The organism is Streptomyces sp. BV286 (assembly GCF_019090165.1).
Classification (GTDB): domain Bacteria; phylum Actinomycetota; class Actinomycetes; order Streptomycetales; family Streptomycetaceae; genus Streptomyces.
In genome coordinates, this window is the sequence record NZ_JAHRIB010000182.1 from 1 (window position 1) to 52,590 (window position 52,590).

46 protein-coding genes are annotated in these 52,590 nt (G+C 70.4%); 24 read left to right on the top strand and 22 right to left on the bottom strand.

Features of this window, described 5'->3' with window-relative positions; translation table 11 throughout:
• Positions 1-62 precede the first annotated feature (62 nt).
• From KUF83_RS35790 to KUF83_RS35810, 5 genes are all read left to right on the top strand, one after another.
• A protein-coding gene (locus KUF83_RS35790; protein WP_217457892.1) for an IS5 family transposase occupies positions 63-871 on the top strand; the annotation gives its coding sequence in 2 pieces (ribosomal slippage) (positions 63-402 and positions 402-871; 810 coding nt in all).
• Positions 872-1,216: 345 nt separating this feature from the next.
• Positions 1,217-1,783 (top strand): Uma2 family endonuclease, encoded by a 567-nt coding sequence (locus KUF83_RS35795; RefSeq protein ID WP_217459219.1) that lies wholly within the window; start codon positions 1,217-1,219, stop codon positions 1,781-1,783.
• Positions 1,784-2,936: 1,153 nt separating this feature from the next.
• Positions 2,937-3,344, top strand: coding sequence for an NUDIX domain-containing protein (locus KUF83_RS35800; RefSeq protein WP_217459220.1), 408 nt, complete (start codon positions 2,937-2,939; stop codon positions 3,342-3,344).
• A 210-nt stretch (positions 3,345-3,554) separates the two neighbouring features.
• Positions 3,555-3,818, top strand: coding sequence for a hypothetical protein (locus KUF83_RS35805; RefSeq protein WP_217459221.1), 264 nt, complete (start codon positions 3,555-3,557; stop codon positions 3,816-3,818).
• A gap of 110 nt (positions 3,819-3,928) precedes the next feature.
• A complete protein-coding gene (locus tag KUF83_RS35810) occupies positions 3,929-4,441 on the top strand; it encodes a hypothetical protein (protein ID WP_217459222.1) in 513 nt (170 codons plus the stop codon).
• 21 nt (positions 4,442-4,462) lie between these two features.
• On the opposite strand, the gene KUF83_RS35815 is transcribed toward KUF83_RS35810, so the two are convergent.
• The 4 genes from KUF83_RS35815 to KUF83_RS42265 form a co-directional block, all read right to left on the bottom strand.
• Positions 4,463-5,803, bottom strand: coding sequence for a ferric reductase-like transmembrane domain-containing protein (locus KUF83_RS35815; protein WP_217459223.1), 1,341 nt, complete (start codon positions 5,801-5,803; stop codon positions 4,463-4,465).
• Between the two features lie 243 nt (positions 5,804-6,046).
• Positions 6,047-6,739, bottom strand: a complete 693-nt coding sequence (locus KUF83_RS35820; protein ID WP_374106230.1) for a response regulator — start codon at positions 6,737-6,739, stop codon at positions 6,047-6,049.
• The gene (locus KUF83_RS35825; RefSeq protein ID WP_217459225.1) at positions 6,736-7,890 is read right to left on the bottom strand and encodes a sensor histidine kinase; all 1,155 of its coding nucleotides are present in this window, start codon (positions 7,888-7,890) and stop codon (positions 6,736-6,738) included. The genes KUF83_RS35820 and KUF83_RS35825 overlap by 4 nt, the downstream gene beginning before the upstream one ends.
• A gap of 27 nt (positions 7,891-7,917) precedes the next feature.
• A complete protein-coding gene (locus KUF83_RS42265; RefSeq protein ID WP_254644864.1) occupies positions 7,918-8,805 on the bottom strand; it encodes a hypothetical protein in 888 nt (295 codons plus the stop codon).
• A 256-nt stretch (positions 8,806-9,061) separates the two neighbouring features.
• On the opposite strand from KUF83_RS42265, the gene KUF83_RS35835 reads away from it, so the two are divergent.
• Both KUF83_RS35835 and KUF83_RS35840 read left to right on the top strand, forming a co-directional pair.
• Complete coding sequence (locus KUF83_RS35835; protein ID WP_217459226.1) at positions 9,062-9,916, top strand: aldo/keto reductase; 855 nt, start codon at positions 9,062-9,064, stop codon at positions 9,914-9,916.
• A gap of 218 nt (positions 9,917-10,134) precedes the next feature.
• Positions 10,135-10,500 (top strand): PH domain-containing protein, encoded by a 366-nt coding sequence (locus KUF83_RS35840; protein ID WP_217459227.1) that lies wholly within the window; start codon positions 10,135-10,137, stop codon positions 10,498-10,500.
• Between the two features lie 69 nt (positions 10,501-10,569).
• On the opposite strand, the gene KUF83_RS35845 is transcribed toward KUF83_RS35840, so the two are convergent.
• Positions 10,570-11,754: an MFS transporter gene (locus KUF83_RS35845; RefSeq protein ID WP_217459228.1), complete on the bottom strand. Its 1,185-nt coding sequence runs from the start codon at positions 11,752-11,754 to the stop codon at positions 10,570-10,572.
• A gap of 93 nt (positions 11,755-11,847) precedes the next feature.
• On the opposite strand from KUF83_RS35845, the gene KUF83_RS35850 reads away from it, so the two are divergent.
• The 3 genes from KUF83_RS35850 to KUF83_RS35860 all read left to right on the top strand — a co-directional run bounded on the left by KUF83_RS35850 (position 11,848) and on the right by KUF83_RS35860 (position 14,422).
• A complete protein-coding gene (locus KUF83_RS35850; protein WP_217459259.1) occupies positions 11,848-12,870 on the top strand; it encodes an ArsR family transcriptional regulator in 1,023 nt (340 codons plus the stop codon).
• Positions 12,871-12,879: 9 nt separating this feature from the next.
• The gene (locus tag KUF83_RS35855) at positions 12,880-13,395 is read left to right on the top strand and encodes a glutathione peroxidase (protein ID WP_217459229.1); all 516 of its coding nucleotides are present in this window, start codon (positions 12,880-12,882) and stop codon (positions 13,393-13,395) included.
• Between the two features lie 127 nt (positions 13,396-13,522).
• Entirely contained in the window at positions 13,523-14,422 is a 900-nt protein-coding gene (locus KUF83_RS35860; protein WP_308403291.1) for a MerR family transcriptional regulator, read from the top strand.
• A 208-nt stretch (positions 14,423-14,630) separates the two neighbouring features.
• On the opposite strand, the gene KUF83_RS35865 is transcribed toward KUF83_RS35860, so the two are convergent.
• The gene (locus KUF83_RS35865) at positions 14,631-16,739 is read right to left on the bottom strand and encodes an MFS transporter (protein WP_374106231.1); all 2,109 of its coding nucleotides are present in this window, start codon (positions 16,737-16,739) and stop codon (positions 14,631-14,633) included.
• A 163-nt stretch (positions 16,740-16,902) separates the two neighbouring features.
• A complete protein-coding gene (locus KUF83_RS35870; protein ID WP_308403292.1) occupies positions 16,903-19,776 on the bottom strand; it encodes a D-alanyl-D-alanine carboxypeptidase in 2,874 nt (957 codons plus the stop codon).
• Between the two features lie 240 nt (positions 19,777-20,016).
• Between KUF83_RS35870 and KUF83_RS35875 the strand changes: the two genes are divergently transcribed.
• The 4 genes from KUF83_RS35875 (at position 20,017) to KUF83_RS35890 (ending at position 24,033) form a co-directional block, all read left to right on the top strand.
• Positions 20,017-20,772 carry a GPP34 family phosphoprotein gene (locus KUF83_RS35875; protein ID WP_217459231.1) on the top strand — a complete coding sequence of 252 codons (756 nt, stop codon included), beginning with the start codon at positions 20,017-20,019 and terminating at the stop codon, positions 20,770-20,772.
• A gap of 400 nt (positions 20,773-21,172) precedes the next feature.
• Positions 21,173-22,030 carry a helix-turn-helix transcriptional regulator gene (locus KUF83_RS35880; RefSeq protein WP_217459232.1) on the top strand — a complete coding sequence of 286 codons (858 nt, stop codon included), beginning with the start codon at positions 21,173-21,175 and terminating at the stop codon, positions 22,028-22,030.
• Between the two features lie 248 nt (positions 22,031-22,278).
• Positions 22,279-22,479, top strand: coding sequence for a DUF397 domain-containing protein (locus KUF83_RS35885; RefSeq protein WP_217459233.1), 201 nt, complete (start codon positions 22,279-22,281; stop codon positions 22,477-22,479).
• Between the two features lie 399 nt (positions 22,480-22,878).
• A complete protein-coding gene (locus KUF83_RS35890) occupies positions 22,879-24,033 on the top strand; it encodes an ADP-ribosylglycohydrolase family protein (protein ID WP_217459234.1) in 1,155 nt (384 codons plus the stop codon).
• 177 nt (positions 24,034-24,210) lie between these two features.
• Here KUF83_RS35890 and KUF83_RS35895 read toward each other — a convergent pair whose 3' ends face one another.
• Positions 24,211-25,776 (bottom strand): sodium:solute symporter family protein, encoded by a 1,566-nt coding sequence (locus KUF83_RS35895; RefSeq protein WP_217459235.1) that lies wholly within the window; start codon positions 25,774-25,776, stop codon positions 24,211-24,213.
• A 142-nt stretch (positions 25,777-25,918) separates the two neighbouring features.
• Positions 25,919-26,704, bottom strand: a complete 786-nt coding sequence (locus tag KUF83_RS35900) for an SDR family oxidoreductase (protein WP_217459236.1) — start codon at positions 26,702-26,704, stop codon at positions 25,919-25,921.
• Positions 26,705-26,819: 115 nt separating this feature from the next.
• On the opposite strand from KUF83_RS35900, the gene KUF83_RS35905 reads away from it, so the two are divergent.
• The 3 genes from KUF83_RS35905 to KUF83_RS35910 are packed head-to-tail and all read left to right on the top strand — an operon-like array spanning position 26,820 to position 28,352.
• Positions 26,820-27,671: a hypothetical protein gene (locus tag KUF83_RS35905; protein ID WP_217459237.1), complete on the top strand. Its 852-nt coding sequence runs from the start codon at positions 26,820-26,822 to the stop codon at positions 27,669-27,671.
• A 17-nt stretch (positions 27,672-27,688) separates the two neighbouring features.
• Positions 27,689-27,823 carry a hypothetical protein gene (locus KUF83_RS42695; RefSeq protein WP_302828590.1) on the top strand — a complete coding sequence of 45 codons (135 nt, stop codon included), beginning with the start codon at positions 27,689-27,691 and terminating at the stop codon, positions 27,821-27,823.
• Positions 27,824-27,854: 31 nt separating this feature from the next.
• Positions 27,855-28,352, top strand: a complete 498-nt coding sequence (locus tag KUF83_RS35910) for a DUF2165 domain-containing protein (RefSeq protein WP_217459238.1) — start codon at positions 27,855-27,857, stop codon at positions 28,350-28,352.
• Positions 28,353-28,436: 84 nt separating this feature from the next.
• Here the strand turns inward: KUF83_RS35910 and KUF83_RS35915 are convergent, their stop codons facing one another.
• The 4 genes from KUF83_RS35915 to KUF83_RS35930 form a co-directional block, all read right to left on the bottom strand.
• Entirely contained in the window at positions 28,437-29,171 is a 735-nt protein-coding gene (locus tag KUF83_RS35915; RefSeq protein WP_374106232.1) for a DsbA family protein, read from the bottom strand.
• 94 nt (positions 29,172-29,265) lie between these two features.
• On the bottom strand, positions 29,266-29,841 hold the full coding sequence (locus KUF83_RS35920; RefSeq protein WP_217459239.1) for a hypothetical protein: 576 nt from the start codon (positions 29,839-29,841) through the stop codon (positions 29,266-29,268).
• Positions 29,842-29,967: 126 nt separating this feature from the next.
• Positions 29,968-32,553 (bottom strand): bifunctional FO biosynthesis protein CofGH, encoded by a 2,586-nt coding sequence (locus KUF83_RS35925; protein ID WP_217459240.1) that lies wholly within the window; start codon positions 32,551-32,553, stop codon positions 29,968-29,970.
• 82 nt (positions 32,554-32,635) lie between these two features.
• A complete protein-coding gene (locus KUF83_RS35930) occupies positions 32,636-33,481 on the bottom strand; it encodes an LLM class F420-dependent oxidoreductase (protein ID WP_217459241.1) in 846 nt (281 codons plus the stop codon).
• A 226-nt stretch (positions 33,482-33,707) separates the two neighbouring features.
• Here KUF83_RS35930 and KUF83_RS35935 point away from each other — a divergent pair, with 226 nt between their 5' ends.
• Positions 33,708-35,258 (top strand): CehA/McbA family metallohydrolase, encoded by a 1,551-nt coding sequence (locus KUF83_RS35935; protein ID WP_217459242.1) that lies wholly within the window; start codon positions 33,708-33,710, stop codon positions 35,256-35,258.
• Positions 35,259-35,440: 182 nt separating this feature from the next.
• Here KUF83_RS35935 and KUF83_RS35940 read toward each other — a convergent pair whose 3' ends face one another.
• Together KUF83_RS35940 and KUF83_RS35945 are read right to left on the bottom strand one after the other, a co-directional pair.
• Positions 35,441-37,300, bottom strand: coding sequence for a protein kinase (locus KUF83_RS35940; protein ID WP_217459243.1), 1,860 nt, complete (start codon positions 37,298-37,300; stop codon positions 35,441-35,443).
• A gap of 103 nt (positions 37,301-37,403) precedes the next feature.
• Positions 37,404-37,826, bottom strand: a complete 423-nt coding sequence (locus KUF83_RS35945; protein WP_217459244.1) for an ATP-binding protein — start codon at positions 37,824-37,826, stop codon at positions 37,404-37,406.
• Positions 37,827-38,026: 200 nt separating this feature from the next.
• Between KUF83_RS35945 and KUF83_RS35950 the strand changes: the two genes are divergently transcribed.
• The 3 genes from KUF83_RS35950 to KUF83_RS35960 are packed head-to-tail and all read left to right on the top strand — an operon-like array spanning position 38,027 to position 39,583.
• Positions 38,027-38,878, top strand: coding sequence for a helix-turn-helix transcriptional regulator (locus tag KUF83_RS35950; RefSeq protein WP_217459245.1), 852 nt, complete (start codon positions 38,027-38,029; stop codon positions 38,876-38,878).
• 11 nt (positions 38,879-38,889) lie between these two features.
• A complete protein-coding gene (locus tag KUF83_RS35955; RefSeq protein WP_217459246.1) occupies positions 38,890-39,186 on the top strand; it encodes a DUF397 domain-containing protein in 297 nt (98 codons plus the stop codon).
• A gap of 1 nt (position 39,187) precedes the next feature.
• The gene (locus KUF83_RS35960; RefSeq protein WP_217459247.1) at positions 39,188-39,583 is read left to right on the top strand and encodes a nitroreductase/quinone reductase family protein; all 396 of its coding nucleotides are present in this window, start codon (positions 39,188-39,190) and stop codon (positions 39,581-39,583) included.
• A gap of 20 nt (positions 39,584-39,603) precedes the next feature.
• On the opposite strand, the gene KUF83_RS35965 is transcribed toward KUF83_RS35960, so the two are convergent.
• From KUF83_RS35965 to KUF83_RS35975, 3 genes are all read right to left on the bottom strand, one after another.
• On the bottom strand, positions 39,604-41,271 hold the full coding sequence (locus KUF83_RS35965) for a serine/threonine-protein kinase (RefSeq protein WP_217459248.1): 1,668 nt from the start codon (positions 41,269-41,271) through the stop codon (positions 39,604-39,606).
• Between the two features lie 384 nt (positions 41,272-41,655).
• The gene (locus KUF83_RS35970) at positions 41,656-42,135 is read right to left on the bottom strand and encodes a hypothetical protein (RefSeq protein ID WP_217459249.1); all 480 of its coding nucleotides are present in this window, start codon (positions 42,133-42,135) and stop codon (positions 41,656-41,658) included.
• A gap of 87 nt (positions 42,136-42,222) precedes the next feature.
• Positions 42,223-43,128 carry a hypothetical protein gene (locus tag KUF83_RS35975; RefSeq protein WP_217459250.1) on the bottom strand — a complete coding sequence of 302 codons (906 nt, stop codon included), beginning with the start codon at positions 43,126-43,128 and terminating at the stop codon, positions 42,223-42,225.
• 405 nt (positions 43,129-43,533) lie between these two features.
• On the opposite strand from KUF83_RS35975, the gene KUF83_RS35980 reads away from it, so the two are divergent.
• On the top strand, positions 43,534-44,616 hold the full coding sequence (locus tag KUF83_RS35980) for a helix-turn-helix transcriptional regulator (RefSeq protein WP_217459251.1): 1,083 nt from the start codon (positions 43,534-43,536) through the stop codon (positions 44,614-44,616).
• A gap of 212 nt (positions 44,617-44,828) precedes the next feature.
• Complete coding sequence (locus KUF83_RS35985) at positions 44,829-45,950, top strand: S1 family peptidase (RefSeq protein WP_217459252.1); 1,122 nt, start codon at positions 44,829-44,831, stop codon at positions 45,948-45,950.
• Positions 45,951-46,178: 228 nt separating this feature from the next.
• Here the strand turns inward: KUF83_RS35985 and KUF83_RS35990 are convergent, their stop codons facing one another.
• From KUF83_RS35990 to KUF83_RS36005, 4 genes are all read right to left on the bottom strand, one after another.
• Complete coding sequence (locus KUF83_RS35990) at positions 46,179-47,630, bottom strand: aldehyde dehydrogenase family protein (RefSeq protein ID WP_217459253.1); 1,452 nt, start codon at positions 47,628-47,630, stop codon at positions 46,179-46,181.
• The gene (locus KUF83_RS35995) at positions 47,627-49,357 is read right to left on the bottom strand and encodes an amidohydrolase family protein (RefSeq protein WP_217459254.1); all 1,731 of its coding nucleotides are present in this window, start codon (positions 49,355-49,357) and stop codon (positions 47,627-47,629) included. The genes KUF83_RS35990 and KUF83_RS35995 overlap by 4 nt, the downstream gene beginning before the upstream one ends.
• A gap of 111 nt (positions 49,358-49,468) precedes the next feature.
• Positions 49,469-50,587 carry an LLM class flavin-dependent oxidoreductase gene (locus KUF83_RS36000; RefSeq protein WP_217459255.1) on the bottom strand — a complete coding sequence of 373 codons (1,119 nt, stop codon included), beginning with the start codon at positions 50,585-50,587 and terminating at the stop codon, positions 49,469-49,471.
• 110 nt (positions 50,588-50,697) lie between these two features.
• Entirely contained in the window at positions 50,698-51,474 is a 777-nt protein-coding gene (locus KUF83_RS36005) for an SDR family NAD(P)-dependent oxidoreductase (protein WP_217459256.1), read from the bottom strand.
• Positions 51,475-51,789: 315 nt separating this feature from the next.
• Here KUF83_RS36005 and KUF83_RS36010 point away from each other — a divergent pair, with 315 nt between their 5' ends.
• On the top strand, positions 51,790-52,524 hold the full coding sequence (locus KUF83_RS36010; RefSeq protein ID WP_217459257.1) for a hypothetical protein: 735 nt from the start codon (positions 51,790-51,792) through the stop codon (positions 52,522-52,524).
• Positions 52,525-52,590 lie beyond the last annotated feature (66 nt).

Here is a 52,590-nt window from a genome sequence, read left to right on the forward strand (position 1 = left end):
TTTCAGAATGAAGTTCGTTGTGGGGCTTGGCAGTTGGGTGTTGTGTCGGCACGATTTGTTGGGTGTCTGCTGATCTTGTGCCTGATGACCTGTGGGAACGTGTGGCCCCGTTGTTGCCTGCTCGTCCGCCCAGGCGGCGCCGGTATCCCGGGCGGTTGCCTGCAGATGACCGGGCTGCCCTGCGGGGCATCGTCTACGTGCTGTGCAAGAGCGTGAGCTGGCGGGACGTTCCGGCGGAACAGGTCGGCTGCAGCGGGGTGACGGCCTGGCGGCGTCTGCGGGACTGGACCGAGGCCGGCGTCTGGCCGCAGCTGCATGAGGTGCTGCTGGCGGAGCTGCGGGCCGCGGGTCTGCTGGACATGGACGACGCTGCGATTGACGGCTCGCACGTCCGGGCGCTCAAAGGGGGGCTCACACCGGACCTTCGCCGGTCGACCGGGCCCGGCCCGGCAGCAAGCACCACTTGATCGTCGACCGGCACGGCACCCCGCTGGTCGTCGCGCTGACCAGCGGGAATCGTCACGATGTCACTCAGCTGATGCCCCTGCTGGATGCGATACCCCGCATCCGCGGTGTTCGAGGTCGGCCACGTCACCGACCAAGCCGGCTGTTCGCCGACCGCGGCTACGACTACGACAAGTACCGTCGTCTTGTCCGGGCCCGCGGCATCACCCCGAAGTTCGCCCGGAAAGGCACCCCTCACGGCTCCGGGCTGGGGAAGACCCGCTGGGTCGTCGAGCGGACCTTTGCCTGGCTCCACCAGTTCAAGCGACTCCGGATCCGCTACGAGATACGCGCCGACCTCCACCTCGGACTCCTCCAACTCGCCTGCAGCATCATCTGCTTGAGACGACTCCGAATCTCATTCTGAAACGATCAGTAAAGCGGGTGTCGCAGGTTCGAATCCTGCCGGGGGCACCATGCAATACGCCGCTGACCTGGGGTTTCTTCCCCAGGGAGGCGCTCTATTCGGCCTCGGGCTCCCCGCCTGGGGCCGTTTGCGTGAGCGGTGCGGGCGGGCAACGGTTCAGGCCGGGGCCGACCGCATCCGAGCGGGCGAGCGTGAGCAGATCAGGCCCCGGGACCGGAGGCCGAAGCCGGACCCACCGCCGCTGCCGGAAGGCAGGCCCTTCCGACACAAGCGTGCTGGAAGGATGGCGGACAACGCTGAATCCAGCGGGATCGGGCCCGCACCACAGTGTCCGGGAGGTGCCTCATGACGGCCGAGATGGTGGCCCCGGCGTGGATGCATGAGCAGATCACGGCGGAGGAGTACGAGTCCTGGCCCGAGGAGCAGTGCGCCGGCATCGAGATCGTGGACGGGATGGTCGTCGTAAGTCCGAGTGCGTCCAAGCGGCACAACCGGATGGCCCGGATTCTGGCGAACGCCCTGGATGCCGCTGCGGGCACGGAGTGGAACGCCGACACGGACTTCGACGTCCGACTTCAGGACGTCCCGCTCACGAATCACCGCCCGGACGTCGTCGTGTACCGCGCAGACACGATCGACATCACCCCGACCCGCCCTGAGCACGTGCTGCTGGTCGCGCAGGTGGTGTCGCCGGGCTCGGAAACCACCCACCGGATCGTGAAGGTCGACCAGTACGCCAAGGCAGGCATCGCCTTCTACTGGCGGATCGAGCAGGCCGCAACCGGCGTTCCTCTCGTGTACACCTACGTTCTCGACCCCGCGACGAACACCTACCGGGACGGAGACGTGTTCACCGGCGTCCTCAAGGTAGCGGCCCCCTTCCCGGCGGAGATCGACCTAGGCCAGGTCTGACCCACGCTCAGCAGCCGGCAGCGCGTGAGCGATGCGTGAGCGGACTGCCCGACAAAGGGCGGCATGAGCCGGATCAAGTGGCTCGCGCGCGGATCTGACCACGCGTGGTTCTGACCAGGGGAAACAGCACCGCGCGGCAGCGCCAGGCATCCCCCGGGCAAGGATCCAATCCCACTCCTAAAGCGGGTGTCGTAGGTTCGAGACCTGCCGAAGGCACCAAGGGAAAACGCCTATTCAGAGAGCGTTTCATCACAGCCCGTCCGGGGCAGCGCAAGCGGTCCGTACACATCGTGTACGGACCGCGTGAGCACCCCTCCCCGCCTGCGTTGCCGCAGAAGGGCTCCGCGCTGTGCGTTAGTTCCTCCGGCGACGCCCCTGCGCATACGGGCCGTGGCGATCGTGTTCCCGCCATTCCTCGTCATGGGGGTCGCGGTCTTCGCCGCCCGCGTTGTCTCCAGGAGTCGATACGTGTTCCCCCATGTTCACCTTGGCCAGTAGCGAGGCAAGGGGATCAGGGGGATCGTCGCTGAAGCGGTTGGAGCCGCGCTCGGGCGGCGGCCCCGGCTCCGTCCTGTCGTGACGCGACCGTGATGTACCGCTCATGAGCAGCCCCCTTCGGCTCGCTGTGATGCACTTGAGGTCGTTCCCTGGAAGGTCGCGCGTAACTCGACTTCGACCTTGTCAGTGCTGTGCAATCCTGCCGCAAGCCGACCGCCTTTGGACACAGTTCAGACCTGAACGGCTGTCCGTACCTTGCGCGTTGGCTTCTCAGGCGAGGCTGGGAATGTGCGCCGTCAACTCCGGAAGGCCTCGGTCAACTCGTACCGCTTGGACAACGCGGACGGCGGGTACAGCAGTGCCGGTCGCGATCTGCCCGCCAGCGGTCGCTGGAGCCTCTTCGCACACCCCTACGAGCTGCGACCACCTACGAGTAGTCCGTGACTCAAGGCAGACGTAAGGATCGGACGGCCGCTCCCGTGTCGGATACGTGCCAGATCGTGCGGGTACCACGGGGAACGGCGGAGACCAGGCCGCCGGTCAGCCAGGCCCCGCGTCTGCTCAGCCGAGCAGCCCTCACCGAGACCCAAGCTTCCCACGCTCATTGTGCGGACGGTGCTGATGCAGACGATGCCTTCCGATACGGTCCCGAGCCATGGCGAATGGCAACGGTGTGCCGGAGAAAGTGGCGTGGATTCTGGTGCGGGACGACCGGGTGTTGGCGACGCGTAGTCACGGCAGAGATCGCTTCTACTTGCCGGGCGGTCATCGTGAGCCGGGCGAGTCCGACGGCGAGACCCTGGTGCGGGAAATCGACGAGGAACTGCAGGCGGTGATCGACTCCGGTTCCATGGGGCACTTCGGCACTTTCGAGATCGGCGAGGGCCACCCGGATCACGGCCCCTTCCGGATGATCTGTTACACCGCCGATCACCGCGGTGAGCTGACCCCGTCGAGGGAGATCGCCGAGAAGGCGTGGTTCCGCTACGCCGATCGGGACCGGGTCTCGGCCGTCGACGAGATGGCTTTCGACGCGCTTCACGAGGCCGGGCGGCTTTCCTGATCCCGTGACCGCTCCACAGCAGTGGAGTACAGCGGTCACTACGACCGCAGCCGATCGTCAACAATCGACGATGGCCGACTGACCAGCCGACCAGACCTCAATGACTCCCCAGCCGAGAGTCTGGAACGACGAGGTCGCTCCAGAGCTGTGCCGCGCGGGTACCTGTCGTTTCCCCAGGTCTACGGATGGTCGACTCGTATGGTGAGCCGCATGTCATCGCCGCTGAGAGCAGACGAGTCAATCGCCAGCCAGGAAGCTTTCGTTGCCTTCCTGGCGAAGCTCACGGAGGACTACCGTCAACGCGGGGAGGAGTGGGAGAACCCCACTCTGGAGCAGTTTCTCGAAGCGTTGGCTGCATGGGTGGCAGACGCTGGGCCGTCTTGGTACGAGCGATACCAGGGCGAGACCTTGCCGCCGGGCGGCAACTGGACCTACTTCGCTCAGGCACTTCTGGCCGCCACGCTCTATGAGTAGGTCCACTGCTGGAAAGCCCGCGAGTTGCCGCTCGCCACGGAGTAGGGGCCTACCGGTGGGCCCTGGCCATGCACGATCCGGCCTCCAGGCCCGCTGCTACGCTCCGCGCCATGAAGCTGAAGGCGGGGGCCGCAGTGATACTCCTCGGTGCGGGCGGCATGGCCACCCTCGCGGCAACTGGGGTGTGGGCGCTGTCGAGTGGGCTGCTTTATGGCTGTACCGAGGCTGACGAAGAGCTCGCCCCCACGCTGGCGTCCTCGTCCGTCCTCGACGCGCACCCGAGCCGGACCCGGCCGCAGGACGAGCGGTACTCCGGGTGCGACGAGGATGACGGATTCGCCTACGCCGGGCAGTCCTACCGGTTCACGACGTCGCGAGCCGACGTGCTGACCTTCTATCGTCAGGCCGCCGCGGAGGACGGCTGGCGACTCGAGAGCACCAACCCTTCGCCGTCCCCGGCACCTGGCGACCTCGCGGTCGACATCTCGGCGCTCTGCTTTGAGAAGTCCGTCGCGGGCACCACCGCCCATCTCGCCGTGTGGTTCCCCAGCGATCTCGGGGACAGTTCCGGGGACTACGGCTTGGAGATCACAGCCAGCCACGACGGCACCGCCTGGTGCTGACCGGCACCGCCCCGCCTTCCGTCAGGCCAGGCCGAACTTCTCCGCGTGCACCTGTCGTGTGGGGACCCGCAGGTCTCGCAGGCCGGAGAGTACGGCCGCGGTCATGGCGGGCGGACCGCAGACGTACACGTCGCGTTCGGTGATGTCGGGGACCAGCCGGTGCAGGCTGTCCGGGCCGAACGGCGGGGTGTGGCCCTCGCCGGTTCTACCGGTGAGGAGGTGCAGCCGTCCGCCCCGGAGCTCGACCAGGTCGCGTACCTCGTTCAGCAGCACGGCGTCGGCCTCGCTGCGTACCCGGTACAGCACGACGACGTCGCCGGCCGTCTCCTCCTCCAGCATGGCCCGTACGGGGGTGATCCCCACGCCTCCCGCGATCAGCAGGGTGCCGGGCCGGGACCGGTGCAGCGAGGTGAACGCCCCGTACGGTCCCTCGACGAAGGCACGGCTGCCGACCGGGACGTTCCGCAGTCCTGCGCTCGTGCTGCCCACCGCCTTGGCCGTGAGGCGCAGCCCCTGTGGGCCCGGCGCCGCCGACAGAGAGAAGGGGTTGGCAAGCCACCAGTGGTGGTGTCCGGGGAACCGCCAGATGCAGAACTGGCCTGCCCGGGCCGGGAGTTCGTCGAGGTGTCGGCCGGTGACGTAGACCGAGACCACGTCGTCCGACTCCGGTACCACGGCCGTGACGCGGAACCGGTGGTAGAAGTTGCGCCACAGCGGCATGACGACACGCCCCGTCAGCAGGGCGCCGAAGGCGAACAGCCACAGGAGCCACCAGTAGGCCTCGGCGAACGCGGAGGACGTGAACGTCGTGGTCTCCTGCAACTGGTGGACGAACGACAGGCCGAGGGCCACGTAGAGCAGCAGGTGCAGACCGTGCCAGACCTCGTACCGCAGTCGCCGGCGCAGGGGCCTGGTGGAGATCGCGGCGATCACGACGATGACGGCCGCGGCGAGCATGCCCAGCAGGGAGGCCGGTACGCCGCTCAGCGCGACGAACGTCTTGCCCATGGAGGTGTCGTCAAGTGTCGCGTAGCCGAGGATCACCAGGGTGGCGTGGGTGAGGATCGTCCAGAGCAGGGTGAAGCCGAGCCAGCGGTGCCACACCGTGAGCCGGTCCATCCCGATGCGGCGGTCCAGCCAGGGCAGCCGGGCCACTAGCAGCAGTTGGAAGGCCATCAGCAGGGCCGCGTGCAGGCCGAAGAACTTGGCGACCGTGAGCACCCCGTTCTTGCCCGAACCGGCACTGAAAAACAGCGTCTCGACGATCACCGCGTTGACGATGACGAAGGTCCACATCGCCCAGCGTGCCGCGTCCACCGGAAGAACGGTGCCTCTGCGCACCGCGTCACTCGCCGTCGCCATGGTCGCCTCACATCCCCCTTGGCCGCGGCTCGCGCGACCCATATGGACAAACCCCATGAAGATCGAGTGATTCGTGCGATACGCACCTCGATCGGATAAGGATACGGAGCGGCGGCCCGATCCGTTCACGCCAGGACCGGCGAAACCGGCCGCCCTGGTCCGGATCGCGGACCAGGACCGTCGAAACCGGCCGCCCTGGTCCGGATCGCGGCGAACGGCCGGGATGCCGCCGTCGCCAGTTCCTCACACTCCTCGTCCGCGGTCGCCCGCGAGCCCCGTCTCGTAGGCGACGATCACGAGTTGGGCGCGGTCGCGTGCGTGCAGTTTGGCGAGCAGGCGTCCGATGTGGGTCTTGACCGTGGCCGGGCTCAGGTGGAGGTGGTCCGCGATCTCCGTGTTGGACAGGCCCCGTGCGATCAGGCCGAGTACCTCCAACTCCCGGTCAGTGACGCCGTCCAGCGTGCGGCTGGGCGGACGCGCGGGCTCCGGGCGGCGGGCGAACTCCGCGATCAGGCGGCGGGTCACCGAGGGGGCGAGCAGTGCCTCGCCCGCGGCGACGACGCCGATGGCGGTGAGGACCTCGGCCGGCGGGGTGTCCTTGAGGAGAAAGCCTGCGGCGCCTGCGCGCAGGGCGGCGTAGACGTACTCGTCCAGGTCGAAGGTGGTGAGGATGAGGACGCGGACGCCGGGCAGGGCCGGGTCGAGGCAGATCCGCCGGGTCGCCTCGATGCCGTCGAGGTCCGGCATGCGGATGTCCATCAGTACGACGTCCGGCCTTTCCCGGTGGGCCAGTTGGACGGCTTCCGCTCCGTTCGCGGCCTCGCCGACGGCCGTCATGCCGGGCGTGTGGTCGACGAGGACGCGGAAGCTGCCGCGCACCATGGCCTGGTCGTCGGCGATCAGTACCCGGACCGGGGTCACGTCGGTCATGGTCATCGGTTCCCTTCGGCCGGCAGGCGGACGGACACCGCGAAGCCGCCCTCCGGCCGCGGGCCCGCCTCGAAGCTGCCGTCGTACATCATCGCGCGCTCCCGCATTCCCAAAAGGCCGTGCCCTCCCGGTAGTTGGCGGGCCGCTTGCCTGGGTACGGACGGTGGGCCCTCGTCCACGATGTCGATGCGGACCTCTCGCGTGTCCGCCTCGACCGTCACCTGGCAGCGGGTCGGGGCCGCGTGCCGGACCACGTTGGTGATGGCCTCCTGGACGATCCGGTAGACGGTCAGCCGTGTCCCTTCGGCCAAGTCCTCCACGGCGTGCACCCTCATGTCGACGTCCACGCCCGCGCGGTGTGCCTCCGCGGCCAGCGAGTCGAGTCCGTCGAGATCCGGTACGGGTCCCAGCGGCGCACCCTCGGTACGCAGGACGCCGAGCGTGCGCCGCATCTCGGCCAGCGCGGAACGGCTGGTCTCCTCGATGACCTTGAGGGCGGCCCGCGCCTCCCGTGGGTCGGCCTCCGCCACGTGCCCGGCGACACCCGCCGTGACGGCGATGAGGCTGAGGTTGTGGGAGACGATGTCGTGCAGCTCTCGGGCGATCCGCAGGCGCTCCTCGTCCAGTGCGCGCTCCGACCGGCGCCGCTGCTTCCGGGCGGCCTCGGCCCGGCGGCCCCGCACGGTGAACCCCGTACCCCAGGCCCCGCCGATCACCAGGGCCACGAGCCCGGCCACCCCGGCAGCGCCCCGCCCGTCGTCGGCGGGGGTGACCACCGCCTCACCGACGTACACGGCACCGCACGCCAGCGTCAGCGTCACCGCAAGCGCCGGTACGGAGCGGCGGGCGGGCTCGGCCAGTCCGACGAGGTAGGCCGCGAGCCCGGCGGCGGCGTACGGCTCACGAGTGATGTCGAGGAGCGATGCCGTGGCCAGGGCGGTCAGTACGACGGCCAGGACCGCGAGAGGCCAACGGCGGCGCACGGCGATCGGCAGCCCGACCGCGACGGCGATCAGACAGCCGAGCCAGAACGGTCCCGTGAAGACGGGCTGGCCGTCGTCGGTGTCCGGCCGGGCGAAGCCGACGTACACGGCGGTCAGGGCCAGGGCCACGCCGAGGTCGAGGGCCTGGAGGTGGCGCTGCCGCTTGGGCGTCATGGTCCGACCGTACTGGGACGTGCGCACTCAACCGGCCTGTCCGAGCAGCAGCATCAGTGCGAACGTCACCAGTGTCAGCGGCACCCAGCGCAGCACCGCCGCCCGGCCGGGGCGGGGCGCTTCGCGCAGCAGCGCCAGGCCCAGCGGCACCAGTGCGGCGCACAGTCCGGCCAGCGCCAGCAGCGACAGCGGTGTGGTCCCCTTGAGCACTCCGAGGGGCAGTGCCGCGGTGAGGGCAAGTGCGCCGGCGCGGACCGGGCCGAGCACCCGGGTACGCCAGGCGCCGAGGGCGAGGACGATCCATCCGGCGAGAACGGCGACGTTCAGCGTGGCGAAGACGTGGAAGGCGCCGTAGCCGGCGGAGACCGCCTCGGTCGCGGGACCGGCCCCCTCGGAACGCACCAGTTGAAAGGCGAGATGGTCCACCCCGGCGTGGAAGGCGCGGGCGAACAGCCCGAACATCACCAGGACGCCGCCCCACAGGCCCCAGCCTGCACTTCGCGCCCCGATCCGTGCGGCAACGACGGCCACGGCGGGCCAGAGCATCAGGTTGCCCGCCGCGAAGAGGCCGTACGCGGTGGCCATCAGGGCGGGGTGCCGTTCGTACGCGGCGAGTTGGTCCGGGAAGAAGAAGGGGAAGCGGGCCCGCAGCAGCGCGCCGGTCAGCATCAGGAGTGGGCCGAGCACCATGGCGGTGCCGCCCACCCACCGCCCGGGAAAGCCGGTGACCTCCCACCGCTCCACAGGCAGCGCGCCGCTCAGCCGGACACCGATCGGGGTGACTGGCTTGGTCGACATGGCCGGGGTGGCCGACATGGCCGGGGTGGTCGGGGCGGCCGGGGTGACTGGAATGGCCGACATGGCCGGGGTGGCCGGAGTGACTGGGGCGGCCGCGGATGTCGTCGGGTTCGTCATGCTGACGACGATGCCTTCAGCGTCCTTGCGGGGCATCGGACCGGGAGCTGAATCGCGGGGTCAGACCTGGGTATGACCCCGCCGGACGACCGGCGCGGGTGGTGACTGCGCAGCCCGGCGGGGCGGACGGCTCTGGTGACACGATCGGTGCCCCCTATGGATCGAGCCTCTTCACTTGGCTTGGGGGGTCGTGCCCGCTGGCAGCAAGCTGCCACGGGTTGGCGGCCGGAGTGCCTGATTGCCCAGGCTGTGGCTCATGAGCAACGACTTCCTTCTCGGTGACGAACTCCCGGTCGACCGCATCGGCTTCGGAGCCATGCGCCTGTCCGCGAACGGCTTCCAGGGGCCGGCCCGCGATCCCGAAACCGGTCGCGCCGTCCTGCGCCGCGCCGTCGAACTCGGCGTGAACCACATCGACACGGCCGCCTTCTACACCAGCGACGACGGCACCGTCCGTGCCAACGCCCTGATCCGCGAGGCCCTCCACCCCTACCCGGCCGGCCTGGTCCTCGCCACGAAGGTCGGGCCGGTCCGTACCCCCGACGGGGGCGTGACACAGACCAACGACCCGTCGGCGCTGCGGCCGTTGGTCGAGGAGAACCTCGAAACCCTCGGCCTGGACAGCCTCGATCTCGTCTATCTGCGCATCGGCCTCATGGACGCGCCGCACGGCGAGTCCGTCTCCGCCCGCTTCGAGGCGCTGGCCGCGATGCGCGAGGAGGGCCTGATCCGCCATCTCGGCCTGAGCAACATCGGCGCGGGCCATCTCGCCGAGGCCCGTGCGATCGCACCCGTCGCGGCCGTCCAGAACCACTTCCACGCCGGCAGGCGCGACGACGCCGGGCTCCTGGCCGCCTGCGAGGAGGCCGGCATCGCCTTCGTGCCGTTCTTCCCACTGGGCGGCGGCATCGGCGATCCCGCGGGGGACCGCACGGCCAAGGTCGCGGAACGACACGGGAGCACGGTCGCGCAGATCGCCCTGGCCTGGCTGCTCGCCTCCTCCCCCGCCACCCTGGCCATCCCCGGCACCGGCTCCCTCACGCACCTGGAGGAGAACATGGCCGCCGGGTCGATCACCCTCACCCCGGAGGACCTCTCCGACCTCGCCTGACGAGGGGGCGACGGGACGACGGGGCGACGGCCGCGAAGGCTGTGAGGGCCGCGAAGGCTCTGACGGCGCCTGCCACTAGTTGCGATGGCGGCGGGACCAAGGGCGCGCCCGTCGGCCCGGATCCGCCTCGGCGCCCACCCGTGGGCCGGCGGCCATTGCTCCGATTGGCCTGTGGTGCGAGGATCTTGGGACTTCACACACCCAACGGGGGGTTTGTCATGGCACTGTTCGGCAACGCGCACACCGTCGACCCGGGGAAGGCCCAGCACGACTACGCGCGGCTGCTCGGGCAGAACGAGCAGGTGTACGCCGCCTTCCAGCTGATCCGCGACACCATCCTCTTCACCGACCGCCGCCTCATCATGGTCGACAAGCAGGGCATCACCGGCAAGAAGACGGAGTACCACTCCGTCCCGTACCGCAGCATCACGCACTTCGCCGTCGAGACCGCCGGGACCTTCGATCTCGACGCCGAGCTGAAGATCTGGATCTCCGGGTCACCGGCGCCGATCCAGAAGACCTTCACCAAGGGCGTCGACATCTACGAGGTCCAGGCGATCCTCACCCAGTTCGTGGCGCGATAGGTAGCACGTACCGGCATCGGCGTACGCGATGACTGCTGGCTGATGGCTGCTGGCTGCTGGCTGCTGGTCTCATGCCAAATCCGGTACGGGGGACGGCCGTACGGGCCTGAGTCCCCGTGCCAGGGCCAGCGTGACGGTGATCGACGCGGCCGCCGTCGCCGCCATCGCCGTTGCCGGTGACGTCAGTTGGGCCATCGATCCCGCCAGCGCCGCTCCCACCCCCTGCATCGTCAGCATGCCGGACGAGTGCAACCCCAGTGCGTGGCCCGCCAGTTCGGGTGGCGTGACGGCCATCAGGCGTTCCTGCTGGAGGAGGCTCGCGCCGAAGCCGACCGAGGCCAGGGCGGCGAGTGCCGCAGCCAGGGACGGGCGGGGGTGCAGGAGGAAGAGCAGGTACGGGGCCGCCAGCAGCAGGAGCAGGGGCACCCCGAGCCGGGGCCGCAGGTGGGGTCTCACGAAGCGGGCGACCGTCACGTCTCCGACCAGCATGCCCAGGGCGGCGCAGGCGAAGAGCAGACCCGCGTGCCCGGGAGCGTACGAGACGTAGAGGGACTCGCAGCCGACGATCAGGCCGTTGGGAAGCCAGAGGGCCAGATAGAGGTGGCGGCGGGGGCCTGCGGAGAAGAGGGTCCTGTTCGTGCGCCAGGTCTCGCGTACCGAGGGGCGGCCCGTGGCTCTCGGCGGGCGGGGGGTCAGGGCGAGTCGGACGACCGCGGCGGCCGTCGCGTACAGGGCCGCCGCCGTGAGCAGTGTGCCGCTCGGGGACAGCAGGGCGATCAGGACGCCGCCCGCGGCGAAGCCCGCGACCTGCGTGATCCCGTTCGCCATGTTGAAGACCGAGCGGCCGACGATGTAGCCGTCCTTGGGCAGGATCTCGTTCAGCAGGCCCCAGCGGACCCCGCCGCCCAGGGAGGCCACCAGGCCGAGGGCGAGGATCAGGGCGAAGACCGCCCAGAGCGGGACGGGGAGCGCCAGGAGTGCCGTGCCCGCCGCGAACGCGAGCGCGGTGCCCGTCATCGTGGCGCGGGGCGGCAGGCGGTCGGCCGCCGACAGGAGTGTGGTCGCGCCCAGGACCTGGGCGAGCGACGGGCCGAACATGCTCAGGGCCGACAGGAGGGGCGAGTCCGTGGCCCGATAGACCAGCGTGCCGAGCGCGAGGCCGCTCATCGTCTGGGCGGCCACCTGCGCCGAGGAGGCCAGGAAGAGGGGCGTGAACTCCGGGGTGCGGAAGAGGGAGCGGTACGTCGTTCGCATGGACCGGAGTCTTGGACCGGTGCCGGAGCGGCCGTTAGTGTTTCGCGCCTGTGCGAAACCATCGCGCGCGACGACGGACCGGAGGGCGTGGAGATGGGCTGGTGGCAGGTCAACGCCGACACCCTGGCCGGCAGCCGCTTCGTGATCTCGCCGCTCGCCGAGACCTTCGCCTGCCTCAAGGCGCTGAGTGCGGGGACGGCCGCGCACCCCGGCGAGCGGGCCTGGCTGAACGCCCATCTGCCGGACCACCGGCGGCGGTTGGCGGCCGACCCCGTCACCGCCGCCCTCGTCCGGGCGGGCCTCGGACCCGAGTGGATAGCCGACTTCCTCACGCCGACCCCGCGCGGCGACGAGGACTTCGCCGCGGAGGTCGCCCGGGTGCGCGACGCTTCGCCCGAGGCGGCCCGGGCCCACCTCGTCGTCGCCCTGCGCGGCCCGCTGCCCGCGATCCTCCGGGGCCGCGACGACCTCCCCGGCCGCGCCGCCGACCTGCTCACCCACCTCTGGACCGAGGCCGTACGCCCCTACTGGCCCCGTCGCCGCCGCGTACTGGAAGCGGATGTCGTGGCCCGCACCGCCCAGCTGAGCCAGGGCGGCTGGGCGGCCGCGCTCGACGCGATGCGGCCGGGCATGCGCTGGCTCGGCGAGAACCGGCTGCAGGTCAACCTGCACGAGTACCCGCCCCAGGAGATCTCGGGTGCCGAGCTCCTCTTCGTACCGGTGACTCCGCAGCGGCACGGCTGGGTGTCGTGGGAGGAGCCCGACCGGTACGCGGTCGTGTACCCGTGCTCGGGCGTGCTGGCACACACCGAACCGTCCGCCGCGCACACCGTGCCCTCCGCCGGGTCGGCCACCCCCGAGAGCCTCGGCCGGCTGCTCGGCACCGCGCGGGCCGGTGTGCTCGCCCGCCTCGACTCCCCCATGAGTACGAGCCAGCTGGTCGCCGTCACCGGGCAGGGGCTCGGCTCCGTCGGCCGCCATCTGAAGGTCCTGCTCGACGCCCGGCTGGTGCGGCGGCGGCGCTCCGGGCGGTCGGTGCTCTACTACCGGACGGCCGCGGGTGAGGTTCTTCTCAGGGCCCAGGGCGCCGCCCGGGTGCCGACGGACCGGAGTTAGCATCCGAACATGACCAACGACAACGCCAGTACCTCCGACGCCTCGGTTCTCGACGTCGACATCGACGCGCTGCAGGGCGGTTCCGCGGACCTCGGCCAGTACAAGGGCCAGGCCGTACTCATCGTCAACGTGGCGTCCAAGTGCGGGCTCACCCCGCAGTACGCGGGCCTGGAGCGACTGCACGCGCGGTACGCGGCACAGGGTTTCACCGTGCTCGGAGTGCCCTGCAACCAGTTCCTCGGCCAGGAGCCCGGCTCTTCCGAGGAGATCGCGGAGTTCTGCTCGGCGACGTACGGCGTGACCTTCCCGATGACCGAGAAGGTCGACGTGAACGGCGACGCGCGGCACACCCTGTACGAGCGGCTCACCGGCTTCGCGGACGGCGAGGGGCACAGCGGTGACGTCCGCTGGAACTTCGAGAAGTTCCTGATCGGCCGGGACGGCACGGTCGTGGCGCGCTTCGCGCCGAAGACCGAGCCGGAGTCCGCCGAGGTCGTGTCGGCGGTCGAGGCCCACCTCGGCTGAGCGGTCCGTCCCGCGCGGGCACCCGCCGGTTGACCTGCCGGTTTACCTGCCGGTTGACCTTGCCCCTGGGACAAGGCGCATCGTCCTCCCACCGGGCGGCGCTCGCCCGGTGACGGAGGAGGGGCCGGTGGACCACTCGGAACCTGTGCGACGCCCGGCCCCCGCGGCCGGGGAGCTGCTCACGATCGGCGCCTTCGCCGCCCGTGCGCGGCTGTCGCCGAAGGCCCTGCGGCTGTACGACAGGCTCGGCCTGCTGGCGCCCGCGCAGGTCGACGAGGTGACCGGTTACCGCTACTACCGGGCCGGCCAGATCGAACGCGCCAGGCTGGTCTTCCTGCTGCGCCGGCTCGACATGCCCCTCGCGCGGATCGCCGAGGTGGTGGAGCGGCAGGAGGCCGACGGGGCCGGGGCGGCGGATCTCGTCGCCGCGTACTGGGCGGACGTCGAGGAACGCCTCGCCGGGCAGCGGACACTCGCGCACTACCTCCGTGGACGGCTTTCCGGAAGGAGTTCCGAGTTGTACGCGAAGTTCGAGATCCGCACCGTGGACGTACCGGAGCAGTGGGTCATCACGGAGACACGGCACACCCTGGTGGACGAGCTGCCCCTCTGGATCCCGGCGTCGCTGGGACGTCTGGAGGAGGCAGCCGGGGAGTGCGGCGGCTCGACGGGGTCGCCCTTCACCGTCTACCACTCGGTGGTCTCGGACGAGAGCGACGGTCCCGTCGAGTGCTGTGTCCCCGTCGCCGACGTGACGGCGGCCCGCGCCTGGGCCGCGGAGCACGCGCGCGCGTGGGGCGCGGCGGCCCGCCTCGAACCGGCCCGGCGCCTCGCCTACACCCGCATCACCAAGGCCCAGGTCGCCGCCCCGCAGATCCACGCCGCGTACGAGGCCGTGGAGGCCTGGATGGCACGGGAGGGCCACTCCTACGCGGGCCCCTGCCGCGAGATCTACTTCACCGACTGGGACGCCGCAACCCCGGAGGACGAGGCGTGCGACGTGGCATTCCCGATCACCCCGGGCTGACCGGAACGCCCCTCTCTGCGGCCTGTTCAGGGGCGCGGGGACCAGCGCGGTCCTTTAGGGGCGCGGGGAACTGCGCAATCTTTTAAGGGGCGCGGGGAACTGCGCGACCAGCCCCCACCCACCCGCAGCCGAACCACCACCGCTCCACCCACCCCCAGTGGCGCAGCCCACGGTGGCGCAGCCCACGGTGGCGCAGCCCACGGTGGCGCTACCCCTCCCCGCGGACAGCGTCCCGCATCTCCTCAGGACACCCCGTACCCCGGGGCAACTGATACGGCGCAGCCAACCGATACGTGCCGGCCCGCGGAGCGAGCAGCTCCGTCCACTGGTCCCCGTTGACGTCCTCTTCCGTCTCCATCAGACACCCGTTGACGTTCTCGTACGTCTTGGGCGCCTCGTCGTCCTCCCGCCGCTTCGACTCCTCGGTCTCCTGCGGCGGTTTGACGCTCTTGCCCTCCGCGTCGACGAGGCCGAGCCACGGCGAGTAGGGGATCCGGATGAGCACCCGGCCCGCCCGCTTCACCTCGATCGTCAGCTCGCCCTGCTCGGCCCGGTCGACCACGGCGGGCGGGTCGGCCATCGGCGTCGGGTCGACGACCCGGAAGAGCTGCCAGTTGGCGTCGCCCCAGACCTGCTTCAGGTAGGGCATCCCGCGCTGCACGAGCTGCCGCTCGCGCTGGCCGCCGTCCCCGTCCGGCTCGCCCTTGGGCAGGACGACGTAGTGGACGGCCCAGCGCTTCAGCCACTCGTGGTAGTTCGCGGAGTTGAGGGTGTCGTCGTAGAAGAGCGGGTTGCGCTCCATGTCCGCCTGCCGGTTCCAGCCGCGGGCGAGGTTGACGTACGGGGCGAGGGCGGACGCCTCACGGTGCGAGCGGGCCGGTACGACCTCGACGCGGCCCTTCTCGGCGCCCGCCTCCTGGAGCTGGTTGACGAGGGGGGCCAGTTCGCGGGCCCAGGACGCGGCGGGCGTCGTGTGCACGATGTCGTCCACGGCCTTGAAGCTGATCCAGGCGTTCATGCCCACGAAGGCGACGACGATCGTGTACCACTTGCGCGAGCGCGGCACGGTGAACGGCAGCGCGGCGATCAGCGCGACCCCCGCGAACAGCATGGGGAGGCGGCTGATGTTGGAGCCGATCTGCGAGCTGATCAGCCAGACGAGGACGACGGACAGGCCGTACACCGCCGCCGTGATCCGGACCGTCTTCCACTCCTTGGGCACGAGGAAGACGACGAACGCCGAGTACGTGAACGGCAGCACGACCGACCCGAAGATCATCGGCTGCGTGCCGGAGAAGGGGAACAACCAGGCCGAGACGCCCACGACGACGGCGGGCGCGATGCCCAGCGCGTAGGCGCCCGGGCGGCGCTTCTGCAGGAACAGCGCCACCGCGACGAACCCCACGAAGAGCCCGGCCACGGGGGACGCGGCTGTCGCGATCGCGGCGAGCGGGGCGGCGCACAGGGCCTTGGCCCAGCGCTTGTAGCGCCAGCGGTACGGCCAGCAGAAGACGACGGCGGTCGCACCGAGCGCGAAGACCGTGCCGAGGCCGAAGGTCACCCGGCCGGAGATCGCGTTGCACAGGAGCGCGAACACTCCGGCGAGCGCCGGCCAGACCGGGTCCCGTACGGCTCTGGTGCGCATCAGGATCAGCATGAGCAGCCCGGCGGAGAGCGTCCCGGCGATCATCATCGTCGTCCGCACGCCGAGCACGGCCATCAGGTACGGGGACACCACGCTGTACGACACGGGGTGCATGCCGCCGTACCAGGCCAGGTTGTACGCGGAACCAGGGTTGCGCCCGACGAACTCGGCCCACGCGTCCTGCGCGGCGAGGTCGCCCCCACTGTTCGCGAACGTGAAGAACCAAATGACGTGGAGGATGCCGGAGAGTGCGGTGGCCAGGACCGCGGGGTGGCGGACGAAGCGGTGCATGCGGGTGGTTTCGGCGCCGCCGGCGGGCTCGTCCGGTCCGCCGCCCTCACCACCGGTCCCACCGTCGCCCGGGCCGTCGTGGCCCACGTCGGCCTTCGGGTGTCCGTCGGTTTTCGGGTGTCCGTCGGCCTTCGCGCGCTCGGACTCGGCGGGGGCCTCGCGCGGCCCGGTCGCCCCGTCGCGGGGATCGGTGGAGCCCTCGTCCGGGCCGGTGGGCTCCTCGCCGACGTCCTGAGGTCCGGAGGTGCCGGACGGTGCGGCACCGTCGGTCTGCCCGGCGGTGCCGGGGCTCTCGACGTGCCGTGTACGCACGCGTATTCGCGGGCCGGCCCCTCGGCTCGGCTCGGCGTCGTCGGCGTGCGTCGGCTCCGCTGTCGCCACGTGAAGGTACTCCCGTGTCCCGTTGTTCCACTCTCGGCCGGGCCCCGCGGCGGGCGACCTTGCCCCGTTCTCGCGACGCTAGCACGCACCCCGCCGGAGGGCTCCTGGGTGGTGCTCGTCGGCGGGGTGCGGTCGGTTCGACTGTCCTGGGGCGTACTCCCTGTCAGCTCACCCGGGTCAGCTTGGCGCCGTAGCCCGGTTCGGTGAGGTCCGACTGGAGCGCGACCGGGACGTCGACCGCGTCGCCCGTCGTACCGTCCCCGACGCTCAGCGAGCCGACCTTGGTTCCCGCCTTCGCCTCGTGCGGGATGGCCGTGCCGTCCTCGCTCAGCTTCAGCTTGACGGTCTGTCCGGCCCAGCCCACCGCGGAGACGTCCTTCGTGGCGACGACCGGCGTACGGCCGCCGAGCCCGTCGTCCACGTACCCGACGACGTCACCCTTCTTGAGGATCTTCCGCGAGGTCAGCGCCTCCTGCGCGGCGATCATCGCCGTCTTGCTGACCGCGTTGACCGTGTCGATGATCGGCGGGGTGTGCTGGCCGAGGATGGCGCCGACGACGATGACGTTCTCGCCGCCGACCTCCTGCGTGGCCGCGAACAGCAGGTTGCCGCCGGCCTTGGTGGTGGAGCCGGTCTTGATGCCGATGGCGTTGTTGTACGGCACGAGGCGGTTGTAGTTGTCCCACTTCTTGCCGGACGGGTCCACCCAGCTCGGCAGCTTGGTGATGTCCACCAGCGCCTGGATGTCCACGAGCTCGTTGCCGAGCTTCACCTGGTCCTCGGCGGTGGAGACCGTGGTCTCCTTCAGGCCCGAGGGGTCGGTGTACGTCGTGTTGGTCATCCCGAGGTCCTTGGCGGCGTCGTTCATCTTCTTGACGAACGCCTCCTCGGAACCGTTGGAGTCCCAACGGGCCAGCAGCCGCGCGATGTTGTTCGCGGAGGGGATCATGATGGCCGCGAGGGCGTCCTTCTCGGTGAGGGTGTCGCCCTCCTTGACGGTGTTGAGCGTCGACTCGCCGTCCTTGTCGAAACCGCCCTCCGTCTCCGCCTTCGCGTCGACGGGGATCTTCTCGCCGTCCTCGCCGGGCTTCAGCGGGTGTTCCTTGAGGATCACATACGCCGTCATCGCCTTGGCGACCGAGCCGATCGCGACGGGCTTCTGCTCCCCGAACGTGTCGACCGTGCCGATGCCGTTGACGTCCATCCAGCCCTGGCCCTCTTCGGGCCACGGCAGGGCGACCTTGTTCCCCTCGAAGGCGTAGGACTTGTCGGCGGTCAGCGCGAGGGTGGGGGCCGGCAGCGGACGTACAGCCTGTACGACTGCAAACACCACGGCCAGCAGGAGCACGAACGGCGTCCAGATCTTGACCCGGCGCACGAGCGTCCGCACCGGGGTCTGCCGGGGCGCCGGCGTGTTCGTCAGCTCCGCCAGCAGGTCCAGCGGGGGCCGCGGCGGCAGCGGCTGCTGCGTCGTCCGTTCGGGGCCGACCTGCGGGATGGCGGTGGTCTCGGCGGCCGGCGGCACCGAGGGCGAGGCGGCGGGCTTCGCCTTCGGCGGCGCGGGCTCGTCGAGCGGCTTGAGGGCCACGAACTTGCTGGTGCGCTCGGCCTCGGCCTCTGCGGCCGCCTTGCCACCGGCCGCCGCGGCGCCGTCCTTGCCGGTTCCGGTGGCCCTGCCCGGCTCGGCGACCTTGCCCGCTCCGGCGTCCGGCCCGGTCCCGGCCTTCGCTCCGGCCCCGGAATCCGCTTCGGAGGCGGAACGCTCACCGGTCTTGCCGTCACCCGTGGCGGACGTGGCGCCGCCCAGCTTGAGCATGGTCGTGGGCTGATCCACGGAGGGCGGCCGCTTGAAGACGGCGGTGGCCTGGTCGACTCGGGGCTCGGGCTTGTCCTCGACCGCGTCGGAGTCCGAAGCGGCGGCCGAATCCTTGGCGCCGCCGACGTCCGAAGCGGCGGCCGAATCCTTGGCCACGCCGGAGTCCTTGCCGGCACCCGGGTCCGGGTCCGCGCCGGAGGCCGTGTCCGCAGCGGAATCCGAATCGGTGTCGGGGGCCTCGTCCTCGGCGGCGTCCACCGCGAGGGTTCCGGCCCCGGCGGCAGCAGCGGCAGCGGCATCCGGGGTTTCGTCCCCGACCTCGGCATCTGCATCCGCATCGGCATCCGAGGCGGTGGCCTTGGCCGGTGCGTCGGCGGGAGCGGCGTCCTTCGGAGCGGCGTCCTTCGGCTCGCTCTCCGACGCACCCGCCGCACCCGGCGCTTCGTCGGCTTCGACATCGGCATCGGCGTCGGCCGCGGTCTCGGCCTTCGGCTGCGACGTCACCGCGTCCGTCGACCCGCTGCCGGGCTCACGCTCGGCGTCGGCCTCGGAGTCCTTCTCCGCGGTGCCGGAGTCGGCGTCGGGCGTGGCGATGTCGGGAGCGACGTCGTCCGGCCCGGAGTCCGCGCCGGACGAAGGAGCCTCAGCATCTGCCTCGCTCACGTCCTGCACGTCCTGCACGTCCTGCGAAGCCTGGCTCTCGGACCCGGCTTCGGCCTCGACCTCCGCTTCGGCGTCCGCCTCGGTCTCCGAGGAGACCTCGGCGTCTGCGCCCGGGTCGTCGGCATCGGCGTCATCCGTGCCGCCGCCGGCGCCCTCGTCCGCAGAAGCGCCCTCAGGCGCCTTCTCGTCCGCCGTGGCGACCCAGGCCGCCACCGCGTTCCGCAGGCGCGCGTCGCCGCCCCCTGCGCCCTGGGCGCCGCCCTCCGCGGGCCTCTCCGGCTCCGCAGAACCGTCACTCCCCCGGGAACTCCCGGAGGCCGACCCGTCGGAGCCCTCCGGCTCCGCCGCATCCGCCGGCTCCGCCGATTCCGCGGAACGCGCCGAACCCGTGACGCTCTTCGTCGAGAACACCGCCGTGGCCGTGTCCACCCGGGAGGCCGCCGTCACGGCCTCCCGTGCGACCGCGAGCCGCGGGTCCGGAACCGGAGCCCTGCTCCCCGACGTCGTTTCTGCCGACGACTCGTTCTGCTTCGACCTGTCGGGGGACTCGCCCGCCACCGATGCCTCCTCCGTGCGCCACACACCGTGCGCCCAACCGAACCATGAACCCGTAAACCAGTGCACACGCGGCCCGGACACCCGTGTCCGAACCATGTACCAGTGTCCTGTGTGGGGGCTTAACCCCTGCGGTAGACGAGAACGACATATCTATCGGTTCCACTACGAACCGGTCACGCACTCTCGACAGACCAATGTGAGAGGGGTCACCCTGTCATTCATCCACGCGGGGAGGCATGGATGGGCAGGAGCCGCAGAACAATTCCGGAGGAGCTTCTGTTGCTGGCGCTGGACCCGACCACGGGTACCACCGCACAGCCGCAGTCGCTCGACCTCGGTCTGGCCGGAGCACAGCTAGTGGAGCTGGCGCTGGCCGGACGGATAGCCCCAGACGGGGATCGTATCGCCGTGGTGGCACCACGGCCGACCGGAGATCCGACCTTGGACTGTGCGCTGGAACTACTCCGCAGGCGGGGTGCTCCAGTACGCGCTGTGAACTGGATCGGCGGGCCCCGACTGGGGCTGCGCCAGACATATCTCTCGCATCTGGAGCGATGCGGCATGGTTCATGCCGTGGCGGGTCAGATGTGCGGGGTGCTTCCGACGACTCGCTATCAAGCGACGGACACGGAGATCAGCCGGGAGATCAGGGCCCGGCTGGACAGCGCGATCCGCACCGGCGTACCGCCGGACCCGCGGACCGCCGCACTGGCCGCGCTGGCGCACGCCGTCGGCCTGGGCAAGCACCTCTACCCGGGGAACGAAGGGCGTTCGTCGCGCTCCCGTCTCCGGGATCTGATCAGGCACGACCCCATGGGCGGCCTCGTGGCACACGCCGTGATGGACGTCCAGAACGGTGTGGCCGCACAGCCGCGCCGCAGCCCGGCACCGGCCGGCCGTCAGGCCGCCCCCGGAGCCAGGCCCGCACCGGAGCCCGCCAGGGGCGTTCCGATGCAACCGCGCCGCGGTTCGATGGCGCGCGCCGTGGCCCACTGAGTCGCTGGTCCACGGCACCACCGCTACGACCGCAGTACGGCAGTACCCGCAGCATCAGTAGTAACTCCGCAGTACCCACCGTGCACCGCGCCTCGCGCGTCACGCACGTCAGCGCCGCACCGCAGTCGCCAGTACCCGGTTCGGGAGCCGCTGGGCCGCGCGGGGCGACGGGCCGTTCGTCGGGACGACGACAGGCCCGTCGCCCCGCGCGTCCGTGTGTCCACAGTCGTCCACTGTCGTCCGTCGCCGTACGGACGGCAAGGTGGCGCGAGGTGGCGACAAGTGGCGTGTACGCACGGCATATCCGCTGTTTCCCAGCGGTAGTAAGCGCCTTGGTGGCAATCTGCTCAACAGCAGATACGCAAAGTACAGGCAGCACGCAGCCGGAGGTGCACGTCCCGTGGCGTCCAATGTCAATCCCACCGTCAGGCGACGCCGGTTGGGCCAGGAGCTGCGACGGCTCCGCGAGCTCAAGGGCATGACGGCCGAAGAGGTCGCCGAGCGGCTGCTCGTCTCGCAGTCGAAGATCAGCCGCCTGGAGAACGGGCGGCGCAGCATCAGCCAGCGCGACGTCCGCGACCTGTGCGGGGTGTACGAGGTCGAGGACGTCCGGATCGTCGACTCGCTGATGCAGATGGCCAAGGACTCGCGCCAGCAGGGCTGGTGGCACTCCTTCGGCGACATCCCCTACAGCGTCTACATCGGTCTGGAGACCGACGCGGCGAGTCTGCGCGTCTACGACCCGCTGGTCGTGCCGGGCCTGCTGCAGACCCGTCCGTACGCCGAGTCGCTGATCCAGGGCGCGCTCCCCGAGGCGGCACCCGGTGACATCGACAAGCGTGTGCAGGTACGGCTGCGGCGACAGGAACGTATCTCCGACCTGGAGAACCCCTTGCGGCTGTGGGCCGTCCTGGACGAGGCCGCGCTGCGCAGGACCGTGGGCAACAAGCAGGTGATGATCGAGCAGTTGGAGCACCTCGTCGAGATGTCCCACGTACCGCACGTGACGGTGCAGGTCATCCCGTTCACGATGGGCGCCCATCCGGGGGTGAGCGGTCAGTACGCGATCCTCGAGTTCCCCGACGCGGCCGACTCCAGCGTGGTCTACATCGAGGGCGTCACGAGCGACCTGTACCTGGAGAAGGCGAACGACGTCCAGAAGTACAGCGTCATGTACGAGCATCTGCGGGCGCAGGCGCTCAACGCGGACCAGTCCCGTGAGTTCATCGCGGATGTCGCGAAGGACTACGCGCACTGAGCTGATTCGGGGCCGATTTCGACCGCCCCGCGAGAGGGAGCGGGACAATACACCCTCGGCCTATCGCAGCGGAAGACCCAGCTGGTATATGCCATCCGGTCGAGTGAATAGTCGCTTCGTACGCCGATGTTGGCGAGTAGCGTCGATCACGCCAGGGAGCAACGACCTTGGCGCAATCCGAACCGTGGGTTCCACAGGGGACCCGCAGCTCGGTGACAGCAACTCAGCAACTGGCTACCGGAGCGAACATGGCAATCAAGCAGGGCTCCTCGGACACGTGGACCAAGTCTTCGTACTCCCAAGGAAACGGCGCATGCGTCGAGGTCAAGTCCCCTGTCCTGGCGGCGATGGCCGTCCGCGACTCCAAGGTCGTCGAAGGCCCCACCCTGGCCTTCCCGGCGGAGTCGTGGAACGCCTTCGTCTCAGAAGTGAGCCGCGGCACCGTCTGATCTCAACGGATGCCTCGCGCAGTACGCACAGCAGAAGCGGTACGCACAGCAAGAGCACCGACAACTGGATCAACAACTGCACACGCACCATGAAAGAGCCCTCTCGACTGGCCCGCCGTCCCGGCCGAGGGGGCTCGGCCCTGTCCGGGTGATCGCGAAGGGCCCCTGCATTTGTGTGCGTGGCGCGCAGATGTCGCACATGAAATCCGTGATCGTCCGCGTGGATCTTCTTTTCCACGCGGCGGACCGACGGAAATGCGTTCCGATCCCCGCCAAATATGATCAGTCGCCCCACTGTTCACATACCGTTCCGCCTCTCAACCGACCGTTCCTGTTCGATTACAGTGCTGAGCTGTCGACCGTACGGACGGAATCGGATCGGGATCTCAGGAGGCCTCGGTGGGTGCGACAGCCGGTGCCGTCTGGGGCCGCGCCGAACAGCAGGACTTCCGCAGCCGGGTGCGTGGCACGCTCCTCGGCGCGGCGGTCGGTGACGCGCTGGGCTCGCCCGTCGAGGGCCTCACGCTGGAGGAGATCCGTGCGGCGCACGGCGCGGAAGGGCTCACCGACCTGGCGTTCGGCCACGGCAGGCGCGGGGCCGTCTCGCATCTCACCCAGCTGAACCTGTTCTCGGTCGACGGGCTGATACGGGCCCAGGTGCGCCGGGACACCGGTGCCTGGCATCCGCCGACGGATCTGCACCGCGCCTATCTGCGGTGGGCCTCCACGCAGCGCGACTGGGGCCCGGACGAACGGCGCAAGGAGGACGGGTGGCTGGCGCGCGAGGAGTGGCTGTACGCCCGGCGTGAGCCCGCGCGCGCCTGCCTGATCGGCCTCGGTGACGAGCTGATGGGCACGCTGGACGCGCCCAAGAACCCCGACGAGCGGGGAGTGGAGGCGGCGGCCCGCTCCGCGCCGTTCGGGCTGCTGGTCGGCTGGGAGCCGCAGCTCGTCATGCAGCTCGCGGTGGAGTGTTCGGCGCAGACGCACGGCCACCCCCTGGCGTACCTGTCGGCGGGCGCGTACGCCGTCATCGTGCACGGGCTCGCGCGCGGTGAGAGCCTCGACACCGCCGTCCAGCGGGCGCTGCAGTTGCTGGCCGCCCGCCCGGGGCAGCAGCCCGTCGCGGAGGCCCTGCAGCGGGCTCTGGGGGCCGTACGGCAGGGCATGCCGACGCCGGCCCGGGTCGAGGATCTGGCCGGGGACGGCACGGCGGACGGACTGCTCTCGGTGGCCGTGTACTGCGCGCTGGTCGGCGAGGACACCCGGCACGGGCTGTGCCTGTCGGTGAACCACGGTGGCGCGTCGGCCGCCGCCGGTGCCCTCACCGGCGCGCTGCTCGGAGCCATGCACGGCGAGACGGCCCTTCCGCCGTCCTGGCTGGCCGAGCTGGAGGGCCGCCCCACCATGCTCGTCCTCGCGGACGACTTCGCGATGGAGATGACCCAGGGCCCGGCCCTGCACGGTCCGGCGGGCTCCTCACCGGGCTGGCTGGCCCGGTATCCGCGCGGATACGCGGCCCTGCCGGGCGGCACGCCGGTCCCGGCGGTCTGAACCCCGCAGACCGTCGGCCGCGACGCGGCCGGCCGGGTCTGGTGCACGGCCGGTGCACGGCTGGTGCACGGCTGGTGCACGGCTGGCGCTCAGCCGGGGCAGGGCCGGGGCGCCCCGGAACAGGTCGGGGCGACCGCTCGTTCCCGAGCGGTCGCCCTCCTGCCCCTCGTGTGCGGATCAGTCCTTGACCGGCGTGCCCACCACGTCGTCCGCGGGTCCGGCCGGGACCGGTACCGCCGCGGCGGTGGATCCGTCGTCATCCGTGTTGATCTTCGCGATGAGCGCGTCCCTCTCCGGGGTGTCCTCCGGCTTGACGTAACCGACGACGATGTAGAGGACGAGCGACACCGCGAGCGGGATCGACACCTGGTACTGGAGCGGGACTCCGCCGTCGACGTTCCAGCTGATCGGGTAGTTGACCAGCCAGAAGGTGACCAGTCCGACGCCCCAGCTGATCAGCGCCGCCGTCGGGCCGCTCTTGCGGAACCACGGGAGCAGGCCCAGCATCAGCGGGATCGCGATCGGACCCATCAGGCCCGCCACCCACTTGATGACGACGGTGATGATGTCACCGAAGAAGGCGGAGTTGACCTGGGTCGCGATGGCCATCGACAGACCGAGGAAGAGCAGCGTGGCCCAGCGGGCGGCCAGCAGTCCCATCCGGGTGTCCCACTCGCGCGCCTTGCGTGAGACCGCGGGCATGATGTCGCGGGTGACGACGGCGGCGATCGCGTTGGCGTCGGACGAGCACATCGCCATGGTGTGCGAGAAGAACCCGACGACGACCAGACCCAACAGCCCGTGCGGCAGGAGCTGTTCGGCCATCAGCGCGTACGAGTCGCCCGGTGTGTCCGTCTTGATGATCAGCGGCGCGACCCACATCGGGAAGAACAGCACGAGCGGCCAGACCAGCCAGAGCACGGCGGACAGCGTGGCCGAGCGCGTGGCGGACTTCGCGGAGTCCGTGGCCATGTAGCGCTGGGCCTGGTTCCACATGCCGCCGTTGTACTCGAAGGTCTTGATGAACAGGTACGCGATCAGGAAGACCATCATGTACGGGCCGGCCAGCGGCTTGGTGTGGCCGTCGAGCGCGGGCTCGTCCCAGACGCTCCAGAGGGTGCCGAAGCCGTTCAGCTCGGCCATGACGGCGACGAGCATCGCGATGCCGGCGACGAACTGGATGATGAACTGGCCGAGTTCGGTCAGCGCGTCCGCCCAGAGACCGCCGACCGTGCAGTAGACGGCCGTGACGGCACCGGTGATGAGGATGCCCATGTTGAGCGAGACACCGGTGAAGACGGACAACAGGGTGGCGATGGCGGCCCACTTGGCGCCGACGTCCACGATCTTCAGCAGGACGCCGGACCAGGCGAGCGCCTGCTGTGTGGGCAGGTTGTAGCGGTTCTTCAGGTACTCCAGTGGCGAGGCCACGTGCAGCCGTGAGCGCACCCGGTTGAGCCGGGGCGCGAACAGCTTCGCGCCGATCGCGATGCCGATGGCGATCGGGAAGGACCAGGTGACGTAGGAAGTGATGCCGTACGTGTAGGCGATTGCCGCGTAGCCCGTGAACATCACGGCGCTGTAGCCGGACATGTGGTGCGAGATGCCCGACAGCCACCACGGCATCTTGCCGCCGGCCGTGAAGAAGTCGCTGACGTCGTCCACACGTTTGTGGGACCACAGGCCGATCGCGACCATCACACCGAAGTAGCCGATGAGCACGGCCCAGTCGAGACCGTTCATGTGCCCCCTCCCAGGGTCGTGAAGCGCCCGCTCATCGTGGGTTTGATGGCATGACTCCGACAACCACTCGTACAGTCAAAGGGAGGTAAAATAGTTCTGCTTACTGACCTCGGTTCATGTTTCTGAACGTGGCCCGTGATGACTATCGCATCAGCTCACCCGCGTTGACCAGCAAGGACTGCCCTGTGATGGCCCGCGACCGGTCCGACGCCAGGAACACCGCGGCGTCCGCCACGTCTCCGTCCGTGGCCAGCTCGGGCAGCGCCATCCGCGAGGTGAGCCGCTCCAGCACCTCGGGCTCCGGCACGCCCTCGGTGTACGCGGTGAACTGCACGTACGCCTCCACCGGCGGGCCCCACATCCACCCCGGCAGCACGGTGTTCACCCGGATCCGATGCGGACCGAGCTCCCGCGCCATGGAGTACATCGCGCTGGTCAGCGCGCCCTTCGAGGCCGCGTACGCCGCCTGTCGCACCTGGGAGGGGGCGGCGACCGACGACTGCGTCCCGATGACGACCACCGACCCGCCGCGCTCCTTCAGCGCGGGCAGGCAGGCCCGGGTCATCCGCAGGGTGCCGAGCAGGTTCACGTCGAGCACGGCCTGCCAGGTGGCGAAGTCCGCGTCCTCCAGACCGCCGAAGTAGCTGTCCCAGGCGGCCACATGGACGACCGCGTCGAGCCGGCCGAAGCGCTCCACGGCGAGCGCGGTCAGCGCCTCGCACTGGGCCTCGTCGGTGATGTCGGTCGCCCGGTACGCCGTGTGCGCGCCGTCCGGGTCGAGTTCGGCGGCGGCCTTGGCGAGATTCGCCTCGGTGCGGGCGCCGAGGACGGCGTTGCCGCCGTCGCGCACGACCGCCGCCGCGACCTGGTGGCCGAGTCCGGCGCCCACCCCCGAGACGACGACTGTCTTGCCCTGGAGCAGTGACATTGCGGGCCTCCCGGCTCTGGCGGTTGATCTGACGGTCCGTCAGAGTAGGTGCGTCCGGCGGAGGACGGAACCCCGGAGGACACAGGCCCGAGGAACACGGAGAAGGGGGAGCGCCATGCTCGATGACACACCGGTCGACACGCGCAGCGAGGTGTACGCGGAACTGGCCGCCGTCGGCCCGTACGGCGTCCGTCCCGGCCACGCCCTGATCACGATGGTGGAGCCGCATCCGGGCCACGAGTACGCGTACAACCGCTGGTACGAGGACGACCACTACTACGCGGGCGCGATGGCCATGCCCTGGATGGCGGCGGGCCGCCGCTGGGTGGCGACCCGCGACCTCCAGCTCCTGCGCTACCCCGAGAAGTCCGCGGTCGCCCAGCCGGTCACGGCCGGCTGCTACCTCTCGACGTACTGGGTCACGGACGGCCGCTACGACGAGCACATGAAGTGGACGGTCGGCATCAACAAGCGGCTGAACAGGGACGGCCGGGTCTACCAGGACCGTACGCACGTCTTCACCGCGTTCCAGGACCACGAGGCGACGGTGTACCGGGACGGGGCCGCCGGGCCACGCGACTTCCACGCGCTCGACCATCCGTACGCGGGCCTGGTGCTTCAGGTGATCGACGCCGAATCCCCCGAACAACGCGGCGAGTTGCTGGAGTGGCTGCGCTCCCGCCACCTCCCGAAGCGCCTCGCGGGCTCCCCCGCCGCCATGGTCACGGTCTTCCGCCCGACCCCGCTCCCCGGCGACCGCATGACGTACGTGAAGCAGGTCGAAGGCGTCGACACACGGCTGACGCTGCTGTGGTTCCTGGAGGCGGACCCGCGGGAGTGCTGGGAGGAGTACTTCACCGGGCTGGACACCACGGTGGCCGAAAGCGGCCTGGGGCAGGTGGAGTTGGTGGCCCCCTTCATCCCGACGGTGCCGGGGACGGACCGGTACGTCGACCGGCTCCGCTGACCGCCGCCGGCCCTGCCGTGGCCGACCCGGCCGCCGCCGACCCTGCCGTGGCCGACCCGGCCGCCGCCGACCCTGCCGTGGCCGACCCGGCCGTGGTCGTCCCGCTGATCCGTCACCCGGACGCGGCATACTCCTCGGCGTCCCGTCGTTGACCAACACATCTGTCTGCGAAGGGACTTGAGGATGGCCTCGGTACGCGCGCTACCGCTCGCGGCGACCCTGCTCACCGGCACGGTCGCTCTCTACATCACGTTCGTGGCGTTCGGGAACATCACGGACTTCGGCACCAACCAGCAGTTCGTCCAGCACGTCCTGTCCATGGACACGACCTTCAAGGACGACGACCTGATGTGGCGGGCCGTGGAGTCGAAGGGGCTCCAGGACGCGGCCTACGTGGCGATCATCGTCTGGGAGACGATCGCCGCGCTCGTCCTGATCCGGGCCACGGTCCAGTGGTTCCGCCACGACCACGTCAACGCCCGGCGGACCTCCACCATCGGCCTGCTGATGCTGATGCTGCTCTTCGGCGCGGGATTCCTCGCGATCGGCGGCGAGTGGTTCGCGATGTGGCAGTCGGAGGACTGGAACGGGCTGGACGCGGCGATGCGGGTCTTTTTGATGAGCGGGGTCGTGCTGCTGGTCGTTCACCTTCCGATGGACCGGCCCGGGAACACTCCCTAGAGGGACCGGGCTGTTGCAGATCCGCAGATCATCGATGCCAGATCGAGGTCGCCGCTCGCCGCTCGCCGGGCAGGGACGCGCTGTTCACGCGATGCCCTTCTCCCAATGCCATGTGTTGTGGAAGATCTGTTCCAGCAGATCGGCGAAGGCCGTACCGCTGAGGAGCACGTCGCCGTACTGCACCGGGATCCGCCTGCCGTTGATCACAGCGGCGGGCGTCCCCGGCCCGTCGGGCTCCTCCGCTCCGCCGGCCCGCTCGTACGCCTTCTCGGAAGCGGTCACGAAGGAGCGGTACTTCATGGTCTTCACGGCCGTGTCGAACGCCGGGCCACGCAGGCCTTCCACCTCGTCCGCCAGGTCCAGCAGCGCGGCGGTGGTGTAGCCGTCGTCGCTCTCCTCGGGCTGGTTGGCGTAGAGCACCTCGTGGTACTCCACGAACCGGCCCTCCTCCAGTGCGGCCCGCAAGGCGTTGACCGCCTTCTTCGACCCACTGCCGCCGAGCCGGTCGTCCAGGAAGGAGGCGAAGGTGTATCCGGCCGTCGCCCGACGGGTGAGCACCGCTTCCCGCAGCGCACCGGCGCCGCCGGTCGTCTCGAACTCCCCGCAGTACGGACAGCGCGGGTCCTCGTACAGGTGCACGGTCAGCTTCGCTCTCGGATCGCCCACCAGAATGGTGGTGCCGTCCTTGCCGAGCTTCTCCGGCAGTTCCCCGGTGCTTGCGAACCTCGGGTTCCCCTCGGCCGCCCGCTCCCCGCATCCCGCCAGCATCAGCATCGCCAGGCACAGCACGGCCCAACGCCCTCCACCTCTACGCACCACGCGTCATCCCCTCCCCAGAGAACGGCGTGATCCTAGAACACCGGTACGACAGGTCAGTACCGCGGACCCCGGATCCGGCGGGGGAGGCCGCGGACTACTTCACCACCGCGACCGTCGTCCCCGCCGTGCCGAACTTCCAGACCGCGTCCCCGTCGGCCGCCTTCATGCGGACGCCGCCCGTCGTCGTGCCCGACGCGGGCGGTGGCGGGGAGGAGCCGTCCACCGCGTTGGAGAAGGCGACGTTCACGCCGGACGCCACGGCGAAGTAGACGATGTGCTCGATCTCCACGCCGTCACTGCCGGTCGCGGCCTCGCGCCGGGTGCCGACCGTGTAGTTGCCGGGCTCCGGGCCCACCGTCCCGGGCCACACCTTGAAGGTGCGCCGGGGCGCGTCGCTCGCGTCGACCAGCCACACGCGGCGCTGCGCGAGGGAGTAGACGATGCGCCGTCCCGTGCCGGAGCCGTCCGGCACGGCGGCCGGCTGCTCGGACTTTCCGGGTGAGGCGGAGGGCTTGACGCCGGCCGAGGCGGACGGCTTCGGGCTCGCGGACGCGGTCGGCTCGGGACCTTCGTCGGCCTTGACGGCCAGGACGGCCACCAGCACCAGAGCGGCCGCGGTCAGACCGGTGACCCAGGCCCACGAGGGAAGCCGTCGGGCAGGCACGGGCACGCATCTCCTCAGCTCTGATTCACCCCGTCGGAGGGTCGGATCATCCTACTCCGACGCGGTCCCTGCCTGTTCCTGGCCCGGCCCGCCCCGGCGGCGCCCACCGGGGCGGTCCAGGGGCCCGCCGTGTCAGTCCAGGACGGGCAGCAGCTCCGGCAGATGCCCGTCCGACAGGGCCGCGGCCCGCTGCCGCTCCTCGGGGACCGGCCCGTACAGCGTCGTCCGCGGCTTCGCCGGGCGGCCCGCCGCCTCCGCCACCGCGATCAGGTCCTTGACGGACTTGTACGAGCCGTAACTCGACCCCGCCATACGGGAGATGGTCTCCTCCATCAGGGTCCCGCCGAGGTCGTTGGCGCCGGAGCGGAGCATCTCCGCGGCACCCTCCGTGCCCAGTTTCACCCAGCTTGTCTGGATGTTGGGGATGTGCGGGTGCAGGAGGAGGCGCGCCATCGCGATGACCGCGCGGTTGTCGCGGGTCGTCGGACCGGGCCGGGCGATCCCCGCCAGGTACACCGGCGCGTTCGTGTGGATGAACGGCAGCGTCACGAACTCCGTGAAACCGCCGGTCTGTTGCTGGATGCGGGAGAGCGTGCGGAAGTGGCCGAGCCAGTGGCGGGGCTGGTCCACGTGCCCGTACATCATGGTGGAGGAGGACCGGATGCCGAGTTCGTGCGCGGTCGTCACCACCTCGATCCAGGTCGCGGTGGGCAGCTTGCCCTTGGTGAGGACCCAGCGGACCTCGTCGTCGAGGATCTCCGCGGCCGTGCCGGGGATGGAGTCGAGGCCGGCCTCCTTGGCGGCCGTCAACCACTCGCGGATCGACAGGCCCGTACGGGTCGCGCCGTTCACGACCTCCATGGGTGAGAAGGCGTGGACGTGCATCCCGGGCACCCGCTCCTTCACCGCGCGCGCGATGTCGAAGTAGGCGGTGCCCGGCAGGTCGGGGTGGATCCCGCCCTGCATGCAGACCTCGACGGCGCCGACGTCCCAGGCCTGCTGGGCGCGGTCGGCGACCTGGTCGAGGGAGAGGGTGTAGGCGTCCGCGTCGGTGCGGCGCTGGGCGAAGGCGCAGAAGCGGCAGCCGGTGTAGCAGACGTTCGTGAAGTTGATGTTCCGCGTGACGATGTAGGTGACGTCGTCGCCGACCGCCGACCTGCGGACGTCGTCCGCGATGCGGCAGAGCGCGTCGAGCGCCGGGCCGTCCGCGTGGAGCAGGGCGAGGGCCTCGTCGTCGGTCAGCCGGGTCGGGTCGTCGGCGGCGGTCGCGAGGGCGGCCCGTACGTCGGTGTCGATGCGGGAGGGAACCATCCCGGGCGCCGCGGCCTCCCGCAGGGCGTCCCAGTCGCCGTACACGTGGTCGTAGTCCTCGCGCCGGTCGGACGTGCGGCCCTCGGAGTCGATCGCGGTGTGCAGGTCGGTACGGCCCGTCGAGGTGAACGCCTCCTCGGGCTCCTGCCACGGGTGGCCCTCGACGACGGCGTCCGGCACCGCGAGGCCCGTCTCCGGGTCGGCGAGCGCGCGTACGTGCGGGAGCAGCCGCGGGTCCAGCCACGGTTCGCCGCGCTGGACGAACTCGGGGTAGACGCAGAGGCGTTCGCGCAGCTCGAAGCCCGCTTCCGCCGACTGCTCGCGCAGCAGGTCGATCTGCGGCCAGGGGCGCTCGGGGTTGACGTGGTCGATGGTGAGCGGCGACACGCCGCCCCAGTCGTCGATCCCGGCGCCGATGAGCCGGCCGTACTCGGAGTCGACCAGGTTGGGGGGTGCCTGGAGGCAGGCGGAGGGGCCCATGATGTGCCGGGCGACGGCGACCGTCGCGACCAGTTCGTCCAGTTCGGCGTCGGGCATCCCGCGCATCGCCGTGTCGGGCTTGGCGCGGAAGTTCTGGATGATCAGTTCCTGGATGCCGTGGTAGGCGCGGGAGACGCGGCGCAGCGCGAAGAGGGAGTCCGCGCGCTCCTCGTACGTCTCGCCGATGCCGATGAGGACACCGCTGGTGAAGGGCACCGAGGAGCGTCCGGCGTCCTCCAGGACGCGCAGCCGGACCGCCGGCTCCTTGTCGGGCGACCCGTGGTGCGGGCCGCCGGGCTCGCTCCACAGCCGGGTCGCGGTCGTCTCCAGCATCATGCCCATGCTGGGTGCGACGGGCTTGAGCCGCTGGAAGTCGGTCCACGACATGACACCCGGGTTGAGGTGCGGGAGCAGGCCCGTCTCCTCCAGGATGCGGATGGAGATGGCCCGTACGTAGGCGATCGTGTCGTCGTAGCCGTGCGCGTCGAGCCATTCGCGGGCCTCGGGCCAGCGGTCCTCGGGCTTGTCGCCGAGGGTGATCAGGGCTTCCTTGCAGCCCAGTTCGGCCCCCTTGCGGGCGATGTCGAGGACCTCGTCCGGCGACATGAACATTCCGTGTCCGGCCCGGCGCAGTTTGCCGGGGACCGTGACGAAGGTGCAGTAGTGGCATTTGTCCCGGCACAGCCGGGTGAGCGGGATGAACACGCTCTTCGAGTACGTGATGACGCCGGGGCGGCCCGCCGCCGCCAGGCCCGCGTCCCGCACCCGGGCGGCCGAGGCGGTCAGGTCGTCCAGGTCGGCGCCACGGGCCTGGAGCAGCACGGCGGCCTCGGTGACGTCGAGGGCGACGCCGTCGCGGGCGCGTTTGAGGGCGCGACGCATGGCGTTCGCGGTGGGCCCGGTTCCGGAGGTCGCGGAAGTCGTCATCCTTCGAGCATACGATCGGATTGATCAGGCATTACAGGTGTGCCGCGTTACAAGCAGCACACCTGCCGCACGCCGGGGGCGGCTACAGGTACGCCGCGTATTCGTCCAGTACGCGCAGTACCTCCCCCTCCCCGGCCGGCGGCAACTGGAGGACGACCTCCTCGATGCCGAGGTCCGCGTAGTGCGCGAGCTTGCCGGCGCTCGGCAGCACGGCGTAGGGCACGACCTGGAGGGCTCCGGGGTCGCGTCCCGCCTCCGCCCAGGCGGTCCGCAGCACGGGCATCGACTCGGTCAGGCCCCCGCCGCCGATCGGCAGCCAGCCGTCGGCGTACTCGCCGATGTGCGAGAACAGCTTCGGGCCGGCGGCGCCGCCGACGAGGGTGCGCGGCCCGACGACGGGTCCCCGCGGCTTCTGCACGGGCTTGGGGTACGCGTGACTGGCCCGGACGGACCCGAACGGGCCTTCGTGGGCGGTCGGTTCGGCCGACCACAGGGCCCGCATCAGCGCCATCCGGTCCCGGCCGAGCTCCCGGCGCGTACGCCACTCGACGCCGTGGTCGGCGGCCTCCTCCACGTTCCAGCCGAAGCCGACGCCGAGGGTGAAGCGGCCGCCGGAGAGGTGGTCGAGGGTCGCGACCTGCTTGGCGAGGTCGATCGGGTCGTGCTGGGCGACGAGCGTGATGCCGGTGCCGAGCGCGAGGGACTCGGTGACCGCCGCCGCCTGGCCGAGGGCGACGAAGGGGTCGAGGGTGCGGCCGTACTCGGGCGGCAGGTCCCCGCCCGCCGGGTACGGGGTGGTCCGCTCGACGGGGATGTGCGTGTGCTCGGGCAGGTAGAGCCCGGCGAAGCCGCGTTGCTCCAGCTCACGGGCGAGCCGGGTCGGAGTGATCGTCTCGTCGGTGAGGAAGATCGTCACGGAGATGCGCATGGGTCATCTCTACCGGCACGACGTCCAGGTGTCCATACCGACCAGTCGGCCTTTTCGGCGCCTCGCACCGGTTCCTCGTACTGGCCGGATCGCACGGATGCTCCGTTCCCGAAATCCGCCGATCGCCTTCCCTTGTACCGCGGTTCACGGCTGAATACGAGGCTGGTGACCGCCACACCAGCGTCACCCGTGCCATGTGACTCACGACGACCCGGGGAGCAGCAGCATGTGCGAGGACGACCACAGTGCCCGGCACGACGTCGGCAGACGCGCCCTGTTCGTGACGGGAGCCGCCGCCGCGCTTACGTTGGGAGGCGTGAGCTTCGCGAGCGGCGCCGACGCGGCCGACGGTCCCTCCGGTTCCGGTGACCCCGAGACCCGGACCGTACGCGGCACCCTGCCCACCGGTTCGCCGGACTTCGTGTACCTGCCCGTCGAAGTCCCGTCCGGTGTACGGGAGATCAAGGTCGCGTACTCCTACGAGAGGCCTCCGGTCCCGGCGGGCACCGCGGGCAACGCGCTCGACATCGGCATCTTCGACCAGCGCGGCACCGACCTGGGTGGCAGGGGCTTCCGGGGCTGGTCGGGCGGGGCCCGCACGGAGTTCTTCATCCGGGCGGACGACGCGACACCCGGCTACATCCCGGGCCCGGTCCGCGCGGGCACCTGGCACATCGCGCTGGGCCCGTACACGGTGGCTCCGCAGGGACTCCCGTACGAGGTGACGATCACGCTGACGTACGGCGAGCCGGGCACGGCCGTCAAGCCGGTCTATCCGCCGTCGCGGGCGAAGGGCCGCGGCCGGGCCTGGTACCGGGGCGACTGCCATCTGCACTCCTGGTACTCGGACGGCCGCCGCACCCCGGCGGAGATCGCGGCCCTCGCGCGGGCGGCGGGCCTGGACTTCATCAACTCGTCCGAGCACAACACGCACTCCGCGCACGCCCATTGGGCCGACCAGGCCGGCGACGACCTGCTGGTCATGCTGGGCGAGGAGGTGACCACGAGGAACGGTCACGTCGTCGCGCTCGGCACCGACCCGGGGACCTTCGTCGACTGGCGCTACCGGGCGCGCGACAACCGCTTCGGCAGGTACGCGCGCCGGATCCGTGAGGCCGGCGGTCTCGTCGTGCCCGCCCATCCGCACGCCACCTGCGTCGGCTGCAACTGGAAGTTCGGCTTCGGCGAGGCGGACGCGGTGGAGGTGTGGAACGGCGCGTACGGGCCCGACGACGAGGTGTCGCTCGCCGACTGGGACAGCATGCTCGTCGCCTCCGTACGGGAGGGCCGGGGCGGCCGGGACTGGATTCCGGCGATGGGCAACAGCGACGCCCACCGCGACCCCGACCCGGTCGGCAGCCCGCAGACGGTCGTCCTCGCCGACGACCTGACCCGCGAGGCGATCCAGGAGGGCCTCCGCGCGGGCCGCTCCTACGTGGCGGAGTCGAAGGCGGTGTCGCTGTCGTTCTCCGCCGCGGGGCCGAAGGGCGAACACGCGGGTATCGGCGGCCGGTTGAGGGTGGACCGGGACGACCCGGTCACGGTCCGCCTGGAGGTCTCGGGCGCCCCTCGCTGCACGGTCCGCCTGGTCACGGACCAGGGCGTGCTGCACACGAGCCCCGTCCTGCCGGTGTCGGGTTCCGGCACGGTGGAGTGGCGTACGACGGCCCAGTACGCCGCGTACGTACGGGCCGAGGTGCGGCACGAGGTGGCGGCGGGCCCCTTGCCGGGGGCGCTGGCCGCGTTCACGAACCCCGTGTTCCTCGGGCGGGAGTGAACAGGCGCACGGCCTAAGGCCGCGGGCCGGACGCGCCGCGTTGATGCGGGGCGTTTCCAGCGGGACGCTCCGTTGATGCGGGGCGTTTCCAGCGGGACGCTCCGTTGATGCGGGGCGTTTCCAGCGGGACGCTCCGTTGATGCGGGGCGTTCTAGCGAGGCGCTCCGTTGATGCGGGGCGTTCTAGCGGGACGCTCCGTTGATGCGGTTCTGCTGGAGGGACGTGAGCCGTCGTACGAAGACGACGGTCAGGACGGCGGCCACGACCCCGAGGGCGTTGGCCGCCTGCGAGGTGACGATGGTGTCCGTGGCGGCGACGGCCATGCCCCTGTCGTACCAACTGGCGGTCGAGTCGTTCGCGTACGCCGCGAAGAAGGCGATCCACACCCACCACCACGTGTGCAGAAGCCACCGTCCGGCGCCCGTCGGCGTGCCGGTCGTCGCCGTCCAGATGTCGTTGCCGATCTGCTTGGGCATGAAGAGGTTGACGACCGGGATGAACCAGGAGCCGGCCGCCAGCCCCACGGCGTACCGGACGCGTCCGGGGGCGAAGAGCTCGGCATTGGTCCGCGTGCGGTGGAACCAGAACGCCCACACGATCACCACGGGGATGCCCACGAGGACGCCGAGCACCTCGGTCGCCAGCGATGCGGTACTCAGGAGTTCGTAGTCCTGGATCAGGTTGGTGTCGGAGGTGCTGTCCGCCGCCGACAGCCGGGAGAAGGCCGTCGCGAGGACGTAGCTCCGGAGCAGCAGGGGCACGACGAACAGGCCGAGCAGGAGGGCCAGGGCGATCGAGAGTCCCCGGGTCGGGCGGGGGGTGAGGGGCGAGCCGGCGAAGACGGGCGCGGAGAGGTGCGGGGGCTGGACGGCGCCCGGTAGCGGGCTGTGCGGGTGGAGATCGGCCGGCGCCGTCCGGTAGGGGTGGGCGCCGTCGGGTGGCGGGCTCTGCCACGAGGGCGTGGCCGGTGCGTACGGGATGGGAGGCCCGAAGCCCGGTACGGGGCTCGCCGGGGACGGGATCGCGCCCTGGAGGGGGCTCGCCACCTGTACGGGGCCCGTCCCGGGTCCGGGAGCCGCCGCCCGCCCGGCGAGGGCGTGACTCTCCGGGTCCTCGCTGTCGAGGAGGCGCACGGCGTGTCTGCCCAGTTCCGCCAGCACCGCGCCGGGCAGCCACGCACCGCCCGCCGCGCCGCGCCCGCCTTCCGCGCCGCCGCCCTCCGCTTCCTCGGCCCGCTTCAACAGCGTGTCCAGTGAGGGCCGTTGGCCGGGGTCCTTCGCCAGGCAGTCCGCGACCAGGCCGTGCCACGGCTCGGGTATCCCGTCCAGGTTCGGCTCCTCCTGGGCGATGCGGAAGAGCAGCGAGTGGATGCCGCCCTCCATGCTGCCGAAGGGCAGTCGGCCCGTCGCCGCGTAGGCCAGTACGGCACCGAGGCAGAACACGTCGCTCGCGAACGTCACCCGCTCCCCGCGCACCTGCTCGGGGGCCATGAAGCCCGGGGACCCCACGAGGGCACCGGGCTTGGTGAGCCCGTCGGCGGACTGCACGGCCGAGTCGAGGGCGCGCGCGATCCCGAAGTCGATGACGCGGGGCCCGTCGATCGTCACCAGGACGTTGGAGGGCTTGAGGTCGCGGTGCACGAGCCCGGCGCCGTGGATGGCCCGCAGTGCGTGGACGAGTCCGATCGCCAGCGCCCGTAAGGTTTTCGGAGGCAGCGGCCCGTACTGCTCGTCGACCACTTCGGCGAGCGAGGGACCTGCGACGTAGCCGGTGGCGACCCAGGGCGTCGGCGCGTCGGTGTCGGCGTCCAGCACGGGTGCGGTCCACTCGCCGCCGACCCGCTGTGCCGCCTTCACCTCCTGGGCGAAGCGGCGCCTGAAGTCGGGCCTGCTGGCCAGTTCTGCCTGGACGACCTTGACCGCGACCGTACGGCCCCGCTCGGAACGGGCCAGATACACCCGCCCCATGCCGCCCTCACCGAGCCTGCCGAGCAGCCGGTACCCGCCTATCCAGCCCGGATCGGCCGGCTCCAACCCGTCCATGCGTGCTCCCTCTGCCCGTCCCGCCGCGTCCGCATGAGGATAGGGGAGGGGCGGGAGTTACGGGTGGGAGGGCCGATGGGTGACCGCGCATTCATTTCGCCGATCACCCGCTCCCGCACTCGGCCCACAGGAGTTTGCCGCCCCGGGCGTCCCCGAGCACGTGCGCGCCCCACCTGTCCGCGCACGCCCGTACGAGACGCAGGCCGCGGCCGTCCTCCGCGGTGTCCGGGCCTGCGGGGACGGCGTCTGGGGCACCGAAACCCGGGGGGATCTCGGAGCCTGAGTCCCACACCGCGATCCGCAGCCGGTCGGGTTCCGCCGAGCGGATACGGAGCGCGTACGGGCCCTGGGTGTGCAGATGGGCGTTGGTGAGCAGCTCGGAGGCCAGCAGTTCGGCGGTGGGTGTGAGGCCCGTCAGGCCGTGGGCGGCGAGGACGGTTCGGAGAGTTGCGCGGGCGATCCCCGGTGCGCGTGGATCGTGCGGAAGTTGGAGGGTGTAGGCCCAGGGCGGCGATACGGTGGCCATCGGAAGTCTCCGATCACGAGGGGAGTTCGGGACCCAGTGACCGTGCCGCTCCGTCGAGCGGGGTGCTTCTGGGGGGGGTGGCGCCTGGGTTCCAGAATAGAGTCACGCAAGGATTCTTTTCACCCGGTGACCGGATTCCTTTAGAGTTCCACTCGTGTGGGTGAAGTCTCAACCCGTCACGTTTTAGGGAGAGTTCGAACATGGCAGGCAGGGCGGCCCCGACCGCACGGCGCACGCGACTCGGTGTCGAGCTGCGCAAGTTGCGTGAGCGGGCCGGCATGACCACCACGCAGGCAGCAGCCCTCCTGGGCACCAGCTCCGGACAGCTGAGCAACATCGAAGTGGCTCGCTTCGGAGTGAGCGCGGACCGCGTACGGGTGATGGCACGGGCTTACTCGTGCACGGAACCCGCGCTGATCGAGGCCCTCGTCGCCATGATCGGGGAACGTAAGCGCGGCTGGTGGGAGGAGTACCGCGACATCCTCCCGCCCAAGCTGCTCGACTTGGCCGAGATCGAACATCACGGCAGGAGCCTGCACGCGGCGCACAGCATGCACATCCCCGGCCTGCTCCAGACCGTCGACCATGCCCGCGAGATCTACCGCCAGGCCGTCCCCGAACTGTCTCCTCCGGAGATCGAGCACCGCGTCTCATTCCGCGTCAAGCGCCAAGCCGCGCTCTACAAGGACCATGCGGTCCCGTACCAGGCAGTGATCCACGAAGCAGCCCTGCGCATGAAGTTCGGCGGCCCGGACGTGACCCGCACCCAACTTCAACAGCTGCTCAAGGCCAGCGAATACGACCACGTGTCGATCCGCGTGATCCCTTTCGACGCAGGCTCATACCCGGGCTCGGGGCAGTCGGTCTACTTCATGTGCGGCTCTGTGCCAGCGCTCGACACAGCACAACTGGACCAGTCCCACGGCCCCGTGTTCATCGACTCCGAGGCCCAGTTGGCGCAGTACCGGCAGCTCCTCGACAGACTGGAGAGAGCCGCCCTCGACCCGGCGAAGTCGCAGGACCTGATCCACGACATCGCCCAACACTTGTGAAGGAAGCCGCGATGCCCGCTACCACTTGGCAGAAGTCCTCCTACTGCGCCCAGGGCGAAGCCTGCCTCCACGTTGCCGACACATGGCAGAGGTCCTCCCACTGCGCCCAGGGCGAATCCTGCGTCCATGTCGCCGCGACGGCGCAGAAGTCCTCCTACTGCCAGGAAGGCGACGCCTGCCTCCACGTCGCCACCACCGCAAAAACGATCCATCTCACCGAAAGCAGCGATCCCACCCACTCCATACTCTCGACCGACCCGGCCACCTTCGGCACCCTCCTCCGCGTACTCAAGAGGACCCACGCCTGACATGTCCCGCCATCACGAGCTCAAGTTCCGGATCGTCACCACGATCCAGCGACGGATCGCGAACCCGGTCTCCAGGCTGCTGCCGTTCCAGGTACTCCTGGAAACCACCGGGCGGAAGTCGGGCCTCCCCCGGCGGACGCCGGTCGGTGGGCGTCGCGTCGGGCAGGAGTTCTGGATCGTGTCCGAGTACGGCGAGAAGTCGCAGTACGTGCGGAACATCCAGGCCGACCCGAAGGTCAGAGTCCGCGTGAAGGGCCGGTGGCACCACGGCACCGCCCACCTGCTGCACGAGGACGACGCCCGCGCCCGGCTGAAGTCCCTGCCGCGCCTGAACAGCACGGCGGTCCGGGCGGTCGGCACGAACCTGCTGACCGTGCGGGTCGATCTCGCCGACTGAGCGCGGGCGGGCAGACCCGGCTAGCCCGCCCGCCAAACCGTCATCTCCCCCGACAGGAAGGCGGCTTCCGGCAGCGCTGTCGACTTCACATCGACAACGAACAGCCCGATGTCTCCGGAGGGGTGTTCGAAGCAGATCTCGCTGCCGGCCGCCACGATGGCGAGCGGGAGCCTGTGCTCGGCGTCGGCGAGGGTCGCGCGGCAGGTTTCCAGGGTGGCACCCGGCTTCTCGGAGGGCACCCAGTCGACGAGGGTCGTGCCGCTCTCCAGCGCGCAGGTCTGCCCGCAGACGAGGCGGATGTCCGCCTTGCGCTCCTCGGCGCTCCTGGTGTCCTTGGAGCGCTTGGACTTCTTGGTGGCGTAGCGGTAGGGATCCTTCATGTCCAGGGGCTCGGTCGCGTTCAGCAGCATCACGGGATACGGGATCCGTTCCGGCGACGCGGACGCCTCCGAGGAGGGGCCCGATCCTCCTGATGTCCGGCCACCGGTTCCCGACCCCGAGGACGGCGCGGATGCCGACGAGGACACCGACGACCCTGCGGAGTTCTCCCGGTCGGACGTCGAGGACGCCCCCGACTTCTGGTCGCGCAGCCGGTCGGACAGGTCCAGGTTCGTCCATGCCACGCTCACCGACAGCAGCGAGACCGCGATCACGGCGACCGCGAACACTCTCGTACGTCGGCGTCGGGCCCGCCCCTCGTCCTGCACCGTCGGCTGCGGACGCCCCTGCAGTTGCGGCTGTGGGAGCAACGGCATCGCCATCGGCAGCACCGGGGTGGGATGCGGGACCGGCGCCGGAACCGCCACCTCCGGTCCCATGACCTCCCGCCAGACGGCCGACCCCGCCCCCGCGCCCGCGTCTCCGCCCAGCCGCTGACGGCACCACTCGACGATCTCCGCCGGAGTGGCCCGCTCCCCCGGGTCGGCGGCGAGGCACCGGGCCATCAGCGGACGGAGTTGTGCGGGCAGCAGGGACAGGTCCGGTTCCGAGTGCACGATCCGGTACAGCACGCCGACCGAGTTGCCCTCCCCGTACAGCGGTACGCCCAGCGCCGCGAACGCCGCTGTCTGGCCGAGCGCGAACACGTCGGTCGCCGTCGTGACCTCGGCGCCGGACGCCTGCTCGGGGGCCATGAACTGGGGCGTGCCGACGGTCGCTCCCGTGGCGGTGTGCGAGGTGATGCCCGAGGCCAGCGAGATGCCGAAGTCGATGACCCGCGGCCCGTCCGCGGCCAGCAGCACGTTCGACGGCTTCAGGTCCCGGTGCACGATTCCCGCGGAGTGGATGGCCTGGAGCGCCTCGGCCACTCCCGCCATCAGCCACAGGACCGCGGGCACCGGCAGCGGTCCGCGCCGGGCGACCGCGTCCGCCAGCGAGGGGCCGGGCACGTACAGCGTGGCGAGCCACGGCGGTACGCCGTCCGCGTCGGCGTCGATCAGCTCGGCGGTGTACGCGCCCCGGACCCGCTGAGCCGCCTTGATCTCCCGGCGGAAGCCGCGCCGGAAGACCGGGTCGTCGGCCAGTTCCGGCCGGATCACCTTGAGCGCCACCGGTCGGCCGCCCTGGGTGTGGGACAGGTAGACCCGGCCCATGCCTCCCGCGCCCAGCCGGGCGGCGAGGCGGTATCCGGCCACCATGGACGGATCGTCCGCCTGCAGTGGCTGGAACACCTCGGTCGCGTGATTCATCGGCCCTCGTCCCCCTGATCCCCTGAACCCCTGATCCCCTCGACCGATGCGCTGACCAGCGGTGTCGGCCCAACGGTCGCCCCCTGTCCGCCGGTCGCAGCGGGAGGCACGCAGTTCGGCCGCCCCGCAAAGATCGTGCGGACGGGAAAGTCAAGCACGACGACGCCGAATTCGTGAGCAGGTTCGAGGCCCGACCATGGGTTCCGGTCAAGGCAACGGGGCCGGACTTGGGGGCAGGGCTGGGGAACAACGCGGGAAAGGGCCCGCCGGCGAACCGACGGGCCCTCGTACGGCATCGAGCTGAAGGAGACGGCCCCTTTACGGATGGCCGGGCCGCAGCGAGCCGCAGCACACGACCGTCCCCGGCTCCGGAACCGCTTCAGGTCAGGTCAGCCAGCTGCCCGCCGCGCAGCCGGAGGCGTTGACCCACCGGTGGGACCTGATGCGGTCGTTCACGACCGTCCCCGTGCCGTAGAAGTAGTTGTCCGTGAGGTTGTCGGCCCACTTCTCCCCCGGGGCGAGGCAGACGTAGCCTTGCGTGTAGTCGTAGTTCTTCGCGGCGTAGAAGGCGACGACGTCCTTGCCTCCGATGAACCCGCTGTTCATCACTGAGGACGCCAATGTGTGGGCCGGTGTCTGGAACTGGCCGACGCTGTCGCTCCATGAGTTGTCGTCTCCCACGTCCTTGCCGAGAGGCAGCCCGTCACAGCCGTAGTGCTCCCAAACCCTCACATAGCCGTCACGGCCCGGCCATTCGTCCTGACAGCGGTAGTCCTGCGCCGCCGCAGTGGCAGACGTGGCCGGTGCGATGAGTCCGAGGGATGCCAGGGCGACGACGACGGCGGCTGTGGCTGGTCTGCGCATGACGTACTCCTTGATGTCCGCCTCCGGGGAGGCATGCGGTTCCACGGACGGGCCGTGGAGGGGATGAGCGGTGGAGCGGATGGGCCGTCAGGTTCGAGGGCCGACGATCTTCTTGGCGCGGTCGAGCGCCTGGCCCTGGAGCCGGGCGTACGTGTCGAGGGCTTCGCCGTACCGGTCGCGCAGTTGGGCAATGTAGTGGCTCTCCCGCTCCTCACCGATGGAGCGGAGATCGGCGTCCCGGGCGCAGGTGGCGTCGGCCACGGCGAGCTTCCGCTCGGCCGCGAAGACCTTGGGATCAGCCACCCGTCCGGACCGCGCGACCGCCGCCTGACGGGAGTCACCCGGGTCGCTGAAGGCGTAACCCGCCCGCTTCATGCACCGCGACCAGGCGGTCTGCGCCGCCGCGAACCGCCGGTCGGCCAGCACCCGGGGAACGTAGAGTGACCGCAGGTGCCCGGCGATCTTCTCCGCACGGAACCATTCCTGCGGGTCTCCGTACAGCTGCTTCTCGGCCTCGGCCACGCAGCCGCCCATCTGCCTGCTCAACGTGCCGCCACCGGGGATCTCGACGGAGGTCTCCGGCGCGTCGACGCCCTCGTCCAGCGCCTCGTCGTAGGCATCGCGGCGCTGCTCGGACAAGCCCTTGCGGTAGGCGAGGTTGGGGTTGGCGGCCCGGGCGGCGGAATCCCTGGCATCGATGCGGCTGCCGTACCCGTATGTGCGGGCCCAGGCGACGTCGTCCAGCACGTAGCCGAGCGTGCGGCTCTCCGCCAGGCTGCGCCGCTCGACCTCCCAGAACTCGAAGCCCTGGCGTCTCATGCACGCACCCATCAGCACTTGCTGTGCGTCCGAGATCCGCAACTGCTCGGCATCCGTCAGCTGCCGGAACTCTCCGGTCGACTGAGGTCCCATTGTCGTCGGGGTGTGCTGGGCGCTGCCACAGCCGGTGACGACGACCGACACAAGGAACAGGCTGATCACGGCCTTGCGCATGACGTCCTCTCGCGTTGGGTGTGAACGAGGAAGCGGCCCGGAAGCGGGCCGGGGCCGGCGGCAGGGGCAGCGTCAGAGGCTGACGCGGAAGTTGCGTTGACGAGGGTGCGGGTGAGGGTGAGGGCGAGGGCGAGGGGACGTGGTTCGCCGCACGTCCGCCCCCGTGGTACAGCGGCGGACAAGGCTGACGGCCCCGGCCGGCCGGCATCCGGTGCGACCGGGCTCATGCCGACAGCGTGGTTGATCCGTGCATGAACGCGCCAAGACTTTCAGTGCTCTTCGAAAGAGGCACGTCTCGACCGCGCGCCGACACGTCGGACACATAAAACGCCCAGATCGGTCGCCAGGGGGCACCGACCAGTCACCCGCCCCGGGCGAACCGCATCGAGCAAACGGGGGAACACCATGCTGCGCATCCACTTCACCACCGAGGACATGGGCAACACGCGCCTGGCCGGCGAGCCGGACGTACTGTGGGAGGTGCTGCTGAGCCTGCACGCGTTGCAGAAACGGCCCGGCACCAAGGAGTTCGGCATCTGGCGCGACACGGCCCGCGGCAGGCTCCTCGGGAGTACGGCGGACCTGTCACGCATGTTGTGCGAACTGGCGCCGCCCGTCGGCTACTCGGCGGACTTCCTCACCCCCACGGTGGGCACCTCCGGCCTGGACGAGGCCATCGACATCCTGCTCGCCACCCCGCGGTCCCGGCTGCGCGCGGATCTCGGCGACCTGGCTCCCCGGCGTGCGCCATCCACGTGGCTGGGTGCGTTGGCAGACGGCGATCTCTCCGTTCTCCGGACCCTGGGGGAGGCCGTCCGGCGCTATCACCGGATCACGCTGGCGCCCTACTGGCGCCCCCTGCACGCCCAGGTGGAGGCCGACCGGGCCACCCGTCTGCACGACCTGGCCGCGGGAGGCGTCGCGCGGCTGCTCACCCGACTGCACCCGCAGACCCGCTGGCAGCCGCCCGTACTGGAACTCCCCTACCCCGTGGACCAGGACCTCTTCCTCAACGGCAGCGGGCTGGTGCTCCTGCCGTCGTTCTTCTGCTTCGGCATCCCCATCACGCTCAAGAGCCCCGGGACAACTCCCGTGCTGGTGTATCCCGTCGTGCGCAGTCCGGGCTGGGCGGCCGACAGTGCCGCCCGGGACAGACGGGTGCCCCGCCCTCTGTCGGCGCTGCTGGGCCGCACCCGAGCGACGGTCATGCATCTGCTCGTGCACGCCTGCACCACCGGCGAGTTGGCCCGTCGCGCCGACATCTCCCCGGCCTCGGCCAGCCAGCACGCCACGGTGCTGCGCCAGGCCGGTCTGATCTCCACCAGCAGACAGGGAAACACCGTGCGGCACTCGCTCTCCCCTCTCGGCGCGGAACTCCTCATCGCCCACCACACACCCGCGCCGGTCCACGCACACCCGACGCACCGTGGCGGGCACCCAGCCGGAAGCCTCGCGACGGACTGCGGCACGCCCACCTCGACGGGCTGAACGAACAGCGACAGGAAAGCCCCGGCGCCCAGGGCGTGTTCGGGACTTTTTCGGGACTTTCCGCATGCGGCACAGTGCTGAGCAGCGGAGTGAACTCAAACCCCAGCTTCTGTGCACTCACCGGCAACGACAGACCGGGCAGCCGTCCCGCACCCTGGAGCGAAGGTCGGCGTTCCGGCACGTCAGCTCCCTGCTCAGCGAAGGTGCACCGCATGCGGAAAGTCCCGCTCCGTCCCACAGTCATGGCGATAGCGATCTGCGGCTTGTTCGCGACGCTCGCCTCTCCGACGGCGAACGCGGCCACGGCCCCGCTCCCGGCGTCCCTCACCGACCCGGCCCGGGCGCGGGCGCTGGCCGCCGAAGTCGGGCCCGACCGGACCGGCGGGGTCTACTACGACACCGCCGGGCGGCTCGTCGTCGCCGTCACCGACGAGGCCGCCGCGCGGACCGTCCGGGCCGGGGGCGCCGCCGCCGAGGTCGTCGAGCACAGCACCGCGGACCTGAACTCGGTGCGCACCGCCCTCGATCAGCGCATCGCGGAGACCGACGCCATCCCCAACACCTCCTGGGGCATCGACCCGAGCACCAACCAGGTGGCCGTGGAGATCTTCGACGGCGTCTCCGCCGCCGACCAGAAGCGCCTCACCGACCTCGTCGCCGGCTACGGCGACAAGGTGCGCGTCGAGAAGGTGCCCGGCGGGATCAAGGAGACCGCCTACGAATCCCTAGGCGGCATCGGCATCGTCGCGCCGTACGGCCCCACGAACTGCACCCTCGGGTTCAACGTCCGCAACCCCGCCGGAAAGCGGTACTTCATCACCGCCGGTCACTGCGCGAGCACCAGTCAAGAGGTGCCCTGGCACCGGGAGGCCGGCGGTATCTTCTTGGGCAATCGCACGGAGTGGTGGGACTTCGGCGAGGTCGACAAGGACTACGCCGTCATCGAGTACCTCAACGCCGATGTCGCCGCCTACGGTTCCGTCAGGGCGGCCGGCGGCACGTTCGAGATCACCGACTCCCGCTACCCGCAGGACGGCGAGTCCGTCAAGCGCGCCGGCGCCGTCAGCAGCGACCTGGTGGGCCAGGTGATCAACCCGAGCGTGACCTTCACCTTCCCCAGCGGCAAGGTGATGAAGAACATGATCGAGACCTCGCACTGCGCCCTGCCCGGAGACAGCGGCGGACCCCTGTGGGCGGGGACCGACGCGCTCGGCATCACCTCCGCGACCAACACTCCGCGGGGCGCGTCGTGCAACAGCGCGCAGGGTCAGTACCGGACCTTCTTCCAGCCGGTGCAGTGGGTGCTGGCCCGCTACGGGCTGAGCGTGTACTAGGACCTGCCGGGGCGAACAGGATTCCCGCCGGAGGGGTCTTCCCGGGTACGCGGACGGAGACAGGTTTCTCGGCCGTCGCCCGGCACCCTGTGGCCCGGTCGTCGCTCGGCACCCTGTGGCCCGGGCGGCCGCCCGGCATCGTGTGCGGCCCGGCGGCCACCCGGCACCCTGTGGCCCGAGCCCCGCCTCACCCCGAGGCGCGGTACGGGCCATGGCCGGGTCCCGGGCTCAGCCCGGCCACACGATCGACTGCAGCTCCGAGTACGCGTGCAGGGCGTACGACCCCACGTCCCGTCCCACCCCGCTCTGTTTGAAGCCGCCGAACGGCGCCTCCATGTTCCGGCCGACCGTGTTGACGCCGACCCCGCCGGCCCGCAGCTGCCGCGCCACGCGGAAGGCGCGGGCCACGTCCCCGGACCAGACGTAGTCGATGAGGCCGTAGTCGCTGTCGTTGGCGAGCTCGACCGCCTCGTCCTCGTCGTCGAAGGGGAGGACCACGACGACCGGGCCGAAGATCTCCTCGCGTACGACCCTCATGTCGTTGGTGCAGTCCGCGAGGAGGGTGGGGGCCACGTAGAAGCCCTTGTCGAGCGGCGGGCGTTCCCCGCCGGCCACGACCCGCGCGCCCTCCTTGCGGCCCAGTTCGACGTACGACTCGATCCGGTCGCGGTGGGCGGCGGAGATCACCGGGCCGACGACCGTGCCCTCGGCCCGCGGATCGCCCACCTTCAAATAGCCGATGTAGGCGGCCAGTTGGGTCACCAGCCGGTCGTAGACGGGGCGTTGCGCGAGCACCCGGGTCGGAGCCGTGCAGATCTGGCCGCTGTAGAAGGAGAACGTGGTCCCGATGCCGCGGACCGCCGACTCCAGGTCGGCGTCCTCGAAGACGATCGCCGCGCCCTTGCCGCCCAGCTCCATCAGCTGTCGTTTCATGCCGCGCCCGCACACCTCGGCGATGCGCCGGCCGACGGCGGTCGAACCGGTGAAGCTCACCATGTCGACGTCGTCCGAGTCGACGGCAGCCTCCCCGACCTCCGCCCGCGAGCCGCTGACGACGTTCACGACCCCCGGCGGCACGCCCGCCTCCTCCAGCGCCCGGGCCATCCGGTACACGGAGAGCGGGTCCTGCGGGGCGGGCTTCACCACGACCGTGTTGCCCATGGCCAGCGCCGGGGCGATCTTGCCCGCCGGGTTCGCCCAGGGGTTGTTGTACGAGGTGATGCAGGTGACCACGCCCACCGGCTGGCGCACGGCCAGGGCGCCCATCACGGCGGCCTTCCCGAAGGGGCCCGCCTCGTTGATCTGCGGGGGCAGCGGCTCCTCGACGGGCTCCACGCGCGCGTACCGCTGGAAACGGGCCGCCCCGACGCCCACCTGCATCCCGCGCGCGGTGCCGGTCGTCGCGCCGGTCTCCGCCTGGGCCACCTCGGCGTGCGGGACGAGGTGGCGTCGGATCACGTCGGCAGCCCGGCCGAGGATCGCGGCCCGCTCCGCGGGAGCCGTGCGCGACCACGCCGGGAAGGCCTCACGGGCCGCGGCGGCCGCCGCGTGCACCTGCTCCCGCGAGGCCTCCGGGGCCAGCCCGACGACGTCCTCGGTCGCGGGGTCGGTCACCTCGTAGTGGCCGCCGTCCGGCTCCACCCACGAGCCGCCGACGAACAGCCGCTGGGCGTCGGTCACCTGGTGCTCACCGTCCGCGTGTCCTGCCCGGACCGCAGCACCTTGCCCGGTACGGCCCCGGTCACCACGTCGTCGCGTATCGACTCGACTCCGTTGACCCACACGGCCTTGATGCCGATCGCCTTCGAGTCGAGGCGCGGGCTGTCTCCCGGCAGGTCGTGCACCAGGGTGGCCTTGCCGGCGTCGATCCGCTGCGGGTCGAAGAGCACGAGGTCCGCATGGAAACCCTCCGCGATCCGGCCGCGGTCCCGCAGCCCGAAGAGCTGGGCCGGGTCGTCCGTGAGCATCTTCACGGCCTGCTCCAGCGTCGCCAGTTTCCGGCCCCGCAGGCAGTCCCCGATGAACCGGGTCGTGTACGGCGCCCCGCACATCCGGTCCAGATGGGCGCCCGCGTCGGAGCCGCCGAGCATCACGTCCTCGTGCGCCCACGTCTCCTGGCGCAGGCTCCACGACTGGGGGTCGTTGTCGGTGGGCATGGGCCACAGGACCGTACGCATGTCGTCGTTGGCGCAGATCCCGACGATGCACTCGAAGGGTTCCTGGTCCCGCTCGGCCGCGATGTCCCGTACGACGCGCCCGGTGAGCCCCTCGTTCGCCGCGCTGTACGTGTCCCCGATGACGTACCGCCCGAAGTCGGCGAGGCGCCGGAAGACGCCCGCCTCCTTGGAGTCGGCGCGGCGCAGCATCTCGGCGCGGACGCCGGGCTCCCGCAGCTTCGCGATCCGCTCGGGCACGGGAAGGCCGAGCACCTCGCCCCACCCGGGGATCAGGTTCAGGGCGCAGAACGTGCCCAGCGACATGTTCATCGGCGTGAGGATCGGCATGGTCAGCGCCACGATCCGGCCGCCCGCCTTGCGGGCCCGCTCGCTCGCCGCCAGCTGCCGGGGCACCCGCTCGGGGACGGCCGCGTCGATCGTCAGGACGTTCCAGTTCAGCGGGCGTCCCGCCGCGGCGCTCATCTCCACGAACAGATCGATCTCGTCGTCGCTGAACTGGTCGAGGCAGCCCGCCACGATCGCCTCGATCTGCGTACCCTCGTGCTCGCCCACCGCCCGGGAGAGCGCGAGCAGTTCGGCGGGCCCCGCGTGCCGTGAGGCGACGGGCTTCCCGTCGCCGTCGGAGTGGGTGGACGACTGCGTGGTGGAGAGTCCCCAGGCGCCGGCCTCCATCGCCTCGTGGAGCAGCGCGACCATCTGCGACAGCTGTTCCCCCGTCGGCTGTCCGCCCACGGCCTGCGGACCCATCACGTACCTGCGCAGCGCGCAGTGGCCCACCATGAAGCCCGCGTTGACCGCTGTCCGTCCTTCCAGGGCGTCGAGGTACTCCCCGAAGGAGTGCCAGTTCCACGGCGCGCCCTCCTCCAGGGCGACCAGGGACATCCCTTCGACCTTGGACATCATCCGCCGGGTGTAGTCGGCGTCCTCGGGCCGTGCCGGGTTCAGGGGGGCGAGGGTGAATCCGCAGTTCCCGCCGGCCACGGTCGTCACCCCGTGGTTCAGGGAGGGAGTGGCATACGGGTCCCAGAAGAGCTGCGCGTCGTAGTGGGTGTGGGGGTCGACGAACCCGGGCGCGAGGACGAGCCCGGCGGCGTCCTCACTCGTACGCGCCTCCTCCGTGACCTGACCGATCACGGCGATCCGCCCGTCCCGTATCCCCACGTCGGCGACGAAGGCGGGGCCACCCGACCCATCGACGACGGTCACGCCTTTGATCAGATGGTCAAGCACGACGAAACCCTTCTCTCGCTGAGCCTTCTTGGCGTACGGCACCGCCGACTTGCCCAGGGGCGCGGGGAACTGCGCGACCAGCCACAGCGGACCCGCACCCCGCGACGGACCTCAGCCCGCCTGACGGAACCGGGTCGTCCGGTGCACGGGATCCGTGTCGATCTTCGGAATCACGTGCTCCCCGATCAGCCGGATCGTCTGGAGCGTCTCCTCCTTGGGCACGCCGACAGGCAGCCCGAAGGACAGCTGGTCGGCCCCGGCCTGCTCCCACCGCTTGCACTGCGTGAGCACCTCGTCGGGGTCCCCGCAGATCAACAGCTCCTCGGCGATGAGGAGTTCGATGAACTCCTCGTTGTACTCGGGCAGCGTCTCCGGCCACACGGGGAAACCCTCGGGCCGCGGGAAGGTGTCGTGGTACCGGAACACGAGGGACGGCAGATAGTGCAGCCCGCCGCCGACGGCGACGCGGATCGCCTCGTCGTGCGTCGGCGCGCAGATCGCGGTCGTCGTCACCATCACGTTGTCGTTGACGAAGTCCCCGATCGGCTCCGCCTCGACGATCGCCGTCTTGTACTGCTCCAGCACCCACTCCATGTCGGAGACCTTCTGCACGCTGAAGCCGAGCACCCCGAGCCCCTTGCGGGCCGCCATCGAGTACGAGGGCGGCGACCCGGCCGCGTACCACATGGCGGGGTGCGACTTCCCGTGCGGCTTGGGCAGGATCTTGCGGGGCGGGAGCTGCCAGTGCTTGCCCTGGAACCCGACGTACTCGTCCTGGAGCCACATCTTCGGGAACTCGGCGATGGTCTCTTCCCAGATCTCCTTGGTGTAGTTCATGTCGGTGATGCCGGGGAGGAAGCCGAGGATCTCGTGCGATCCGGCGCCGCGTCCACTGCCGAACTCGAAGCGGTTCTCGGTGAGATGGTCGAGCATGGCGACCTTCTCGGCGACCTTCACGGGGTGGTTGACCTGGGCGAGGGGGTTGAAGATGCCCGATCCCAGGTGGATCCGGTCCGTCGCGTGCGCCAGGTATCCGAGGAAGACGTCGTTCGCGGAGAGGTGCGAGTACTCCTCCAGGAAGTGGTGCTCGGACGCCCAGGCGTACTTGAAGCCGGACTTGTCCGCCTGGATGACGTACTCGGTCTCCTCCATCAGCGCCTTGTGCTCCGCGAGCGGATCGGTCTCGGCCCGCTTGCCCACGTATCCCTGTACAAAGAGCCCGAATTCCAAGGAGGTTCACCGTCCTCTGTCCGTCACCCTGCCTGACCTGACGCACCGTCAGATTCATCTGCCGCCGACTGTTGCACCGCACCCGCGAGGCGTCAATACCTGATGGGGCGTCACATGGCGCTGACGCCCGCCAGCCAGCCGCCGTCGATCACGAAGGGCTGGCCGGTGATGTAGGAGGAGTCCTCGCAGGACAGGAAGAGCGCGAGCCGGGCCACCTCCTCGGCCGTACCGATGCGGCCCATCGGCACGAGCTTGCGGTACAGCCGCTCGACACCCTTCGAGGCCGCCTCGGCGTCCGCCGCCGGGTCGAGCAGGGCCGGGTTGCTCATGGCGGTGTCAATCGCCCCGGGACAGACGGCGTTGACGCGGATCCCCTGAGCGGCCAGCTCCAGCGCGGCCACACGCGTGAGGCCGACGATCGCATGCTTGCTCGCGCTGTACGCGCCGACGTACGCCATGCCGGTGAGGCCGGTGTACGAGGCGGTGTTGACGACGGTCCCGCCGCCGGCCGCGCCGATCTCGGGGGCCAGGGTCTTGATGCCGAGGAAGACGCCGACCTGATTGACCTGCACGACCCGCATGAACTCTTCGAGGGGCGTGTCGACAAGGGTGTTGAACCGCAGGATGCCGGCGTTGTTGACCAGCCCGTCGACCTTTCCGTACGCCCCCTTGGCGGCGGCGACCGCGGCCGTCCAGTCCTCCTCGCGGCTCACGTCCAGGTGGACGTAGAGCGCCCCCAGCTCCTTGGCGAGGCGCTCCCCCTGGTCGTCGAGCACGTCCGCGACGACGACCTTGGCACCCTCGGCCGCGAAGAGCCGCGCCTCCTGCTCGCCCTGACCGCGCGCGGCACCGGTGACGAGGACTACGCGTCCGTCGAGCTTGCCCATGGGATTCCCTCCGGAGACATGAAGACGTGGAGACGTTGAGACGTGAAGACGTGAAGACGTGAAGACGTGAAGGTGCGGGAGATGGAGACGTGGAGACGACCGCGCCACTGCTGACGCGCCGTCACACATGCGGCGAGCGTGCCCATCGTCGTATCTGACGCATCGTCAGGCAAGGGGGCGGAGGCTTCGGGGTGTGTCGCAATGCACACGTCAAGTGACCGTCCGGTAGGGACATTTGACTCTGTCGGCGCTCCCGGCACGGCCCAATAATCCGTTCTCGGCAAGGCAAAGAAGCCCCCAAGGACGGAGCAAGTCGTGGCCAAGAGGGCCTTGAAGAACAAGAAGATCCGGCTCGTCGCCATCGGGTCCGCACTCGCCACCGGTGCGGCGGTCATCACCCTGCTGCCCTCGGCGAACGCGGCCGAGGAGAAGACGCCGGAGCAGATCATGACGATGTGCGAGAGGTCCGCGGTCGTCAGCGGCAAACAACGGTCGGTGAGGGACTTCGGGGGCGCTTTCGCCGACGGGTTCCAGGCCGACAACTGCGATTTCGCCGAGACGAAGTTCGAGACCTTCGACGGCCCCAAGGAGAAGGCGTCCATCGACTTCCCCAACTGCGAGCCGAACGCCACCGAGCCGGCGAAGGTCTCGATCACCTGGAAGGCGACCGTGGGTCAGGGCGAGGGCACGTACACCGCGACGCAACAGGGCGCCGGCGGAGGCCTGTTCGGCTTCCTGAGCGGGTCGTGGCTCAAGCACAAGGGGACAACCGACCTGACCGTCCGGTCGGTGACCGCAGGCGACACGGAGACCAGGGAGGTCCCGGTCGGCAAGGTCCTGCACATGGAGTTCACGCCGAAGATGCAGCGCATGACCGGCGAGTGGCGGGTACGGATCGACGCCGACCCGGGGAGCTTCGCCGTCAACCCGAGCCCCGAGAAGAACTTCGTGGCCCCCGAGGTCATCGAGGGACCCGTCGTCCTGGCCGGAGCCGCCGGTGCGCCCGGCATCGCGGACGGGGTCGCCAAGCCCGTCCTGACGGACTGCTGACGGACCGCTCTCGACTGCTGACGGACTGCTGACGGGTCGACGACGGACCGCCGGCGGAACTCCGAC

Bases quoted from the DNA above. Each gene is read 5' to 3' on its own strand.
- KUF83_RS35940 (WP_217459243.1), bottom strand. From the start codon at position 37,300: ATGGACGGGTTGGAGCCGGCCGATCCGGGCTGGATAGGCGGGTACCGG.
- KUF83_RS35815 (WP_217459223.1), bottom strand. From the start codon at position 5,803: ATGGCGACGGCGAGTGACGCGGTGCGCAGAGGCACCGTTCTTCCGGTG.
- KUF83_RS35840 (WP_217459227.1), top strand. From the start codon at position 10,135: ATGGCACTGTTCGGCAACGCGCACACCGTCGACCCGGGGAAGGCCCAG.
- KUF83_RS35955 (WP_217459246.1), top strand. From the start codon at position 38,890: ATGCCCGCTACCACTTGGCAGAAGTCCTCCTACTGCGCCCAGGGCGAA.
- KUF83_RS35850 (WP_217459259.1), top strand. From the start codon at position 11,848: ATGGGCTGGTGGCAGGTCAACGCCGACACCCTGGCCGGCAGCCGCTTC.
- KUF83_RS35970 (WP_217459249.1), bottom strand. From the start codon at position 42,135: ATGCGCAGACCAGCCACAGCCGCCGTCGTCGTCGCCCTGGCATCCCTC.
- KUF83_RS42265 (WP_254644864.1), bottom strand. From the start codon at position 8,805: ATGACGAACCCGACGACATCCGCGGCCGCCCCAGTCACTCCGGCCACC.
- KUF83_RS35975 (WP_217459250.1), bottom strand. From the start codon at position 43,128: ATGCGCAAGGCCGTGATCAGCCTGTTCCTTGTGTCGGTCGTCGTCACC.
- KUF83_RS35960 (WP_217459247.1), top strand. From the start codon at position 39,188: ATGTCCCGCCATCACGAGCTCAAGTTCCGGATCGTCACCACGATCCAG.
- KUF83_RS35905 (WP_217459237.1), top strand. From the start codon at position 26,820: ATGCTCGATGACACACCGGTCGACACGCGCAGCGAGGTGTACGCGGAA.
- KUF83_RS35800 (WP_217459220.1), top strand. From the start codon at position 2,937: ATGGCGAATGGCAACGGTGTGCCGGAGAAAGTGGCGTGGATTCTGGTG.
- KUF83_RS35820 (WP_374106230.1), bottom strand. From the start codon at position 6,739: ATGACCATGACCGACGTGACCCCGGTCCGGGTACTGATCGCCGACGAC.
- KUF83_RS35795 (WP_217459219.1), top strand. From the start codon at position 1,217: ATGACGGCCGAGATGGTGGCCCCGGCGTGGATGCATGAGCAGATCACG.
- KUF83_RS35965 (WP_217459248.1), bottom strand. From the start codon at position 41,271: ATGAATCACGCGACCGAGGTGTTCCAGCCACTGCAGGCGGACGATCCG.
- KUF83_RS35810 (WP_217459222.1), top strand. From the start codon at position 3,929: ATGAAGCTGAAGGCGGGGGCCGCAGTGATACTCCTCGGTGCGGGCGGC.
- KUF83_RS35985 (WP_217459252.1), top strand. From the start codon at position 44,829: ATGCGGAAAGTCCCGCTCCGTCCCACAGTCATGGCGATAGCGATCTGC.
- KUF83_RS35925 (WP_217459240.1), bottom strand. From the start codon at position 32,553: ATGACGACTTCCGCGACCTCCGGAACCGGGCCCACCGCGAACGCCATG.
- KUF83_RS35900 (WP_217459236.1), bottom strand. From the start codon at position 26,704: ATGTCACTGCTCCAGGGCAAGACAGTCGTCGTCTCGGGGGTGGGCGCC.
- KUF83_RS35875 (WP_217459231.1), top strand. From the start codon at position 20,017: ATGGGCAGGAGCCGCAGAACAATTCCGGAGGAGCTTCTGTTGCTGGCG.
- KUF83_RS35855 (WP_217459229.1), top strand. From the start codon at position 12,880: ATGACCAACGACAACGCCAGTACCTCCGACGCCTCGGTTCTCGACGTC.
- KUF83_RS35950 (WP_217459245.1), top strand. From the start codon at position 38,027: ATGGCAGGCAGGGCGGCCCCGACCGCACGGCGCACGCGACTCGGTGTC.
- KUF83_RS35930 (WP_217459241.1), bottom strand. From the start codon at position 33,481: ATGCGCATCTCCGTGACGATCTTCCTCACCGACGAGACGATCACTCCG.
- KUF83_RS35805 (WP_217459221.1), top strand. From the start codon at position 3,555: ATGTCATCGCCGCTGAGAGCAGACGAGTCAATCGCCAGCCAGGAAGCT.
- KUF83_RS35885 (WP_217459233.1), top strand. From the start codon at position 22,279: ATGGCAATCAAGCAGGGCTCCTCGGACACGTGGACCAAGTCTTCGTAC.
- KUF83_RS35935 (WP_217459242.1), top strand. From the start codon at position 33,708: ATGTGCGAGGACGACCACAGTGCCCGGCACGACGTCGGCAGACGCGCC.
- KUF83_RS35980 (WP_217459251.1), top strand. From the start codon at position 43,534: ATGCTGCGCATCCACTTCACCACCGAGGACATGGGCAACACGCGCCTG.
- KUF83_RS35825 (WP_217459225.1), bottom strand. From the start codon at position 7,890: ATGACGCCCAAGCGGCAGCGCCACCTCCAGGCCCTCGACCTCGGCGTG.
- KUF83_RS36005 (WP_217459256.1), bottom strand. From the start codon at position 51,474: ATGGGCAAGCTCGACGGACGCGTAGTCCTCGTCACCGGTGCCGCGCGC.
- KUF83_RS35945 (WP_217459244.1), bottom strand. From the start codon at position 37,826: ATGGCCACCGTATCGCCGCCCTGGGCCTACACCCTCCAACTTCCGCAC.
- KUF83_RS35845 (WP_217459228.1), bottom strand. From the start codon at position 11,754: ATGCGAACGACGTACCGCTCCCTCTTCCGCACCCCGGAGTTCACGCCC.
- KUF83_RS35895 (WP_217459235.1), bottom strand. From the start codon at position 25,776: ATGAACGGTCTCGACTGGGCCGTGCTCATCGGCTACTTCGGTGTGATG.
- KUF83_RS35910 (WP_217459238.1), top strand. From the start codon at position 27,855: ATGGCCTCGGTACGCGCGCTACCGCTCGCGGCGACCCTGCTCACCGGC.
- KUF83_RS35835 (WP_217459226.1), top strand. From the start codon at position 9,062: ATGAGCAACGACTTCCTTCTCGGTGACGAACTCCCGGTCGACCGCATC.